49 protein-coding genes and 1 pseudogene (1 of these 50 cut by a window edge) are annotated in these 57,671 nt (G+C 27.9%); 40 read left to right on the top strand and 10 right to left on the bottom strand.

The window, feature by feature from the left end; translation table 11 throughout:
* Window positions 1–42 precede the first annotated feature (42 nt).
* The 3 genes from ACN6I1_RS01280 to megL all read left to right on the top strand — a co-directional run bounded on the left by ACN6I1_RS01280 (window position 43) and on the right by megL (window position 3,979).
* Complete coding sequence (locus tag ACN6I1_RS01280) at window positions 43–936, top strand: radical SAM protein (protein WP_419742449.1); 894 nt, start codon at window positions 43–45, stop codon at window positions 934–936.
* 20 nt (window positions 937–956) lie between these two features.
* Window positions 957–2,537 carry a sigma 54-interacting transcriptional regulator gene (locus tag ACN6I1_RS01285; RefSeq protein WP_419742450.1) on the top strand — a complete coding sequence of 527 codons (1,581 nt, stop codon included), beginning with the start codon at window positions 957–959 and terminating at the stop codon, window positions 2,535–2,537.
* 248 nt (window positions 2,538–2,785) lie between these two features.
* On the top strand, window positions 2,786–3,979 hold the full coding sequence (gene megL / locus ACN6I1_RS01290) for a methionine gamma-lyase (protein ID WP_021430305.1): 1,194 nt from the start codon (window positions 2,786–2,788) through the stop codon (window positions 3,977–3,979).
* 42 nt (window positions 3,980–4,021) lie between these two features.
* Here megL and ACN6I1_RS01295 read toward each other — a convergent pair whose 3' ends face one another.
* Window positions 4,022–5,956, bottom strand: a complete 1,935-nt coding sequence (locus tag ACN6I1_RS01295) for an FUSC family protein (protein ID WP_419742451.1) — start codon at window positions 5,954–5,956, stop codon at window positions 4,022–4,024.
* Between the two features lie 370 nt (window positions 5,957–6,326).
* Here ACN6I1_RS01295 and nhaA point away from each other — a divergent pair.
* Window positions 6,327–7,454 (top strand): annotated as a pseudogene (nhaA, locus tag ACN6I1_RS01300) (Na+/H+ antiporter NhaA); the annotation flags it as partial.
* 113 nt (window positions 7,455–7,567) lie between these two features.
* Here the strand turns inward: nhaA and ACN6I1_RS01305 are convergent.
* Entirely contained in the window at window positions 7,568–8,314 is a 747-nt protein-coding gene (locus ACN6I1_RS01305) for a hypothetical protein (RefSeq protein ID WP_419742452.1), read from the bottom strand.
* Between the two features lie 326 nt (window positions 8,315–8,640).
* Between ACN6I1_RS01305 and ACN6I1_RS01310 the strand changes: the two genes are divergently transcribed.
* The 10 genes from ACN6I1_RS01310 (at window position 8,641) to ACN6I1_RS01355 (ending at window position 17,775) form a co-directional block, all read left to right on the top strand.
* Window positions 8,641–9,708 carry a sulfurtransferase gene (locus ACN6I1_RS01310; protein WP_419742453.1) on the top strand — a complete coding sequence of 356 codons (1,068 nt, stop codon included), beginning with the start codon at window positions 8,641–8,643 and terminating at the stop codon, window positions 9,706–9,708.
* Window positions 9,709–9,803: 95 nt separating this feature from the next.
* Window positions 9,804–10,235 (top strand): hypothetical protein, encoded by a 432-nt coding sequence (locus ACN6I1_RS01315; RefSeq protein WP_419742454.1) that lies wholly within the window; start codon window positions 9,804–9,806, stop codon window positions 10,233–10,235.
* A gap of 188 nt (window positions 10,236–10,423) precedes the next feature.
* Entirely contained in the window at window positions 10,424–11,296 is an 873-nt protein-coding gene (locus ACN6I1_RS01320) for a 4Fe-4S dicluster domain-containing protein (RefSeq protein ID WP_220797816.1), read from the top strand.
* Window positions 11,297–11,528: 232 nt separating this feature from the next.
* Complete coding sequence (locus ACN6I1_RS01325; protein WP_419742455.1) at window positions 11,529–12,035, top strand: CarD family transcriptional regulator; 507 nt, start codon at window positions 11,529–11,531, stop codon at window positions 12,033–12,035.
* Window positions 12,036–12,140: 105 nt separating this feature from the next.
* On the top strand, window positions 12,141–12,596 hold the full coding sequence (gene bcp, locus ACN6I1_RS01330; RefSeq protein ID WP_419742456.1) for a thioredoxin-dependent thiol peroxidase: 456 nt from the start codon (window positions 12,141–12,143) through the stop codon (window positions 12,594–12,596).
* Window positions 12,597–12,698: 102 nt separating this feature from the next.
* Complete coding sequence (locus ACN6I1_RS01335; protein WP_419742457.1) at window positions 12,699–13,148, top strand: GNAT family N-acetyltransferase; 450 nt, start codon at window positions 12,699–12,701, stop codon at window positions 13,146–13,148.
* A 220-nt stretch (window positions 13,149–13,368) separates the two neighbouring features.
* Window positions 13,369–15,264, top strand: coding sequence for a BglG family transcription antiterminator (locus tag ACN6I1_RS01340; RefSeq protein ID WP_419742458.1), 1,896 nt, complete (start codon window positions 13,369–13,371; stop codon window positions 15,262–15,264).
* Between the two features lie 12 nt (window positions 15,265–15,276).
* On the top strand, window positions 15,277–15,738 hold the full coding sequence (locus ACN6I1_RS01345; protein ID WP_419742459.1) for a PTS sugar transporter subunit IIA: 462 nt from the start codon (window positions 15,277–15,279) through the stop codon (window positions 15,736–15,738).
* 2 nt (window positions 15,739–15,740) lie between these two features.
* Window positions 15,741–17,138, top strand: coding sequence for a PTS fructose transporter subunit IIC (locus ACN6I1_RS01350; protein WP_419742460.1), 1,398 nt, complete (start codon window positions 15,741–15,743; stop codon window positions 17,136–17,138).
* Between the two features lie 124 nt (window positions 17,139–17,262).
* Window positions 17,263–17,775 carry a superoxide dismutase family protein gene (locus tag ACN6I1_RS01355; RefSeq protein WP_419742461.1) on the top strand — a complete coding sequence of 171 codons (513 nt, stop codon included), beginning with the start codon at window positions 17,263–17,265 and terminating at the stop codon, window positions 17,773–17,775.
* Between the two features lie 103 nt (window positions 17,776–17,878).
* On the opposite strand, the gene ACN6I1_RS01360 is transcribed toward ACN6I1_RS01355, so the two are convergent.
* Both ACN6I1_RS01360 and ACN6I1_RS01365 read right to left on the bottom strand, forming a co-directional pair.
* Entirely contained in the window at window positions 17,879–18,316 is a 438-nt protein-coding gene (locus ACN6I1_RS01360) for a hypothetical protein (RefSeq protein ID WP_419742462.1), read from the bottom strand.
* A gap of 21 nt (window positions 18,317–18,337) precedes the next feature.
* The gene (locus ACN6I1_RS01365) at window positions 18,338–21,250 is read right to left on the bottom strand and encodes a hypothetical protein (RefSeq protein WP_419742463.1); all 2,913 of its coding nucleotides are present in this window, start codon (window positions 21,248–21,250) and stop codon (window positions 18,338–18,340) included.
* Between the two features lie 1,184 nt (window positions 21,251–22,434).
* On the opposite strand from ACN6I1_RS01365, the gene ACN6I1_RS01370 reads away from it, so the two are divergent.
* The 15 genes from ACN6I1_RS01370 to ACN6I1_RS01440 all read left to right on the top strand — a co-directional run bounded on the left by ACN6I1_RS01370 (window position 22,435) and on the right by ACN6I1_RS01440 (window position 37,249).
* Window positions 22,435–23,793: a peptide MFS transporter gene (locus ACN6I1_RS01370; RefSeq protein ID WP_419742464.1), complete on the top strand. Its 1,359-nt coding sequence runs from the start codon at window positions 22,435–22,437 to the stop codon at window positions 23,791–23,793.
* Between the two features lie 180 nt (window positions 23,794–23,973).
* On the top strand, window positions 23,974–25,074 hold the full coding sequence (locus ACN6I1_RS01375) for a TlpA family protein disulfide reductase (protein ID WP_419742465.1): 1,101 nt from the start codon (window positions 23,974–23,976) through the stop codon (window positions 25,072–25,074).
* 45 nt (window positions 25,075–25,119) lie between these two features.
* A complete protein-coding gene (locus ACN6I1_RS01380; protein ID WP_370014200.1) occupies window positions 25,120–25,221 on the top strand; it encodes a CD1871A family CXXC motif-containing protein in 102 nt (33 codons plus the stop codon).
* Window positions 25,214–26,044, top strand: coding sequence for a 4Fe-4S binding protein (locus ACN6I1_RS01385; RefSeq protein ID WP_419742466.1), 831 nt, complete (start codon window positions 25,214–25,216; stop codon window positions 26,042–26,044). Before ACN6I1_RS01380 ends, ACN6I1_RS01385 begins: the two co-directional genes overlap by 8 nt.
* A gap of 118 nt (window positions 26,045–26,162) precedes the next feature.
* Window positions 26,163–26,747, top strand: coding sequence for a helix-turn-helix domain-containing protein (locus ACN6I1_RS01390; RefSeq protein ID WP_419742467.1), 585 nt, complete (start codon window positions 26,163–26,165; stop codon window positions 26,745–26,747).
* A gap of 149 nt (window positions 26,748–26,896) precedes the next feature.
* Complete coding sequence (locus tag ACN6I1_RS01395; protein WP_419742468.1) at window positions 26,897–27,613, top strand: TraX family protein; 717 nt, start codon at window positions 26,897–26,899, stop codon at window positions 27,611–27,613.
* 190 nt (window positions 27,614–27,803) lie between these two features.
* Window positions 27,804–28,100, top strand: a complete 297-nt coding sequence (locus tag ACN6I1_RS01400; RefSeq protein ID WP_021430310.1) for a hypothetical protein — start codon at window positions 27,804–27,806, stop codon at window positions 28,098–28,100.
* Window positions 28,101–28,247: 147 nt separating this feature from the next.
* Window positions 28,248–28,916, top strand: a complete 669-nt coding sequence (locus tag ACN6I1_RS01405; RefSeq protein WP_419742469.1) for a response regulator transcription factor — start codon at window positions 28,248–28,250, stop codon at window positions 28,914–28,916.
* A 179-nt stretch (window positions 28,917–29,095) separates the two neighbouring features.
* Entirely contained in the window at window positions 29,096–30,640 is a 1,545-nt protein-coding gene (murJ, locus tag ACN6I1_RS01410) for a murein biosynthesis integral membrane protein MurJ (protein ID WP_419742470.1), read from the top strand.
* Between the two features lie 138 nt (window positions 30,641–30,778).
* Entirely contained in the window at window positions 30,779–31,543 is a 765-nt protein-coding gene (locus ACN6I1_RS01415; protein WP_419742471.1) for an ABC transporter ATP-binding protein, read from the top strand.
* Window positions 31,521–33,431 carry an ABC transporter permease gene (locus ACN6I1_RS01420; protein WP_419742472.1) on the top strand — a complete coding sequence of 637 codons (1,911 nt, stop codon included), beginning with the start codon at window positions 31,521–31,523 and terminating at the stop codon, window positions 33,429–33,431. Before ACN6I1_RS01415 ends, ACN6I1_RS01420 begins: the two co-directional genes overlap by 23 nt.
* 196 nt (window positions 33,432–33,627) lie before the next feature.
* Window positions 33,628–34,392, top strand: a complete 765-nt coding sequence (locus tag ACN6I1_RS01425; protein WP_419742473.1) for an ABC transporter ATP-binding protein — start codon at window positions 33,628–33,630, stop codon at window positions 34,390–34,392.
* Complete coding sequence (locus ACN6I1_RS01430; protein ID WP_419742474.1) at window positions 34,379–36,298, top strand: ABC transporter permease; 1,920 nt, start codon at window positions 34,379–34,381, stop codon at window positions 36,296–36,298. Before ACN6I1_RS01425 ends, ACN6I1_RS01430 begins: the two co-directional genes overlap by 14 nt.
* A gap of 10 nt (window positions 36,299–36,308) precedes the next feature.
* Window positions 36,309–36,812, top strand: a complete 504-nt coding sequence (locus ACN6I1_RS01435; RefSeq protein WP_419742475.1) for a transglycosylase SLT domain-containing protein — start codon at window positions 36,309–36,311, stop codon at window positions 36,810–36,812.
* Between the two features lie 104 nt (window positions 36,813–36,916).
* A complete protein-coding gene (locus ACN6I1_RS01440) occupies window positions 36,917–37,249 on the top strand; it encodes a winged helix-turn-helix transcriptional regulator (protein WP_419742476.1) in 333 nt (110 codons plus the stop codon).
* A gap of 35 nt (window positions 37,250–37,284) precedes the next feature.
* On the opposite strand, the gene ACN6I1_RS01445 is transcribed toward ACN6I1_RS01440, so the two are convergent.
* On the bottom strand, window positions 37,285–38,208 hold the full coding sequence (locus tag ACN6I1_RS01445) for a DUF5692 family protein (protein ID WP_419742477.1): 924 nt from the start codon (window positions 38,206–38,208) through the stop codon (window positions 37,285–37,287).
* 216 nt (window positions 38,209–38,424) lie between these two features.
* On the opposite strand from ACN6I1_RS01445, the gene ACN6I1_RS01450 reads away from it, so the two are divergent.
* Window positions 38,425–38,766 (top strand): hydrogenase maturation nickel metallochaperone HypA, encoded by a 342-nt coding sequence (locus ACN6I1_RS01450; RefSeq protein ID WP_419742478.1) that lies wholly within the window; start codon window positions 38,425–38,427, stop codon window positions 38,764–38,766.
* A 58-nt stretch (window positions 38,767–38,824) separates the two neighbouring features.
* Here ACN6I1_RS01450 and ACN6I1_RS01455 read toward each other — a convergent pair whose 3' ends face one another.
* Together ACN6I1_RS01455 and ACN6I1_RS01460 are read right to left on the bottom strand one after the other, a co-directional pair.
* Complete coding sequence (locus tag ACN6I1_RS01455) at window positions 38,825–39,295, bottom strand: cupin domain-containing protein (protein ID WP_419742479.1); 471 nt, start codon at window positions 39,293–39,295, stop codon at window positions 38,825–38,827.
* Between the two features lie 103 nt (window positions 39,296–39,398).
* A complete protein-coding gene (locus ACN6I1_RS01460; RefSeq protein WP_419742480.1) occupies window positions 39,399–39,956 on the bottom strand; it encodes a DUF6143 family protein in 558 nt (185 codons plus the stop codon).
* Between the two features lie 300 nt (window positions 39,957–40,256).
* Between ACN6I1_RS01460 and ACN6I1_RS01465 the strand changes: the two genes are divergently transcribed.
* Entirely contained in the window at window positions 40,257–42,338 is a 2,082-nt protein-coding gene (locus ACN6I1_RS01465; protein WP_419742481.1) for a methyl-accepting chemotaxis protein, read from the top strand.
* Between the two features lie 40 nt (window positions 42,339–42,378).
* Here ACN6I1_RS01465 and ACN6I1_RS01470 read toward each other — a convergent pair whose 3' ends face one another.
* Window positions 42,379–43,227 (bottom strand): patatin-like phospholipase family protein, encoded by an 849-nt coding sequence (locus tag ACN6I1_RS01470; protein ID WP_419742482.1) that lies wholly within the window; start codon window positions 43,225–43,227, stop codon window positions 42,379–42,381.
* 190 nt (window positions 43,228–43,417) lie between these two features.
* Here ACN6I1_RS01470 and ACN6I1_RS01475 point away from each other — a divergent pair, with 190 nt between their 5' ends.
* Both ACN6I1_RS01475 and ACN6I1_RS01480 read left to right on the top strand, forming a co-directional pair.
* Window positions 43,418–44,293 (top strand): hypothetical protein, encoded by an 876-nt coding sequence (locus ACN6I1_RS01475; RefSeq protein WP_419742483.1) that lies wholly within the window; start codon window positions 43,418–43,420, stop codon window positions 44,291–44,293.
* Window positions 44,294–44,408: 115 nt separating this feature from the next.
* Window positions 44,409–45,335: a chemotaxis protein gene (locus tag ACN6I1_RS01480; RefSeq protein WP_419742484.1), complete on the top strand. Its 927-nt coding sequence runs from the start codon at window positions 44,409–44,411 to the stop codon at window positions 45,333–45,335.
* Between the two features lie 33 nt (window positions 45,336–45,368).
* On the opposite strand, the gene ACN6I1_RS01485 is transcribed toward ACN6I1_RS01480, so the two are convergent.
* On the bottom strand, window positions 45,369–45,899 hold the full coding sequence (locus tag ACN6I1_RS01485; protein ID WP_419742485.1) for a GNAT family N-acetyltransferase: 531 nt from the start codon (window positions 45,897–45,899) through the stop codon (window positions 45,369–45,371).
* 176 nt (window positions 45,900–46,075) lie between these two features.
* Between ACN6I1_RS01485 and ACN6I1_RS01490 the strand changes: the two genes are divergently transcribed.
* The 6 genes from ACN6I1_RS01490 to mprF all read left to right on the top strand — a co-directional run bounded on the left by ACN6I1_RS01490 (window position 46,076) and on the right by mprF (window position 55,995).
* Entirely contained in the window at window positions 46,076–48,055 is a 1,980-nt protein-coding gene (locus ACN6I1_RS01490) for a molybdopterin-dependent oxidoreductase (protein ID WP_419742486.1), read from the top strand.
* A 193-nt stretch (window positions 48,056–48,248) separates the two neighbouring features.
* Complete coding sequence (locus ACN6I1_RS01495) at window positions 48,249–48,749, top strand: thioredoxin family protein (RefSeq protein ID WP_419742487.1); 501 nt, start codon at window positions 48,249–48,251, stop codon at window positions 48,747–48,749.
* A gap of 117 nt (window positions 48,750–48,866) precedes the next feature.
* Window positions 48,867–50,927, top strand: a complete 2,061-nt coding sequence (locus tag ACN6I1_RS01500; protein WP_419742488.1) for a sigma-54 interaction domain-containing protein — start codon at window positions 48,867–48,869, stop codon at window positions 50,925–50,927.
* 135 nt (window positions 50,928–51,062) lie between these two features.
* Entirely contained in the window at window positions 51,063–51,845 is a 783-nt protein-coding gene (locus ACN6I1_RS01505; RefSeq protein WP_419742489.1) for a GH25 family lysozyme, read from the top strand.
* Window positions 51,846–52,030: 185 nt separating this feature from the next.
* A complete protein-coding gene (locus tag ACN6I1_RS01510; RefSeq protein WP_419742490.1) occupies window positions 52,031–53,161 on the top strand; it encodes a DUF975 family protein in 1,131 nt (376 codons plus the stop codon).
* 242 nt (window positions 53,162–53,403) lie between these two features.
* On the top strand, window positions 53,404–55,995 hold the full coding sequence (mprF, locus tag ACN6I1_RS01515) for a bifunctional lysylphosphatidylglycerol flippase/synthetase MprF (RefSeq protein ID WP_419742491.1): 2,592 nt from the start codon (window positions 53,404–53,406) through the stop codon (window positions 55,993–55,995).
* Window positions 55,996–56,039: 44 nt separating this feature from the next.
* On the opposite strand, the gene ACN6I1_RS01520 is transcribed toward mprF, so the two are convergent.
* Window positions 56,040–56,867, bottom strand: coding sequence for a Cof-type HAD-IIB family hydrolase (locus tag ACN6I1_RS01520; protein WP_419742492.1), 828 nt, complete (start codon window positions 56,865–56,867; stop codon window positions 56,040–56,042).
* 409 nt (window positions 56,868–57,276) lie between these two features.
* Between ACN6I1_RS01520 and ACN6I1_RS01525 the strand changes: the two genes are divergently transcribed.
* Window positions 57,277–57,671, top strand: the start of a protein-coding gene (locus ACN6I1_RS01525; protein WP_419742493.1) for a MalY/PatB family protein. It continues 778 nt past the right edge of the window; only the first 395 of its 1,173 coding nucleotides appear in the window; it begins with the start codon at window positions 57,277–57,279; its stop codon lies off the right edge, out of view.

Here is a 57,671-nt window from a genome sequence, read left to right on the forward strand (position 1 = left end):
CGTATTAAGCAAAAAGCTAATATGGAAAGGGTTGAGGTATCGATGGAGTTTATACCTGCAAAGACTATTGTATCTGGATATAAAGAAAACCCAAATTGGTTTGGTATTAATTATGGGATGAATATATATAAAGGTTGTTGCCATGGTTGTATATACTGTGATTCAAGAAGCAACTGCTATCAAATAATAGAGTTTGATAGAGTTAGAATTAAAGAAAATTCAACTGAAACAATAAAAAAGGAACTTAAGTCAAAGAAAACAAAAGGGGTTGTAGGTACAGGTGCTATGAGTGATCCATACAACCCATTTGAAGAGAAATTTATGTTAACAAGAGAAGCTTTAAAAGCAGTAGATGAAAATAGATTTGGAATATCAATTGCTACTAAAAGTGATTTAATAACTAGAGATATAGATATATTAAAAAGAATACAAAGTCATTCACCTACTATTATAAAGATAACTATAACTACATATGATGATAATTTATGCAAAAAGATAGAAAGCAATGTATGCCCAACATCTAAAAGATTTGAAGCTTTGAAGGAACTTTCAGATAATGGAATATATGCAGGTGTTTTATTAATGCCTATACTTCCTTTTATTAATGATAATGAAGATAATATAAAAAATATTATTAAAAAGGCCTATGAATCTGGAGCTAAATTTGTATTCACTTATGGGCTAGGAGTAACGTTAAGACAAAATCAAAGGGAGTATTATTTTGAGCAATTAAGAAAGATATTTCCAGATGAGGACTTAGATAAAAAGTATATAAAAGCTTATGGAGAATCTTATGAAAATGGGGCTACAAATTATGAGAAACTATGGAATACTTTTAAAGAAGAGTGTGAAAAATATAATCTTTTATATGATATGAAGGATATTATAAATGATTATAAAAATAAATATGAAAAAACTCAAATTAGTTGGTTTTAATATAAAAGGGAGACGTTTGTATGGTTAGGTTTGAAGTAAATACAAAAGATAGATTTGGAATTACAACCGAGATTTTGTACAAGCTTTACAATAAAAAGATAGATTTAGTATCTATGGAAGTTTTTCCTACAAAGGTTTGTATAAAGATAAATGATATCGATGCAAAAACTAAAGAAATATTAAAAGAAGCTATTTGTAGCATAGCAGATGTAATATCAGTAAATGAAGTAGAACTTTTATCTTACGAAAAAAATGAGAGACAACTTCTTGCAGTTATTAACTCAGTAGATGAAGGAATTATATCTATTGATAAGAACTTCAAAATTAACATATTTAATAATTACTGCCAAGAATTATTTAATTATAAAAAAGCAGAAGTAGTAGGTAGAGATATTAGAGATATTGTAGGCAATGATGATATAATTGCGGATTTAGTTAATAAGGGCATAGAGTATGACAATATAAAATCTAGTTTAAAACATGGAGACACCACAAGTAGTTATATTACTACAGGTAGAAGAATAACTAACGATTATGATGAAACTGTTGGAGCAGTTATTTCTATTAAAGATGTTAATAAAGCTAAACAACTTGTTAAAATAATAAATAAAAATAATGATGATGGTCCGTTTAAAGATATAATTGGAAATAGTAAAAGCATGGGTAAAGTGAAAAAAGTAACTACAACAATTGCTAAGAGTAATTCTACTGTTTTATTAAGAGGAGATAGTGGTACAGGGAAAGAACTCTTTGCAAATGCCATTCATAAATTAAGTGATAGAAAAGATGAAAGATTTGTAGCTATTAACTGTGCTGCACTGCCAGATAGTTTATTAGAAAGTGAGCTATTTGGATATGAAAAAGGAAGTTTTACAGGAGCAATGCAAAGCGGTAAAGAAGGTTTATTTAAAGAAGCTAATAAAGGAACTATATTTTTAGATGAAATAGGAGAATTATCAATGATTCTTCAAGCTAAACTGCTTAGAGTTTTACAAGAAGGAAAAATAAGAAAAATCGGAAGTAGCAAAGAAGAAGCTGTTGATGTTAGGGTAATAGCGGCTACTCATAAAAATCTTGAAAAGATGATAAAAGATGGAACTTTTAGAGAAGATTTATATTATAGATTAAATGTAATTCCTATTAAGATCCCAAATTTAAAAGAACGACTAGATGATATACCTATATTAGTTCAATTTTTTATAAATAAACTTAATAAGAAGTTAAACAAAGATATAAGGGGTTTTAAGAAAGAATTTATAGATGAGTTAATGAGTTATAATTGGCCAGGGAATGTAAGAGAACTTCAAAATTTAATTGAGAGAGCTATGAATTTATGCAATGGGGATATTTTAACTACTCAACATATTGTTATAGACTCTATATATAAAGATGAAGATATTACTGATAGTTTTATAGAAGAAGATGAAGAGATAGAATTTAATTCATTAAAAGAAGAAATGGAAAGATATGAAAAAGAAATAATTATGAAAGTATATGATTTAAATAAAAGTTATAGATCAAGTGCAAAAATACTAGGAATATCTCACACTGCAGTTATGAATAAAATTAAAAAGTATAATATAAAGGAAGATGATTTGTAAATAAATCTTTACGTATGTAAATAAGTATTTACAGTAATTGCAATGATTTGTAAATAAAGCTTTACACTAAAAAAATTATTTTTGAAAATATAAATTACAGCCTTGTGTAAACGTTTCGAAAAATAGCGTATTTTCAATGTTTTTGCGTTTTTAAAATTAAATAAATATTTTTATTCTAAAATAAAAAAGTTTGGCATGAGAGTTGCTCATATATAATAGCGTAAATAAATTTAAAGGGGGAACTCAAAATGGAAAACTTAAAGAATAAAAAATTCGCAACAAAAGCTATACACGGAGGACATAAAAAGGATCCAGTATCAGGGGCTTTAACTACACCTATATATCAAACATCAACTTTCGTATTTGATAGTGCTGAACAAGGTGGTAGAAGATTTGCATTAGAAGAAGATGGATTTATATATTCAAGACTTGGGAACCCAACAAATGCGCAACTAGAAGAAAAAATGGCACTACTAGAAAATGGAGAAGCTTGTATGTCAACAGGTTCAGGAATAGGTGCTATAACTTCAGCATTATGGACTGCATTAAAAGCAGGAGATCATATAGTTGCAAGTAAAACTTTATATGGTTGTACTTATGCAATGTTAAACCATGGAATAAGCAGATACGGAGTAGAAGTTACTTTTGTAGATGCAACTAACTTAGATGAAGTAAAAGGAGCTATGAAAGAAAACACAAAAGTTGTTTACTTAGAAACTCCAGCTAACCCAGACTTAAAATTAGTTGATATAGAAGCTATATCTAAAATAGCTCATACAGTAGAAGGTTGTATGGTATTTGTTGATAACACTTTCTGTACTCCATACTTACAAAGACCACTTGAATTAGGAGCTGACGTTGTTGTTCACTCTGCTACTAAATACTTAAATGGACACGGAGATGTTATAGCAGGTTTCGTTGTTGGTAAAAAAGACTTTATAACTCAAGTGAGATTATTCGGAGTTAAAGATATGACAGGTTCTGTTTTATCTCCATTTGATGCTTACTTAATATTAAGAGGTATGAAAACTTTACAAATAAGAATGGATAGACACACTAAGAATGCTATAGAAGTTGCTAAATTCTTAGAATCTCATCCAAATGTAGAAACAGTTAGCTACCCAGGATTAGAAAGTTTTCCACAATATGAATTAGCTAAAAAACAAATGGATATGCCAGGAGGTATGATAGCATTTGAAGTTAAAGGTGGACTTGAAGGTGGTAAAAAATTACTAAACTCTTTAGAGTTATGTACTCTTGCAGTTAGTTTAGGTGATTGTGAAACATTGATACAACATCCTGCTTCAATGACTCATTCTCCATATACTCAAGAAGAAAGAGCTGAAGCTGGAATATCTGAAGGATTAATAAGAATATCTGTTGGTCTTGAAGATGCAGAAGATATAATAGCTGACTTAAAACAAGGTTTAGATAGATTATAAAATGAAAAAGCTACAATTCTTTAGAATTGTAGCTTTTTATATTTAGTTAAAAGCAGCTAAGTAACTATATAAATTAGATTGACTTGATTCATTGTAATCCATATCATTTACTATATTTAATATTTTAGAGATCTTTATAAGTAAAAACTTTTCTTTAATTGGATGCGAACATCTTATAGATTCTTGTATTCTTGATTCCATAACATCTAGGTTATTAGAAGAATCCAAAATTTCTTTTATATGAGATAAAATAATGTCATAAGCTGTATCGTCTTTTCCTAATAAATAAACTTGATATAAATCATTCATTAAAACCTTACTTTTATTAATAAATGATTTTTCCATATTTAAACCATTTTGATTTAAATAACCTATTCTTAAATCTATTAAAGATGGAATTAAATATAAAATTCCTATTGCACTTGCATTTGAACTACCTTCATTAAGAATAACCTCCCCAAGCATTTTTCTTGATGAATCTATCTGAATATTATTTAAGTTAAGTTCTTCATCTAAAAGTTTACGATTAAACACAAATTTATTAGCTATTAAAGCTATAGCTATACCTATTACAACAAATATTACTCTATTCATTATAATAATATTAGGATTAGCAACATATAATGCGGCTGAAGCTACAGAGGATACTGTAACAAATGTAACTAAATTTCTGTAATCAGATACATATGACATTAAATATCCAGCTAAGACTAGCATTATAGTTCTTAACTCAGGGTCAGTGATTAAGTTAAATAAAATAAACATTATAACTGAACCTAACAAAGTTCCTATTATTCTCTTTTTTGACTTACAAACAGTATATTCAGAATGAGGTTGTGATAATGCAAATACTGTATATACTGCCCACTCACCAAATTCTATATTGAATAAGTCTACTATGAAAAATGTTAGAGCAACTACCAAACCTAATCTTATTCCATAAGCAACTCTAGGAGACTTAAGGCGTATTAAATTTTTTTGAATATGCAGTTGCTTAAATTCATCAGGTATAGATAGTTCATTTTGTATATTTTTTTGCATATTATGAGTTTTATTATATTTTTTTATTTCAACATCTAGAGTTTTAACTGTATTAATAAAATCATAAATAATCTCTAAATCTGTAGTGTCTAGAGCGTATAAAACACTTTCTTTATATTTACACTCTAAGTAATTTGAATTGATATTAAACTTATCATTTTTCAGCTCTTTTAATACAGTAGATATATCATCTAGAAGTTCTGAAGAATAACTTTTATTTTTTACATCACCTAGTATTAAATTAATCTTTTCTAAGCAAGATAGTATATTTATTGTGTTTCTTCCACATTCAGTAAGATGCGAATCGGTTTTACCACTATCAAATATTAGTGATTTAAGCTTATTGATATTCATGGATAAAGATAGGTCTATATCAACCGTATCTTTTTCTGCTTTTATTAAATCAATTTTAAATAAAGTATTATCTGCTATAGTATTTAACATAGTTTTTCTTGTTTTAGAAAGTTTATTTTTATTAGCTATCAATTGAACAGCCATTATCATAAATGCACCTGTAACTAGTGCTGAAAGCCTTAATGGTAGTTGAGATATTGATATAGGGGAAACCATCATTAAAATATAATGTAATCCTATCATCATATTAACAGGCTTCTTTAATTCATAACTAAAATAATAACCTATAAACATCATTATTGAAAAGTTAAGAACTAATCCTAAAAATGCATTTTGTGAAACTAAAAAAGCAGATAATCCTAGCGCTAAATTAAGGCTTATTAAGCTTATAAGGTTTTTAATAGGATTTAGAGTTAAATCCATTTCTAATAACACCAACATCAATACAACAGTTGTAACCCCTACAAGAGAGTTTTCTGTTTTGAATATAGCTTTGAATGAACTCACTAATAAAACTACAACTATAAATATTAGAGTTTTAGATATAATTAGTGATTTAATTTCTTTTTTGTTTTTTTTCATACTACTTTATACGCTCCTTTATATATGAACATTTTCAAAATCATAACATATATTTTTTGAAAAACCAATTTTTTAATACGACTTATAACTGAATGAAAATATTTTTTATTTATAAAATGTTCTTTATCATAAGGAGCATTTTTTTTAGAGTTATATTATGTTTCGATTGTTTATGTATGAATTTTAATAAAGAAACAAAATTATTCAATTATAAAAAAATTTTAAAGTTAAATGGTTTGACATATTTAGTATTTTTGGTGTAAAATTTCTCAACACAAACTAAATTTACAAAAAATGAAAGGGAAATTAGAGTTTATGAAAAGTAGGGTTAAAAATTTAATTAGTTCAGAGGTGTTTACCAGGCGTATTACTTATAGTTTCAACGTTAGTTTCTTTATTAATAGCAAATAGTCAGCATGGAGAAATATATCATCATATATTAAGCAAACTTCCAATATTAGGTGACTTCAACCTACATATGATAATAAATGATTTTTTAATGGCAATATTTTTCTTATTTGTAGGACTTGAAATAAAAAATGAGATATTAAATGGACATTTATCTAGTTTTAAAAAGGCCTCTTTTCCTATAATAGGAGCTATTGGGGGAGTATTGATTCCAGCTGTTATATTTTTAATATTTAACGCTAATACAGATTTTTCTATTGGAATAGGGGTTCCAATATCAACTGATATAGCTTTTGCTATAGGTATATTTATGATATTAAAAAATAAACTTAATCCTACATTAAAGATATTTTTATTATCTTTAGCAGTTGTTGATGATTTAATATCTATTTTAGTAATAGGATTATTATATTCTTCAGATATAAACATAGGTTTTTTAATACTCTCAACTTTAACATTTGGAGTATTAATATTAATGAATAGAAGAAAAATAGATAAAGTTACTCCATATATGATAGTAGGTATGATTTTATGGATATTTGTGTACTCTAGTGGAATACATGCTACTATAAGTGGTGTATTAATTGCTATTGCTATACCATCTAAAAAATTAAAAGCTTCAAATCAACCTATGATGAATAGATTAGAGCATAAATTAGCTCCTTTATGTAACTTAGTTATACTACCTTTATTTGCTTTAGCGAATACAGCTATAAATTTAAATATAGATATAAATTTCAATTCTAATAATACATTAATAACAGGAATTGTACTAGGACTAGTAATCGGAAAGCCACTTGGAATAATGATGTTTACATGGCTAGGAACTAAACTTCATGTAACAGAGAAGCCAGAAGGTGTAGAATGGATATCTATATTACCAGTTTCATTGCTAGCAGGAATAGGCTTTACAATGTCTATATTTGTATCTGAAATAGCTTTTGGAGGCAATGGTGAACTTGTTAATATATGTAAAATATCTATATTATCGGCATCTATAGTATCTATACTTGCTACATATTTAGTTTCATCTGTGATTTATGCATATAAACCGAAGACGTCTAGTTTAATGGAGGCTAAGAGTGCATAATTTTTATGAAAAATAGAAAATTTAATAAAAATAAATTAATTAAGTAAAATCTAGCTCGCATATTATATCTATTTTATTTATAGATTAAGCGAGCTAGATTTATTTAAAATTGGTTATTCTAATTTGAAAAATTTCAATGCTTTTTCTTTTTCCTCTTCACTGGCAAGCCAAGTTTTTATAAAAGGATATTCCAAAATAACTTGAAAATCATTGCTAACATTAAGTTTATGGATAATTATCATATAACTTGGAGTAGGAATGACTTCATGAATATAGCTTATTGCACCCCAATGGTCATCCTTTACAGGATATCTTAGACCCAAAAGAAAGTTTTCTACTGTATAAATAAAAGCATAAAAAGATGGAGAAGGATGATCCATATTTGCTAAAATATCTCTATTAGCATCATACATATATCCCTTTTGAGATAATATACATTGCAAGTTTTTATAGTTTTCAATTTTATATAATTGATCTATATAGTCTGGACTAAACATGTTATCACTATCAATTCTTATATGAAAGACATATTTATAAGGACTAACAATTTCTTTTATTAAGTTATCTCCATCATCTGTAAAAATTATATTGTCAGGTAACTTTGGATATCTAGAAAGGGAATCATCTATTATCTCTTTTGTTCCCGTGGTATGTCTTAATATACATTTGAAATTTTGATTAGTTTGGTTTACAAGGCTTTTAGCTGTATAATCCATAAATACATCTATTCTTGGATCTATCCATTCTTTAGTTTGAGCTTTTTGGGATATGGTTGAGTAAAGAATTTTAAACCCACACCAAAAAGGATGATCTAATATATTGAATGGAATATCTATAATCATTATCTTTTCATTAAGCATGAAAATTACACTCTCCTATAGAGTTATAAGTTAGATAAAAAATATTATCTAGTTTATAATATTCTAAGTTCATAATTATTGTCACATTTTGATTTATTATAAAAATTCACAACATATATAGAAAATATAAATAGTATTGAGATTATATATAGATTTTTTCTATAAAGATTGGAGATTTATATCGTATATGGTAAAATGTTGAAGAAAATTTTAATGAATTAGAAATTTTTAGAATTATTTTTATTAGGAAAAGCCAAAATAAATATTGAAATCATCCGAAAGAAAAATTATTTTAAGACAATGAAAATCATAACGGAGGAAGATGTATGAAAAGAAAATTAATTAGTGCATTAGTTGGAATCACAATGGTAGCAACAATGGCAGTAGGATGTAGTAAATCTTCGAATGAATCACAAGAGACAGCGAAGGCAAAATCAGATGTAAAAGCTGAACAAGTAGATGCAAAAAAAGTCTTTGTATCTCCTCAGTGGGTACAAAGTGTTATAGATGGTAATCAACCAGAATCTAAAAATTATGAGATTTTAGAAGTTTCTTGGGGAACTTACAAAGATAGTCCGACTTATACAAAGGGACATATTCCAGGTGCAATACATGTAGATACTTCAAGTGTTGAATCTGAACCAATTTGGAATATATCAGATCCTAAAGTAGTTGAAAAAGGAATGTTAGATTTAGGAGTTAGAAAAGATAAAACTATTATATTATATGGAAATGATATTTCTGCAGTAAGTAGAGTTGCATATGCATATCTTTGGGCAGGCGTTGAAAATGTTAAAGTATTAGACGGAGGAATTGATGCTTGGGAAAAAGCTGGATATAAGACTGAAACTAAAGTAGAAAAAGCTACTCCAGCAAAAGACTTTGGAGCTAAAGTACCTTCACATCCAGAATATTGGATGTCTATAGATGAAGTTAAAAAGAAATTAAAAGACGATTCTAATTTCCGTTTAGTTAGTATAAGAAGTAAAGAAGAGTTTGATGGAAAAACAAGTGGATACACTTATATAGATAGAGCTGGAGAACCTAAAGGTGCTGTTTGGGGTCATGCAGGAAGTGATCCTTACAATATGCAAGATTACTTACACAAAGATGGAACAGTTATAAGTGCTGATGAAATGCAAAAATTATGGTCAGATTCTGATATCAAAAAAGATAATGAACTTTCATTCTATTGTGGTACAGGATGGAGAGCTTCAGTTCCTTGGTTAATTGCTTACGATGCAGGATGGGAAGGAATGACTGTTTATGATGGTGGATGGAATGAGTGGCAAATGCATGGAAATCTTCCAGTACAAGTAGGAGATCCTAATAGTGGGGATTGCCAATACACTACAGTAGATAAACTACCAACAGATAAAGCTGCAAAAAAATAAATTATATAAATAGTATAAAATATATTATAATAAGGATAAGCACTGCACAGATTGCAGTGCTTATCTTAGATTTTAGACAAGGAAGTTGATATTATATGGGAAAAGCAAAGAAGATTTTTTATGTTTTAGTAACTATATTAGAAGCACTGATGTTAGTTGGTGCATATTTAGTAAATTATTTTACTCATGCTAAAATGGGCATGTTAAGACATGTAATACATAAAAACTATATTTGGGAGCAAGAATATCCTATACAAACTATAAAATATGTAGCTATATTAGTTTTGGCTATATTAATGCTTATTGTATTAGTAATGTATTTGAAAAGAAAGTATATGCTCAAAAAAATAGTAACTATAATGAGTATTACTATGGTTTTATTTGTAATTGCATTTGCTATATTTGTATTAATGTATTCATCTGAAGAAATAAGAGCATTTTACTATATGAGTGCCATATTTGGAGCAGTAACTTTAATCCAAATTACAAAAACTTTTATAGGCGTTATATGGTATAAAATTAAATAAGAAAATTAATTGAACTGAAAAAGAGTCTCAATGATAATAAGGCAATTATTATTATTGAGACTTTTTTACTATTAAAAAAACGTATAATTACTATAAACAATTTCAATTAATGAATGGGCAAATGTAATGTTATAATTTATAACGTATGAAATTATATATTAAATAAAGTCATATTAGGAGGTAAATACATGGAACCAATATTATCATTACAAGAAAAAAATGAATTAAAGTCTAAAGGAATAGTTCCTCAAAAACAAGATGGTTACTTTGCTATAAGAGTAATAGGTAAATCAGGAGTATTTACTTCAAGAGAATTTAGCATATTATCTAAAGTTGCAGAGCAATATGGAAATAAAGAATTGAATTTAACTAGCAGGTTAACTGTGGAAATACCGTATATAAAGTATGATGATATAGAAAAAGTGATAAACATAGTACAAGAAAATGGATTAATAGTAGGTGGAGGAGGTAAGACTGTAAGAGCAATTTTATCTTGTAAAGGAAGTGTGTGCTCTAACGGTCTTATAGATACTCAAAAAATATCAAAAGAAGTACATAATGAGTTTTTTGGAAGAGAGCTACCTGCCAAATTTAAAATAGCAGTATTAGGCTGTAAAAATAGCTATGGTAAGGCTCAATCTAATGATTTGAGTATATTACCATTAACAGGGGTTAGGATAGACAATAGAAAGTGTATTGAATGTAAAGTATGTTTAAAGGTATGTCCTGATAAAGCATTTGAGTACAAGGATGGCAAGTATTCAATAATAGAGGATAAATGTAGCAATTGTGGGAAATGCGTTAGTTTTTGCCCAGCACATGCAGTAGAAAGTGATAGTGAAAAAATAGATATATTAGTATTTATAGGTGGAAGAATGGGTAGAGAAGCTAGTTTAGGAAAGCCACTAAGAAAGAAATTTAAAGAAGAAGATATATTACAAGTTATAGATACAATTGTTAATTACTTTAAAGAAAATGCAAATGAAGGTGAGAGATTTGCCCAGCTTATAGACAGAGTTGGATTTGATAAAGTAGAAGAATGTATTATAAATTCTATATAGTTTTATATAAAAAAAAGTTTTTACTTACATGAAAAGCTTAAAATGTGGTAAAATAATAATACAACGAGTAGTTTTGATGACGTAAGTCCTGTTGTCAAAACTACTTTTTTTATATAATGAATATGAAATTGTATTTTAAATTATGTGTATAAATATAATTTCTATTATGGGTCAAAAAAGCCAACCTAAAAGTAGGTAGCTTTTTTATTATTTTAAGGATGGTGAAATCTTAATGTTTAAGATTGACGATTGTGTAATGTACGGTATGACAGGAGCATGTAAAGTTATAGACATAACTAATGAAAAGTTTATAAACGGAGAAGACAGAAGATATTATGTATTAAGTCCAGTTTATGCTGAAAATATAATAATAAAAGCCCCTGTGGATAATAAAAATATTCCAATGAGAAAGACTATATCTAAAAGCAGTGCAACTTCACTACTAAATGATATGGCTAATATGGATATTTCATGGATCGACGATGATAAAACAAGAAATAAAGAGTTTAATGCAATGCTGAAAAGCGGTAAATGTGAAGAACTTATAAAACTAATAAGAAATATATATTGCAATAATGAAAAAGTAAAATCTATTGGAAAAAAACCACATCAAGTAGATGATAATGTTATGAAAGAAGCAGAAAGACTTTTAAACGAAGAACTTGCAATTGCTTTAAACATATCTCCAGATGAAGTAATTCCATATATAACAAGTCAGATACCGCAACAAAATATTTAATTAAATCATTTTAAATACAGCCTGAAAAAAATATAGTAAGTAAAAGTTTAATAACAAAACATATTTGGTATATATTTAATAAATATAAACCGGAGGAAAAATAATATGTTAGAAGCAGGCGTAAAAGCACCAGATTTCAGACTACAAGATAAAGATGGAAACTTAGTAAGTTTATCAGATTTTAGAAATAAAAAAGTAGTATTATATTTCTACCCTAAGGATAGTACTCCAGGGTGTACTAAGCAAGCATGTTCATTTAGAGATAATTTTGATTGTTTTAAATCAAAAGATATGGTAGTAATAGGTATAAGTAAGGATAGTGTAAAATCACATGAAAGATTTGCACAAAAAAATGAATTACCATTTATACTTTTATCAGATCCTGATCTTGATGCAATAAAAGCTTACGATGTATGGCAAGAAAAGAAATTATATGGAAAACTTGGGTTTGGAGTTATTAGAACAACTTACATCATAGATGAAAATGGTATTATAGAAAAGGCATATGACAAAGTTAAGGCAGATAAAAATGTAGGTGAAATATTAGAATATATAGGATAGATATATATTTTATTTACATCATAGAGATAATAAAGTACATTGATATTTATCAATGTACTTTTTATTTGCAATTATTTAAAATAGTATTAGGGAGTGATAAAAATGAATTTGAACATAAAAGAAATTAATGAAAAAAATTATCAAGAAATAACTAGTTTAAAAGTAGGGAAAGAACAAATTGGATATATTGAGAGCGTAGATGTATGTTTAAAAGAGTCAAAGGAATTTTCGTTATGGAGACCAGTAGGAATATACGATGGAGATAAAGCTATAGGATTTGCTATGTATGGCTTATTTAAAAATGAAGGTGAGAGAGGTAGAGTTTGGCTAGACAGATTTTTAATTTCTCACGAAAATCAAGGTAAGGGATATGGAGAAGCAGGAGTAAGACTTTTACTAAATAGGCTAAAGCATGAATATGGATACAATAAGATTTATTTAAGTGTATATGATGATAATAAAGGAGCTATTTCTTTATATAAAAAAATTGGCTTTGAATTTAATGGAGAGTTTGACATAAATGGAGAGAATGTAATGGTAATAAATATTTAGAGAGAAAATATAAACTTGTTTTAAAAGTAATAAAAAGAAGCTGAATATAGCTTCTTTTTTGATTTATAATATAAACATCAATTTAACAATTAAGAAAAATGTAGAAAATTGATATAAACACACGAAATTTTCAAAAGGGTAAATTATTGTATGTTTTACAAAAAAAGAACATAGGATAAAATTAAATCATAATAGAGAGTCTGGAGGATGAAACCTATAGATGAAAATTAGCAAACGCCAAAGTTTAATATTAAATTACTTAAATGAGCATCAGTACATTTCACTAAAACAAATTGCTAAAAAATTTAAAATAACTACAGCAACAGTAAAAAATGAAATGATATTAATTAATGAGATATTAGGAAACTATGATACACAGTTAGTAATACAAGAAAATAATAAAATAAAGATTATAAATAAAGAAAAATTTATAGTCTTTTTAAAAGAAGCCCAGTCTCTTATAGAGTTTCCAATCCAAAATCAAATATTGATGACTATAATATTAGAAAGAGATTTTATAACAATACAAGAAATAGCAGATAAATTATTTGTTAGTAAATCATTGATAGAAAAACAATTGGTATCAATATTAAAAGACTATAAGGATGATATTCAATCTATTAGGCATTATGGCATAAGGTATTCATCTTCGAAATTAGATCGGATGTCTTTCTTTGTAAAATTAGCAATTCCTTATATGAAAGGAATAGATTTTTTTGAAGAAGTAAATAGATTTGATAATTTGCACTTTAATATGAGAGATTATTTTAAAGTTTGGGAAATCGATATCTGTATATTGATTATAGATTATATAAAAGAAATTAATATATTTACATTTACAGATGAATCTATAAAGCAATTATTTTTATATTTACTATTTTTATTGAAAGATATAAGAGAAGAAAATATTCACAAAGAGAATAAATCTTTTACTAGATTAATAAAAGACTTACCAAATTTCAATAAGTATTCTGAAATAGTTAGTGATATAAATAAAAAATTTAATTTATCTTTAAGAGAAGGCGACAAGTACTATCTATGTTATTTATTTTCAGTATTGAAAAAAAATAACTCACTAAATACAAGTGAAAAAATTGAAAAATTAAAGCCGACGATAAATAGGATTTTAGACAGAATTAAAAGTGAATTATCAATTGACTTATTCATGGATGAACAATTAAAAAAAGGATTATCGATACATTTATACTCGACTATAAGTAGAGGTGGATATTCTGTATTAAGTGAAATTTACAGTTTAAGTGATATAAAAAAGTTATATCCATTTGCATTTGAAATGTCTACTATAACAGCAGATGTAATAAATGAAGATTATAAATATCGATTTTTAGATAATGAGCTTATATACCTATCCTTACATTTTCAAACAGCTATAGAAAGAGCAAAGAGTAATAAGGATAAAATTAGAGTATTAATTGTTTGCCACTTAGGACAAGTATCAACAGATTTAATAGTAAACAGAATAAAAAATATGTACAAAGATATAGAAATTGTGGGAGCATATTCAGTTCAAACTTTCTTAAAGATGAAAAAAGATTGCTATGATTTTATAATTTCAACTGAAAAACTTCCAAATAAACATAAAGATGTAATTTACGTATCTCCTCTTATTAAAGAGCAAGATAAAGAAAATATAGAAGCTTATATAAAAAGAAGTGAAAGTAAAAAACTATTTGAAGAATTGTTACAAAAAGGGGCATTTATAGAAATAGAAAATGCTAAAACCTATGAAGATGTTTTAAAAGAGATGGTAAAAGTTTTTAAGAAGAACTCTAGCGTAGATGATAAATATTTAGATAGTGTTATAAATAGAGAAAAACTATCTACAACTAATATAAATAACATAGCAATTCCACATGGAAAAGCTAGCCATGTCCTTGAAAGTTCAATATGCATAGCTTATATAAAAGATGGATTAAAGTGGGGAGATACAACAGTTTACCATGTATTCTTAATTGCTTTTGACAATGGATTATTAGAACAAAATCCAGAGTTTTTTAATAATTTTTATAGGAAAATTGCACAAATAGATAGTGAAGAATCTATAGAAAATATGGAAGCTATAGATAAAAATAAATTAATTGAATTAATGTATTAGGAGGAAATAAAAATGATAAAAACTTTATTAAAAAAAGAATTAATATTTGATGGTATAAAAGTAAATGGAGGAAATAAAGAGGAAGCATTAAAGATTATAAGTGATCTTGTTGTAGATAGTTCAGATGTATGTTCACAAGATTTATTAAATGGATTTTTAAAAAGGGAAGAAGAATCATCAACTGGATTTGGTGGATATGTGGCAATACCGCATACAAAACTTGAAGGAGTAAAGAATCCATTTATATCTATAGTTAAATTTGAAAATGATATAGAGTGGGAGTCATTAGATGATGAGCCTGTAAGAGTTGCGATAGCCTTAGTTATGCCTACTACAGATGAAGGTAATATTCATCTTCAAATTATATCAAAGTTTGCAAGGAAACTTATGGATGATGATTTTGTAGAAGTGTTATTAAATGAAAGTGATAAAGAAAATCTATACAACTATATCATATCTGAAATGGAGGGGTAAGCATGAAAATATTGGGGGTTACTAAATGCCCAGTTGGGGTAGCTCATACCTATATGGCAGCTGAAAAGCTTGAAATTGTAGGTAAAAAATTAGGACACGAAATGAAAATTGAAACTCAAGGATCACAAGGGGTAGAAAATTCACTTACTGATGAAGATATAAAAAATTGCGATTATATAATAATTGCAGCAGATGTTGCAATAGAAGGAAAAGAGAGATTTGCAGGTAAAAAGGTTATAGAGGTTCCTATAAAAGAAGCTATAAAAAGTGCAAAAACTCTTATAGAAAATTTACATACTACTGCAAAAATACAAGAAGGAAAAGTTGAAAATAAGTCGGATAAAAAATCTGTTTCCGGCGGATCTGTAAAAGAACTTATGAATGGAGTTTCACATATGATACCATTCGTTGTTGTAGGGGGATTATTTATAGCATTGGCTATTGCAATAGGAGGAAACCCTACTGCATCTGGAATGGTGATACCAGAAGGTTCTATATGGAACAAAGTTAGTGCAATAGGAGGAATTGGATTTACATTAATGATACCTATACTTGCTGGATTTATAGCAATGTCTATAGCTGGAAGAGCTGCATTAGCACCAGCTATGATATGTGCTATGGTTGCAAATGATGGAGCAATATTAGGAACTTCAAATGGTACAGGATTTATAGGTGCTATAATAGTTGGGTTTATGGCTGGATACTTAGTTAAGTGGATGAACACATGGAAAGTACCAAAAGATTTAAGAGCTGTTATGCCTATATTTGTTATTCCAATAATAAGTGTTTCAGTTATCTCAGCAGCTTTAATATTAATATTAGGAGCACCAATTTCATGGGTTATGGACGGATTAAACTTAATGTTAGCATCTCTTGCAGCAAATCCGGCATTAAGCGTTGTTTTAGGATTAGTACTTGGAGCTATGGTTGCAATAGATATGGGTGGTCCAATTAATAAAACTGCGTTCCTATTTGGAGTTGCATCAATAGCAGCAGGAAATCCTTTGGTAATGGGAGCTGTGGCTTGTGCTATACCTGTTCCACCATTGGCTATGGGTCTTGCTACTTTCATAGCTAAAGATAAGTTTACAGAAGAAGAAAGAGGAGCTGGATTATCAGCATTCTTAATGGGACTTATAGGAATTACAGAAGGTGCAATACCTTTTGCATCAGGAGATCCAAAACGTGTTATACCTTCTATAGTATTAGGAAGTGCAATAGCAGGAGCTATGGGAATGGTATTTAAAATAACTGATAATGTTCCTCATGGAGGTCCAATTGTTGGATTGCTAGGAGCAACAAGCAACTTATTACTATTCTTAGCTGCAATAGCAATAGGAACAGTTGTAGCAGCATTACTTTTAATAGGTATTAAGAAAAAAAGCTTAAATGCAAATTAAATATATAAATTAAAAAGACTTGGAAGATCCAAGTCTTTTTTTATGCAATCACATATTAACATTTTGAAAGTTATAGTCATAATATAGAGGGCGAGAAAATTTATTACAACTTAAGGAGGATATTATGGACAATTCTTGTAAAAAGTATGATATTCAAAAAGTTTTTTCTAATTATAATCCATCTAAGCCAGATGCATATGCAAAAATAACTGGAGGGCCACTAGCACCTTGTATAAATGGAATGGTATATTTATACCAATTAGATGAAGGAGTATATGTAAAAGCATATATAACTGGAATTCCTAATAAAAACAATCAAACTAGCGCATTTCATGGATTCCATATTCACGAGGTTGGAGATTGTTCAGTAGGAAATGAAAAGGAACCATTTATGGCAGCTAAATCTCACTACAATCCAACGAAAGTAGAACATCCTATTCACTCAGGTGATTTGCCACCAATACTATCTGCTGATGGAGTAGGTTTACTTTCTACATTTACCAATAGATTTACTGTTGATGAAATAATAGGAAAGTCTTTTATAATTCATGAAGGATATGATGATTTTACTTCTCAACCAGCAGGAAATGCAGGACCTAGGTTAGCCTGTGGTTTAATTGTTTCTAATTATATGTAAAATTAAAACAGGTAAAAAAGTTTTTATATAATGAGAAATGGTGAGCTTGTTTAATGCTCACCATTTCATTTTAGACTATTTCAATTTTTAAATTTATAATAAACTATTTTTCATCTATAACTTTACCATTATGAACATGTTGGTACTTATGGTCAGATGAATGCTTACTATTCTTAGAAGGTTTAAAATCATCATCATCGTCTATAACTTCACCGTTATGAACATGTTGGTGTTGATGATCAGATACATGGTTACTTTCATTAGAAGGTGTTAAACTATCATCATCTATAATTTTACCATTATGAACATGTTGGTGTTGATGATCAGATATATGATTATTATTAGAGTTAGATTCGCAACCATCATTAGGAATAGTATCAAAATCATCCTCTATAACTTCACCATTAAGAATATATTTGTGTTTAACATCGTCTTGTATAACCTCACCATTATGAATGCGTTGGCGTTTAACAGTTGATATATGATGGCTCTCTTTTTTAGGAGCTTGATTTTTATTATTTATATTTTTTTCTTGATTCATAATACTTAATCCCCTTTACAATTAATCTTCTATATTCTCGTCTTCACATTCCTCACTTGTAGTAACTTCTATATCAGGGTTAGATCTAAATACCCCACCTCTATTACAGAAATGTGTTTCACAATGATCTGTTTGGCAGTGATGTGTTTTACCACAACATGGACAAGTTATATATATATTTATAGGTGTACTAACAGTTATTGGCCCAACATTATTAGTTGCAGTAGATTGGTTATTATTGTTTGCATTAGATTCAGCTGCAGAATCAACATTAGCAGTAGAAGTAGTGTCAGCATCAGCAGTAGCATCTACAGTAGAATTAGAGTCAGAAACAGAAGCTGAATCAGTATCTGCAGTAGAAGTAGAATCAGAAGTAGTATTAGCGTCAGCATTATTATCTACAGTAGAAGTTGAGTCAGTGTTAGTAGTAGAAGCAGCGTCAGCAGTAGAAGTAGTGTCAGCATCGGCAGTAGAGTTAGCAGCTGAATCAGAGTCAGAAGTAGTATCTACAGTAGAAGTAGCGTCTGAGCCAGAAGTAGAAGCTGAATCAGTAGTTGCAGTAGAAGTAGTATCAGCATCAGCAGTAGAATTAGCAGCTGAATCAGAAGTAGAATCAGTGTCAGCAGTAGAAGTAGCATCTGAACCAGAAGTAGAAGCTGAATCAGTAGTTGCAGTAGAAGTAGTATCAGCATCAGCAGTAGAATTAGCAGCTGAGTCAGAGTCAGAAGTAGTATCTACAGTAGAGTTAGCAGCTGAATCAGAAGTAGAATCAGTGTCAACAGTAGAAGTAGCGTCTGAGCCAGAAGTAGAAGCTGAATCAGTAGTTGCAGTAGAAGTAGTATCAGCATCAGCAGTAGAATTAGCAGCTGAGTCAGAGTCAGAAGTAGTATCTACAGTAGAGTTAGCAGCTGAATCAGAAGTAGAATCAGTGTCAGCAGTAGAAGTAGCATCTGAACCAGAAGTAGAAGCTGAATCAGTAGTTGCAGTAGAAGTAGTATCAGCATCAGCAGTAGAATTAGCATCAGCAGTAGAATTAGCAGCTGAGTCAGAGTCAGAAGTAGTATCTACAGTAGAGTTAGCAGCTGAATCAGAAGTAGAATCAGTGTCAGCAGTAGAAGTAGCATCTGAACCAGAAGTAGAAGCTGAATCAGTATCTGCAGTAGAAGTAGTATCAGCATCAGCAGTAGAATTAGCAGCTGAGTCAGAGTCAGAAGTAGTATCTACAGTAGAGTTAGCAGCTGAATCAGAAGTAGAATCAGTGTCAGCAGTAGAAGTAGCATCTGAACCAGAAAGAGAAGCTGAATCAGTATCTGCAGTAGAAGTAGTATCAGCATCAGCAGTAGAATTAGCAGCTGAGTCAGAGTCAGAAGTAGTATCTACAGTAGAGTTAGCAGCTGAATCAGAAGTAGAATCAGTGTCAGCAGTAGAAGTAGCATCTGAACCAGAAAGAGAAGCTGAATCAGTATCTGCAGTAGAAGTAGTATCAGCATCAGCAGTAGAATTAGCAGCTGAGTCAGAGTCAGAAGTAGTATCTACAGTAGAGTTAGCAGCTGAATCAGAAGTAGAATCAGTGTCAGCAGTAGAAGTAGCATCTGAACCAGAAAGAGAAGCTGAATCAGTATCTGCAGTAGAAGTAGTATCAGCATCAGCAGTAGAATTAGCAGCTGAGTCAGAATCAGAAGTAGTATCTACAGTAGAAGTTGCGTCTGAGTCAGAAGTAGAATCAGAGTTAGCGTCAGCATCAGCAGTAGCATCTGAGTCAGAAGTAGAATCAGAGTTAGCATCAGCATCAGCAGTAGCATCAGCATCAGCAGTAGCATCTGAGTCAGAAGTAGAATCAGAGTTAGCGTCAGCATCAGCAGTAGCATCTGAGTCAGAAGTAGAATCAGAGTTAGCATCAGCATCAGCAGTAGCATCTGAGTCAGAAGTAGAATCAGAGTTAGCGTCAGCATCAGCAGTAGCATCTGAGTCAGAAGTAGAATCAGAGTTAGCATCAGCATCAGCAGTAGCATCTGAGTCAGAAGTAGAATCAGAGTTAGCATCGGCATCAGCAGTAGCATCTGAGTCAGAAGTAGAATCAGAGTTAGCGTCAGCATCAGCAGTAGCATCTGAGTCAGAAGTAGAATCAGAGTTAGCATCGGCATCAGCAGTAGCATCTGAGTCAGAAGTAGAATCAGAGTTAGCGTCAGCATCAGCAGTAGCATCTGAGTCAGAAGTAGAATCAGAGTTAGCGTCAGCATCAGCAGTAGCATCTGAGTCAGAAGTAGAATCAGAGTTAGCATCGGCATCAGCAGTAGCATCTGAGTCAGAAGTAGAATCAGAGTTAGCGTCAGCATCAGCAGTAGCATCTGAGTCAGAAGTAGAATCAGAGTTAGCATCAGCATCAGCAGTAGCATCTGAGTCAGAAGTAGAATCAGAGTTAGCGTCAGCATCAGCAGTAGCATCTGAGTCAGAAGTAGAATCAGAGTTAGCATCAGCATCAGCAGTAGCATCTGAGTCAGAAGTAGAATCAGAGTTAGCATCGGCATCAGCAGTAGCATCTGAGTCAGAAGTAGAATCAGAGTTAGCGTCAGCATCAGCAGTAGCATCTGAGTCAGAAGTAGAATCAGAGTTAGCATCGGCATCAGCAGTAGCATCTGAGTCAGAAGTAGAGCAAGAATCTGAATCTGCATTAGCATCAGAAGTAGAGCAAGAATCAGAGTCAGAATCAGCACAAGAACAAGATTTAGAATCATTATCTAAGCTCGTGTTTATATCTAGGTTTGCGCTTGGATTTATATAATCATCGTCATCATCAAAATGACAGCTATTTTTTCTTTTACATTGAGCTTCTTCAAGCATTTTTATTAAATCTCTAAGAGAACTCATTTGATCATTATTGTTTTTACAACAAGACTTTGGCATAGATCTATTCTCAATTATTGGTTTGCGCATATATTTCTCTCCTATATGTGTTTTTTAGTGTAGGTAGTTTTTATCTACCCATATAATATGTATATAGAATTTTGCAAAATTTGACACTCAAATTAACAATTTTATGTAAAAAATTGGTGTATTTTATATAAGTGATTTCAACTTATAGAAAAGGTACATAAAAAGCATGTTAAATTTTTTTATTATGTACATATAACAGTTAGTTTTCGAATAAGTTTATTGTGAGATAATTAAAGATATATTTATATTTTCTCGCAATAATTTTAAATAAATGAGGAAGTGATGTTTCATGTGAAATTATTTATTTAGAAGTCGTGTAAAATTAGTTTATTAGGAAAGAAATAAGTGTTCCAATTTAATAAATAAGCTATAAAGATGATATTGATTAATTATAAATTGGACCTTATAATTAAAACATTTATATTAAAAAGGTATATTTAAAAATTAGTTTTTAATATAAAGAATATTTATATTGACAGTAAAAAGTTTTTTTGATAAATTTCTCATAAGGGGGTAAAAAGTTTAAGGGAGTGTATAATGTGAATTGTTGGAAAATTGTTAAAATTGGATGTGGTTAGAATCATCACTTTTATTTTAGCAAAAACGATATAGTACACGCATAAATATTTAACAGATAAAAGTACTAAAATTTCAACTAGAGTAGTAAAGCACTACTGAGCAAAATGACTAAATTAAAAAATATATAGCTAAAAATTAATCGTACATATTATTTAAATTCAGCTATATAGACATCTAAAAATTTCTAATAAAATTTATCAATTCAGACATAATCTTAAAAGCTAAATAGAATTAGTTTTCAAACATTTAAAATTTAGTAAATAACATCTAAGTGTATCAAATAATAATCCAAGAGTATTGTAAAATCAAAATATTATTAAGTTTGTAGTTTTAAAATCAGTGTTTAAGTCAAAATGGAATCATTACATTTATTTATTATATTCAGAATATTTATACTTAATTGACACTGATGAGTAGTAAAAAATGAAATTATAACGTTAATAGTTGGAGAGGTATATCCAACGAAATTTAAAAGGGGTAGCTAGTTATATTTTAGAGACACTAGTAATTTGTATATGCAATAATTAAAATTTCATTATGTAGGGGTATGTAATGAAATTAGCCATATACAAGAAAATATTATATTAAATATTTTGGAGGGGAATATGGAAAGCGCAGTAAAAAATAAAAAGAAATATCCTTTTGGGTTTTATGTTTGTTCGTTCTCATATACATTGGAACGTATGGCATTTTATTCTTCTAAATGGTTAATCGGAATATTCATAGTTGCGGCAGTTGCAAAAGGCGGACTTGGATTAAGTGCATCGGACGGAGCTAAAATGATTGCCAACTTAGTAGCATTTACTTATGTAACTCCTATACTTGGAGGATTTGTAGCAGATAAATGGTTAAGTCCAAGATTATGTGTTCCTATAGGAACAATACTTATGGGACTTGGATATATGTGTGGATGGCAAGCATCTGCTCAAACATCAATCGCACTTGTATGGGCAATGATAATACTTGTATCGATAGGTACAGGACTATTCAAAGGAAATCTATCAGGTATAAATGGTAGATTATTTGAAAATAAAGAAGACCTTGATGGTGCATTTTCTGTTCAATATTCTTTTGTTAATATAGGTTCATTTATAGGAACTACATTTGTATCTTTTATAGCTTATTCTGCAGTAGGATTTGGAGGAACATTCTTAATATGTGGATTACTTCTATTCTTAGATACAATATGGTTTATAATTGGAGGAAAAGCTTCATTTGGAGATGTTGGTAAAAAGCCATTTAAGGTAAATGAAACTAATGCTACATCTGAATCAGGAGCACAAAGATCTTCTGAAGAACCTTTAACTAAAAAAGACAAATTAAGAGTAAGTGCAATTGTATTTGTTACAGTATTCTCTATAGCATTTTGGTTAGTTTATTACTTAGCAACTCTACCAATATTATATCATTGGGGACCAGATTTTGCTGATGCTAATAAAGCTAACTGGATGATAGGAAACTTTAGAGTACCATCAGCTTGGTTTGACTCATTGAATGCTCTTTCTTGTATAATTCTTGGACCGATATTAGCTATGGTTTGGAATAAGCGTGCAAGATCTCCTAAAGGAGATTTGAGTATGTTCAAGAAAACTGCATTAGGTATGATATTACTAGGATTATCATTTGCGGTAATGGCATTAGCAGAAGTAGTAAGAGGAGATGGGCAAGCGAGTTTAATATGGATAGTTATGTTTGGAATATTAATGACTCTTGGTGAAATGGTATTCTCTCCACTTGGAAACTCATTTATAAGTAAATTCTCACCTGCTAAAGTGCTAGGATTAATGATGGGTATATGGCCATTTGCAGTATTTATAGCTGCTAAAGCGCATGGTTATTTATATGAATTCTTATCAAAATTCTCATTTGCACCTGCATATGCTATGGTAGGAGTTGTAGTAATTGTATGTGGAATAGTACTATGGAGCTTTGATAAAAAACTAAGTAAACTTGTAGAAGATTAATATAAAAAAACATCGGATGCTAAAAAGCATCCGATGTTTTTTTATGCTTAAAAACTATTAATTTTAATAAAGGGGTTAAAAATTTATTTTTTAAGGTTTATTTAAGCTTGAGTTTAATTACAGTTAAAGTTAATCAATTAATATGTATAGTGTAAATAATAAAAAACGAGGAGAGATAAAATGAAAAGAAGATTTCTAATGACAGGTTTTTTAATAGCAGCTTTAGCATTAGGGGGATGTAGCAATCTAGGAAGCAAAACTTCTGATAAAAATAAGTCAGAGCAAACACAAAGCAGTAATAAAGAGAGTTCTGATGAAACAGTAATACAAGATTTAGGAGTTAAGTTTAAGTTACCTACTTCTTGGGAAAAAATTGGTGTTGAAGGAGTGTTAGTAGGTGAAAATGAAATGTCATTTAGTTTCATGTGCCCTGATGATGTAAAAGAAATTGCTGAACTATCTAAGAAAATGGATGAAAAAAAAGTAGCTAATAACGGGAAAAAAGATAAAGCAGATGAAGAAAAATTAATGAATTTATATATGGAAAAAATGAAAAATATAGGTTCTATATTAAGATTAAATAAAGATGATGCTGAAAAAGTTTTAAAAAGTGAGGAGTATTCTAATTATAGTAAAAAAGATAAAGTTGGAGAGTTGAATAACTATGTGTACTATTTTGTACATAACGAAAAAATAGATGATAGTAATTTATCAGATGCTTCAAAATCTGAAGTTAAAAATATTGAAAAGTCTATAAATGAGTTTAAGAATAGTATAAAACCAATTGACCCATCTAAAATAAAGTCCAACACTAAAGATGAAAAAGCAAGTGAAGAGAACATAAACGGAGCTATATCTTTTAAATCAAAAACTATACAAGGAAAAAACATAGATAGTTCTATATTTAAAGACAATAAACTTACAATGATAAATATATGGGGTACATCATGCATGCCATGTATAGATGAAATGCCAGAATTACAAAAATTATCTAAGGAAGTTAAATCTAAAGGTGTTAATGTCATTGGAGTTGTATCAGACACTCCAGATGAAGATAATGAGACATTAGCAAAATCAATATTAGATAAGAAAGGTGTTAAATTTGATAATGTAATACCAGATAAAGATTTACATGAGTGGATACTTAAAAATGTTAAAGGAACTCCAACTACAATATTTGTAGATAAAGACGGTAAAATAGTAAGCACAGCTTTAGTAGGAACAGCAAGTAAAGCTGAATACAATGCAAAAATAGATGAAGTTTTAAAATCTATTAAGTAGGATTATTATATGAAAGAGAAATTAACAAGATATATATTGTTAGCTATGAGTATTTGTTTTATTGTAGTAGGATCTAGTAGAGGTGAGGTTAAAGTAGTATTAAAGAAAGCTGTTAACATATGCTTGGAGTGTATTGGAATTGGATAAAAGAAATATAACTCAATTAATAGCTACTTTACTCACAAATGCTAACTTCAAAGGATTCATTGAAAAAGGGATATATCAAGGAGATACTAAGAAATTATGTGTTCCAGGACTTAATTGTTACTCATGTCCTGGAGCATTAGGGTCATGTCCTATAGGATCATTACAAGCTGTTTTAGGAAGTATAAAATACAATTTTTCCTATTATGTAGTTGGGTTAATGACTTTATTTGGTGTTGTATTTGGAAGGTTCATATGTGGATGGTTATGCCCATTTGGATTTATCCAAGATTTATTATACAAAGTTAAGGTAAAAAAAGTTAAAGTAAATAAAACACTAGATGGAGCTTTAAAATATCTTAAATATGTAATATTATTGGTATTTGTAATAATTTTACCTATGTTTGTAACTAATGAATTTGGATTATCAAAGCCATATTTCTGTGAATTTATATGTCCAGCAGGTACTTTAGAGGGAGGTATACCCCTAGTACTATTAAATGAATCTTTAAGAAGCACTATAGGATTTTTATATGCTTGGAAGTTATTTATACTTATAGCAATCATTATATTATCTATATTTGTATATAGACCGTTTTGTAGATACATTTGCCCATTAGGAGCATTTTATTCAATTTTTAATAAATTTAGTTTTTATAAATATAGTATTGATAAAGATAAGTGCGTAGGCTGTAATGCATGCGTTAAAAAATGTCATATGGATATAGAAGTTTATAAAAAGCCAAACAGCATAGATTGTATAAGATGTGGAGAATGCGTTAAGTCATGTCCAACTAATGCTATAAAAAAAGGATTTAAATTATAATATTTAAAATAAATTGAGGCATACTTGAATTATCAGGTATGTCTTTTGTTTTACTCTACGATTCGTTTATTGAATTAAATCTTTAAGTAGTTTAAATTATTATTAAGAGGTGGGGCCGATGGATTGTAAAAAAATTGGTAATTTAATTTATCAGTTAAGAAAAGAAAAAAATATGACACAAAAACAAGTTGCTGATGAAATGAATATAAGTGATAAAACGATAAGTAAATGGGAACGAGGGCAAGGATGCCCAGATATTTCATTATTACCGGAGTTGGCACAAATATTAGGAACAAGTGTTGATGGAATTTTATCAGGTGAAATAAATTTAAACGAATTCGTAGGAGGAAATATGAACAAATTAAAATTTTATGTATGTCCACAATGTAATAATTTAATGACTGCTACAGGTGATGCAAGTATATCATGTTGTGGGAAAAAAATAGAACCGTTAGAAGTTAAAAAAGCAGATGATGAACATTTACTTAATATAGAACCTGTTGAAGATGAATTATTTGTAACTTCTGAACATGAGATGAAAAAAGAACATTATATTTCATTTGTAGCATATGTAAGAGGAGATAGAGCTCTTATTGTAAAGCAATATCCTGAATGGAATATGCAATTTAGATTCCGTAAACAAGGTCATGGAAGACTATATTTTTACTGCACAAATGACGGATTATATTATCAAATAGTTTAAAATTATAAATTAGAGAAGCTCATATCAAATAAGGTATGAGTTTTTTATTTATTCTTTCAAATATGTAATGTTAATGTAAGCATTGTGTCAATTCAAATCAAAATGAATTAAGTATAATAAACTTATCATTATATGAGAAGGAGAAAATTATGAAAAAATTTAATGCATTTCAAATCAAAGTAGTATTATTAATATTGATGCTATTAGACCATATATATTTTGCATTTCCAACAGTAGTGCCATCATATATTCATGGAATATCTAGGGTAGTAGCCCCGATGTTTGCATATTTTTTAGTTGAAGGATTTTTCTATACAAGAAGCAGATTTAAGTATGGAATGAGATTATTTAGTTTTGCAGTTTTTATGGAAATAGGGAATCATATTTTAAAGCTATTGCTTTCATCAAAACAGATTCCTGTTAATAATAATATTTTTCTAACATTATTTGCAGGATTCGTTATGATTAATTTATTTGAGATTAGCAAATCTAAAAAAGTTATAAATAAAATAATATTAATAGTTCTAGGTATAGTAGTAAGTATACTTGGATTTATGTACACAGAAGGTGGAAACACGGTAATACCATTTATAATAATAACATATTGCTTTAGAGGAAATTTTAAAAAACAAGCAATAGGATATTTAATTATTGATTTACCTTTAGCAATTATTACATTAAGTGCTATTACAAATTTTGATATGTTAATGTTTAACTCGGATTTTTTATTTGTATTAGTTATACCAGTTATATTATTATATAATGGAGAAAGAGGATTAAATAATAAGTTTAGTAAATATATGTTCTATGTATTTTACCCGCTACACTTATGGATATTAGCAATCATAAAATTTATGGTATCTTAAGTCTATCGTATAGCTAAAATTAAGAGCAACAGTATTTAATAATGGAAATATTAAAATTAAATATATTCGTATAAATATAAAATAAGTAGCTCGTATCAATTGATACGAGCTTGTTTTTTTATGCTAAAAAATTGTAAAGTAACAAGGTTAAAAATAATTCATATTATGGTAAAGGAAGGAGATGAAAAAAATGAATACATCTAGAAATATCAATAAAATGCAAGAAAAATGTAAAGACCTAAAAGACTTTCATGTTATCATAACTTTAAAAGATGGTAGCAAATTTGATGGGATAATAACAGATTCAGACGACTATGGGGTAACTGTGTTAGTTGGAGAGGATGTTATAGATAGTGAAGGTGAAATGACATCAAGACAAATGCCTAGAAGATATAGACGTTATAGAAGTAGAAGATTTCCACTTACATCATTAGTTGGACTATCATTATTACTTTATCCATTTATTGCACCGCCTTATCCATATTAATAAATATAGCTCATATAAAAAATTATATGGGCTATATTTATTAATATGGGCTTTTAGAAAAAATATTTTGATAACAATATAATAAAATTTAGTTTATTAATATATAATATTTATTAAGATTAATGATGTCTATAGAAAGGATTTCATATGAAAAAGATACTTATAATAGAGGATGAAAAAAATATATCTTCATTTGTTAAAATGGAATTAGAATTTGAAGGATATATAACTCAAGTTATAGAGGATGGGAAACAAGGATTAGATGAAGCTATAAATAAAGATTATGACTTGATTTTACTAGATTTAATGCTTCCTAGTCTTAATGGAATAGAGATATGCAGAAGATTAAAAAAAGAAAAAAACACACCTATAATTATGTTGAGTGCAAAAGATAGTGTTATGGATAAAGTATCTGGACTTCAGATGGGAGCTGACGATTATGTAGCAAAGCCATTTGCAATTGAGGAGTTATTAGCAAGAATTCAAGTTGTTTTTAGAAGAGATAATAACTCAAATTCTAAAATTTTAAATTTTAAAGATTTATCTATAAATACAGAATCTAGATTAGTAAAAAAAGGTGATGAAGAATTAAACTTAACTAATAAGGAATATGAACTATTATTATACCTTATGGAAAATAAAGAGAAAGTTATATCTAGGTTTAGTTTACTAGAAAGTGTGTGGGGATATAACTATGAAACAGAAACAAATGTTGTAGATGTTTATGTAAGGCATTTAAGGAATAAGTTGGACACTGAAGACAAGGAAGAATATATAAAAACAGTAAGATCTATAGGATACATAATGAGGTCTTAATAATATTAAAATGTAAAAACAAAATATATAGCCTAGTTTTTTTAGGTTACATATTTTGTTTTTTATTTTATTTTTAATCAAATTTTCATTTTTAGTTAATTTTATTTTAACTTTTGATAATTATAATAATATGAAGAGTAAAATAATAAGATTAAATAAAAATATAAGGAGAAGTATGTATGTCAAAAGTAGCAAAAGCAGCTGTCGGATTAATGATAGCTACACTAATAGCGAAAGTTTTAGGGTTTGCAAGAGAGCTGACACTAGCTTCAGTATACGGAGCTTCTGGTACAAGTGATGCATTTTTAGTAGCTATGAATATACCAGCAGTTATATTTGCAGCAATAGGAACCTCTTTAGATACAGCGTTTATTCCTTTGTATCATGATATAAGAAAAAATGGTGGTAAAGAAGAATCAAATAAATTCACAAATAACGTTTTAAATACAGTAATATTAATTTGTTTAGGACTTTCTGTAATAGGATTAATATTTACACCTCAAATTGTAAAATTATTTGCAGTAGGATTTAAAGGTGATGTATTTAATCAGGCTGTTTACTTTACTAGGGTTATGATGCTTGGATTATCAGTTTTAGGTATGAGTTATATTATGACTGCATATTTACAGGTTAAAGATAATTTTGTAATTCCAGGGTTGATGAGTGTACCAAATAATATTATAGTAATAGCTTCGATTATTTTAAGTGCAACAATAAATATACATTTACTTCCATGGGGAGCTTTACTGGGATTATCATTACAGTTTTTATTCCAATATCCCTTTGCAAGGAAAAAAGGATTTAAATATAAACTATTTGTAGATTTTAATGACAAGTACTTAAGAAGATTACTTTGGCTTGTAATACCAGTTTTAATAGGTGTTGCAGTAAACCAAGTAAGTATTATTGTAGACAGAACCATTGCATCTACACTTGCTGAAGGAAGTATATCTGCATTAAACTATGCTAGTAAATTAAATCAATTCGTAATGGGTATGTTTATAGTGTCAATTTCATCTGTTATTTACCCTATGTTATCTAAGTTAACTACAGAAAATAATAAAGAAGAATTTTATAAGTCTATAAAAACATCTGTAAATACAGTAACTCTTTTAGTTATACCTATATCAGCAGGAGCTATGATACTTGCTGAACCAATAGTAAAAATGCTTTTTGAAAGAGGCGAATTTGATACAAGGGCTACACAAATGACTGCTATAGCACTTGTGTTTTACTCTATAGGAATGATAGGGTTCGGGCTTAGAGATATACTTGGAAAAGTATTTTATTCACTACAAGACACAAAGACGCCTATGAAAAATGCTATAATAACAATTGTTTTAAATATAGTATTAAATTTATTGTTTGTAAACTTTACTAATATGGGAATAGCTGGATTAGCATTTGCAACTAGTATATCTGCTATTGTTACTATAGTATTGTTATTTATAAGTTTAAGAAAAAAAATTGGACAATTTGGTGGAAAAGAAATTTTAATAGTTTTAATAAAGTCAATTGTATCAGCTGGATTAATGTCAGTAGTTACAATGTTTATATATAACTTTTTAGGTGGAATGATGCCAGTTGGAAAATTATATGAAACTATATCATTAGCTATATCTATAGGATGTGGAGCATTGACATATGGTATATGTATAATATTACTAAAGGTAGATGAAGTAAATTTAATTTTAGAGACTGTAAAAAATAAAATAAAAAGATAAGCAAGAAGGTATTGATGAAAATCAATACCTTTTTTTGCTAAGATTACAAATATGTAACGCTAATGATATATTAATCGATATTAAAAATTAAAAAAAATTATATACTAGCCTTGTAATAATAAAAGGAGGTTGGTTAATATGGAAAAGATACTTGAAGTTAGAAATTTGATGAAATCATACGGAATACAAAAAAATACACAGACTGTATTAAATGGCATAGATCTTGACATAAACAAAGGTGAATTTGTAGGAGTTATGGGACCATCGGGAGCAGGTAAAAGTACCCTTTTAAATATAGTTTCAACTATAGATACTGCAACAAGCGGAGATGTGAAAATAGAAGGAAAAAACATAACAAATTTAAATAATAAACAGATATCAAAATTTAGAAGAGAAATCTTGGGATTTATATTCCAAGATTTTAACTTGTTAGATACATTATCAGTAAAAGATAATATTGCACTTCCCTTAGCACTTGCTCGTGCAAATGAAAAGACAATAAACAAAACTGTATTTTCAATTTCTAAGACATTAGGAATTGAAACATTACTTGATAAATATCCTTATGAAATATCAGGAGGACAAAAACAAAGAACGGCTTGTGCAAGAGCTATAATTACAAATCCATCGTTGATATTAGCAGATGAGCCAACAGGAGCACTTGATTCTAAATCGTCTACAGACCTTTTAAATGCAATGACAAAGTTAAATGAAGAGCAAGATGCAACGATAATGATGGTTACACATGATGCATTTGCAGCAAGTTATTGTAAAAGAGTTTTATTTATTAAAGATGGATTAATATTTAAAGAAATAAATAGAAGAGGAACAAGAAAAGAGTTTTTTAAAGAAATTTTAGATATATTATCTTTGATAGGTGGTGGAGATAATAATCTTATTTAATATAGCTAAGAAAAATGTACAAAAAAATCTTAAAGGATATTTTTTATACTTTTTCTCTATAGTTTTTACAGTAGGAATATATTACTCATTTAAAAATCTTCAATACAACCAAAATGTAGGGTCAGTTTTACAATTGCTTGATAGAGCAGGAATAATATTTAACACAGCATCAATTGTAATAGCATTATTTTCAATTTTATTTATATGGTATTCAAATAGTTTTTTTATAAAAAAGAGAAAACAAGAGATTGGATTATACGCACTTTTAGGAATTGAAAATAAAGAAATAGGAATTTTATTGTTTTTTGAAACATTAATAATAGGATTAGTTGCACTTGTAATAGGGATATTATTTGGAATATTGATATCTAAAGTAATGGTAGATATACTTATAAAACTTATTGGACTAGATTTAAGCATAGGTCTTACTATATCATTTAAGGGAATGATTGATACAACTTTATTATTTATTGGAATATTTTTAGTCATTGCTTATCAAAGCAAGAGAATAATATACAAATTTAAGTTAATAGATTTATTTAAGGCTGACAATATTTCAGAAAAACCTACAAAGGAATCTAAATTATTAGCTTTAATATCAATAATACTTATACTTGTTGGATATGGTGTGTATATTTCAGTTTTAAAAGGATTTAGCATAGTTGCAGCATCTTTTACAACCTTAATAATGGTAATAATCGGTACGATGTTATTCTTTAGTTCATTACTGTATTTTATAATTAAAATGCAAAAAAAGAATGAGGCAAAATATTATAAAGGATTAAATATGCTATCTACATCTCAATTGCTTTATAGAATGAGAAGTAATGCAAAAATGTTAGCGACAATAGCTATATTAAGTGCTACAACATTAACAGCTATAGGGGCGTCAATTTCACTTTACTACACTACTTATGATACTGTAAAAAGAGAAACTCCATATTCATACACTATAGTTAAAGATGATAAAAATTATGTAAAAGAATTTGAACAAGCTTTAAGTGAATCTAAAAATAATAAGTTAATTAATAAGTCTATATTTACTTATATAACATTAAATTCACCACAAGAAACTAAAACTGGGTTTAGACCAAAATATATAGTAATATCACAATCAAATTTAAATCAAATATTAAAGTTAAATAAACATAAAGAAGTGGACAAGATAAAGAATGATGAATTTATTTATGTAAATCCTAAAAGTTCAGGATTTGATGGTGAAAAATTTAATGCTATAGACAAAGATGGTAAAAATATAGAACTAAAATTAAAATCAAATTCACAAGAAATGCTATACAATCTATTTTTATTCGATGAAACTTTTGTTGTATCAGATAGTGAATTTGAAAACTTGAAAACTAATAATGAAATTAGCAATTATTACACATACAATATAACAAATCCAAAAGATGAAACTTTTAATCAAACTATCTTAAAATTATCAAAAAAATATGAAACATCTGATGATATGTCAATTGTATCTTATTATGAAGCTTTAAAAAATGAATTCTCAATTTCAGGGTTACTTATGTTCGTAGGTGCATTTATAGGACTGGTATTTATAATTTGCACAGGAAGTATAATCTTCTTTAAATTATTATCTGAAGGACAAGATGAAAAACCTAGATATGATATACTAAAGAAAATAGGAGTAGAGGATGATGATATAAAATCATCTGTATATAAACAAGTTGGCTTTAATTTCTTTATACCACTTTTAGTAGGAAGTTTACACAGTATTGTAGCAAATTATGTTTTCTGCAAGGCATCTAATCAAAGCTTAGCAACAGTAATGATGTGGACATTAATTCCATATTCAATAATTTATATAATTTACTATTTAATTACTTCTAAGTTTTACTTTAATATAGTAACAAAATCAAAATAAGCAAAGAAGAATTAAAATTAAATATATAGGATATTTAGTATATAAAATTTGCCAAAAAAGATATTGATTTTTATCAATATCTTTTTTATTTTAATAAACTTACAAATATGTAATTTTAATGATAGGTAAATCGATATTAGAAAGTAATAAAAGATTATATACTTAGTATTGTAATAATCAAAGGAGGTTAATAAACATGACGAAAATACTTGAAGTTAGAAATTTAATGAAATCATATGGAACACAAAAAAATATACAGACTGTATTAAATGGAATAGATCTTGATATAAACAAAGGTGAGTTTGTAGGAGTAATGGGACCATCTGGGGCAGGTAAAAGTACACTTTTAAATATAGTTTCAACTATAGATACAGCAACTAGCGGAGATGTTAAAATCGAAGGAAAAAATATAACAAACTTAAATAATAAGCAAATATCAAAGTTTAGAAGAGAAAGCTTAGGATTTATATTCCAAGATTTTAACTTACTAGATACATTATCAGTAAAAGATAATATTGCACTACCTTTAGCACTTGCTCGTGCAAATGAAAAAACAATAAACAAAACTGTATTTTCAATCTCTAAAACACTAGGAATTGAAACATTACTTGATAAATACCCTTATGAAATATCAGGAGGGCAAAAACAAAGAACTGCTTGTGCAAGAGCTATAATTACAAATCCATCGCTGATATTAGCAGATGAGCCAACAGGAGCACTTGATTCTAAATCATCTACAGATCTTTTAAATGCAATGACAAAGTTAAATGAAGAGCAAGATGCAACTATAATGATGGTTACACATGATGCATTTGCAGCTAGTTATTGTAAGAGAGTTTTATTTATTAAAGATGGATTAATATTTAAAGAAATAAATAGAAGAGAAACGAGAAAAGAGTTTTTTAAAGAAATTTTAGATGTATTATCATTGATAGGTGGTGGTGATAATGATCTTATTTAATATAGCTAAGAAAAATGTACAAAAAAACCTTAAAGGATATTTTTTATACTTTTTCTCTATAGTTTTTACAGTTGGAATATATTATGCATTTAAAAACTTACAATATAATCCAAGTATAGATGCAGCTTTATCAGCAAGTTCTAAAGCATCAGCAGCATTTAATGCCGCATCAATTGTAATAGCATTATTTTCAGTCCTATTTATATGGTACTCAAATAGTTTCTTTATAAAAAAGAGGAAAAAAGAGATTGGACTATATGCATTATTAGGAATTGAAAACAAGGAGATAGGTCTTTTATTATTCTTTGAAACATTAATAATAGGAGTAGCGGCTATTGTAATTGGTATAATAGCTGGAGTAGTATTTTCTAAATTTATGTTAGGAGTACTTATAAAGCTTATAACATTAAATTTAAGCATAAATTTTGCAGTTTCAATAAAAGGAATCTTTGAGACATTTGTATTATTCATATTAATATTTTTAGTTATTGCTTATCAAAGTAATAGAATAATATACAAATTTAAACTTATTGAATTATTTAAAGCTTCAAGTACATCTGAAAAAGCTAAAAAAGGATCAAAGTTATTAGCTATATTATCTATAGTTTTTATATTAGCTGGATATGGTATATATCTTTCTACGACAAATGGTATGGATTTAATTCTTGGAGCATTTGTCACATTATTTATGGTAGTTATTGGTACATTTTTATTCTTTAGCTCATTTATGTTTTTTATAATTAAAAGACAACAAAAAAATGGAGCAAATTATTATAAAGGATTAAATATGATATCAACATCTCAATTACTATATAGAATAAAAAGTAATGCAAAGATGTTATCAGTAATAGCTATATTAAGTGCTACTACATTAACTGCGATAGGTGTATCTATATCAGTTTACTTTATGAGTTCTCAAGTGGTTGAACAACAAGCACCATATTCTTATACTTTATCACTTGATAATAAAGAGTATATAAAAGAATTTGAAAAAACTTTAGCAGATTCAAAAGATCATAAACTAGTTGATAAATTTGTGCTTAGCTATATAGATTTAGATTCATATAAGGATAATACGCATGGATTTAAAGATTCATATCAAATAATGTCTTTATCAAATTTAAATGAAATACTAAAGTTAAATGGAGATAAAGAATTAGGAAGTATAAATGATAAAGAGTTTATTCATGTAGATTCTGGGATGATTAAAGACTATGAAAAATCAGATATAGATTTAAGCAACAATGGAAAATCTGTCATTTTAAATCGTAAATCAAGTTTAGAGAAGAAATTATTTAACTCATTTACTTCAGGAGACATGATTGTTGTTTCAGACAATGAGTTTGAAAAGTTAAAAGTAAATAATGAATTAAAACATTATTACACATACAATATAACAAATCAAAAAGATGGAGAAGAATTTAATAAAAAAGTTTTAAAAATTACAGAAAAATATCCTTCTGAAAATGAAAAAAGATCATCTTCAAGTTATGTATTTTCTTATTACAAAACTTTTAAAGATGAATTTACAACTTCAGGCGTTATGGTATTTATAGGTGTATTTGTAGGTTTAGTATTCTTAGTTTGTACAGGTAGTGTAATTTTCTTCAAATTACTATCAGAAGCTCAAGATGAAGCCCCTAGATATACTGTACTAAATAAAATTGGAGTAGATGAAGATGATATTAAGTCATCTGTATACAAGCAAGTCGGGTTCAACTTCTTCTTACCTTTAGTATTAGGAGGTTTACACAGTGTTGTGGCAAATTATGTTGTTTGCAATATGCTTGGACAAAATTTATCGATAGTAATGTTATGGACATTAATTCCGTATTCGATAATTTATATAATATATTATTTAATTACTTCTAAGTTCTATTTCAACATAGTAACTAAACAAAATTAGGAGGAATATTATGAAAAAAACATTGTCTATAATAATAATATCATTACTAGTATTAATAGTAGGTGGAGTTGTTGTTGCTAGAGCTGTTGTATATCCAGTAAAAGATATATCTGAAATAAAGTCTACATCTAAAGAATATAATATTGATCCATACTTTTTAGCTGCTATAGGACATTTTGAATCTAGATTTGATGAAAAAAATTATCAAAAAAATGATAATAATGGAATACTAAGATTTAGTGATGAAGCTTCAATAAAATTAGCAAATGAATTAAATATGAAGAATTTTAAGCCGAGCGATTTAGTAGATAATAAGACAAGTTTAAAGTTAGGTGCATATTATTTATCTAAATTTAAAGATGATGGATTAAGTAAAATGGTACAAGAATGGAACGTAAGAAATAAAGTAGATGATACTATTGATCGAAGAGCATATGCTAAAGAATATTATGTTCCTAAGATCGAAAAAAACATAAAAATAATTAAAATTTTATACCCAGAAATGAGTTTTTAATAAAAGCGTAGATTATTCTACGCTTTTATTTTTGAAATATACAAGTATAATAGGTATAATAAAGTTTAAATTAAACAAAATTATGATAAGTAGGAGGCGTGAAAATGTACAATGTAGAGGATATGATATATGATTGCCCGGTGGAAGCTCTATCTAGTATCTTAGGGAAAAAATGGATACCTGCTATAATATGGCAAATCCAAGATAAGAAAATAAGATTTGGAGAGCTACAAAGATCTATAGAAGGATGCAGCAAGAAAATGCTAATTCAACAACTAGAAGTATTAATAGAAAATGGAATTATAATCAATGAAAAAAATACTGATAGCAAAGTGGTTGAATCTATTTATTATTTAAGCGAATCTGGATTAAGCTTATTACCAATAATGAAACATATGATAACATGGAGTAATAAAAATCTTGAATGTGGTAAATAAAAAACCATCTCAAATTTATTGAGATGGTTTTTTATTTATTCAGCAAATGCTTTTACTTCTTCATAACACTGTAAGTCAGTGTAAAGTTCTGACGTATATGGATTACGTTTAGTTTTTCTTACTTTATAAATCATATAAATGAATAATGCTACATTAGCAATTAAAGCAATTGAACTTATTATAAGCAGAGCAGTTGGATTTTGTGTAGATTTAACTGCAAATTGTGACTCATCAATAAAAGAAGGACATGTCATTGCAAACATACACCATAGTGCAAGTGTTTGAGCACGATGTTGTAGCCAAGCTCCTTTTTTTAGTGTAAAAGCAGCTACAGTTGGAGCAACAAGTAAAGCAATTCCACAATACCAAGCATGATCACTTAAACAGTTATAAGTATATGCAAAGTTCCAAAGGTCATAAGCTATAATCCAGAACCAGCACATATCTGGCCATAACATATCTTTACTTTTATCTTTACTAATACATATTCCCATCCAACCTGTTATAGTAATAATATTTAAAATTCCAGCAACACCATTTAAGTAGTTCCAAGAACCACTATATGTCATCATACCTTCAAAGACTTGTCTTGTAAGTTCAAGAGAACCTATTTGGAAATCACGAGCAACAGCTTCCATAATATTAATTGCAAGTATTAATGGTGGAAAGCATAAAACCCATTTATGCTTAGTAGCTCCATCTATATGACGTAATAACCAGAAACCTACACAACCAGCTAAGGCAGAATAAACTTTTGCATAATGGAACCAATCGTTTACGCTAGTGCCTTTTGTAGTTTTAGGCCAAACAAAAAATGTAAGAATAATTGGAAGTATTATAAATAGAGAAACCCCACCCCATTTATAACGTCGTCCAATTTCATTTAATACAACTAATACTATAAATACAAAAAATAACATTAACCAATTTGATATTGGCTGAGATTCGAATAAAAACATTATAATTATCCCCCCATCGAATGTAAAGTGTTTATTCACGAATATTGTAGCACTATTTATTTATAAATGAAAGCGATTTACTAAAAAAAGTAAGAAAACAAACAAAATATATTTCTGAGTAATGAATTGATAAAAATTTGGTGTTATAATACTAGCGAGGGCTTTATATTGCCAATATATCTTAAAAATCAACAGAAATAGGGGTAGGTGAATGACTTGCATGAGTTAGGGGTTGTAATTGAGGTTGTAAAAACTGTAGAAAGAGTTGTATTAGAACAAAATTTAAATAAGGTTGACACAGTAGTACTTCAAATAGGTGAATTATCATCTATGATACCAAAATATATTAGAGAGTGTTATCCAGCTGCAGTTGATGGTACTATGCTACATGACACCAAATTAGAAATAGAAATTTTACCAGGTAACGGTATTTGTAAGAATTGTAACAAGGTATTTAATTTACTTGAAAATAATCGTAAATGCCCAAACTGTAATAGTGCAGAGTGGGAAATTTTAGGTGGGAAAGAATTTTTTATAAAAGAAATTATTGCTTGTTGATACAAGCGGTTAAAAAAAGGGTATGCAAGTATATACTTGCATACCCTTTTGTGATTAACTATCTAGTTAATTTTATTATTATATCTTCAAGATGAGGATACATTTCTAATAAATCATTTCTTTTGAATAATTCAAAGTCTTCAAATGTGAATGCAGGTGCTACCATACATCCAACTAATGCAAAACCATCATTATTCATTGAAGATCCAAATATATATCCTTTAGGAACTAAAACTTGTGGAAGTTCTCCATTTTCAACATTCAGCCCTAATTGTTTAGTAATTAGCTCACCATCTGGAGTAATCATATATATAGTAAGGGGTTGCCCATCATGATAGTACCACATTTCATCTGACTTTAGCCTATGGAAATTAGATACTTCTCCAGTTTCAAGCAAGAAGTATATACTAGTAAATAAATTTTTATCATCTCTAAATAAATCTTTTGAAACTACTGATTCCTTATAGTAACCTCCCTCAACATGAGGTGTCATACCTAGGTTTTCTATATAATATTTTGCTGATTTCATACTGTACCTCCTATGTATAATGTTTTCATTATAGCATAAATTAAGGCACTCTGACCTTAGTTTCAGAAGAGTGCCCTTAGTTAAATTTAATTAAAATATAAAATTAGCAAGTGTGCTCATGATAATAGTAGTTACAATTATAAGGATATTCTTCCCACCATCCAAAAGCAACGACAACATTTGAAGTAGTAGTCAATCCAGTTAAATAAACAACTAGAGATTGACCTGGAGGAAGAATTATTTGACCTCCATCTACGATTTCTGTTGAAACAGGTCCTACTATTCTAGAAAAAATTGGTACGCCAGTAGGTACAGCAGCATTAACCATATACTGTACTTGCCCATAAGGAACAGGTTGTGGATTAATAGTTAAATTAGTTACATTTACTAGATTACTGATACTCATTGTATTTGGTAAAGTAGAATTAACATAGAAACTAGCATCTACTGCAGCACCTGATGGATTTTTTATAGTTATTACATTTACAAATAAATTTCTAGCAGATACAGTTGGGTTTACTAATGCAGCTATAGCTGTAGTATTTGCGTCTGTTGGATTTAATGCTGGAGTTTGACCTATAAAATATCTTCCTAATTCAGATTGATACAAAGCATAAGGTATAGAAATTTCTCTTTCAAATGAATTATTACCACATGTCATATATTATCACCTTTATATATATATTAGGGATAATAGATATCCCTAATATATAATATTCAAAATTATTTAAAATGTGTTAAAAAACTTAATTAAATATACGAAAAATATCGAATAAAGATGATTAAATCATTATAAAAAATAATTATGAATTATTGAATTTAGTGTTAAAGAAAATCAACGATGGTTCGTAATATTATAAGTAGTACATTTTAGAGGTTAAATGTTGAAAATGGGTTGTGAAAAAGTTGTTAATATAAATTGTATGTTAACAAATAAGGTTAAAAAAGGAGGAATAATTGTATGAAATCAAAAATGAAAACTAATATGAAGTACAAAAATAAAAGTATAAAAACTCAACTTACTTTTATAATAGTATGTGTAGTTGTAGTTTGTTGTTTACTGTTAGGATCAATTACTAGTTACTTAAACTATAAAACTTCGAATACGATTTTAGCAAATTCAGTTGCAGAAACTACTAAAGAAGCATCACAAACAGTTGCACAAAAGATAACTAATCTTAAAGATTCAACAATACAAACGGGTATAATAAAAGAACTTTCAGATCCTAAGGTAAGTGTTGAGGAAAAGAAAAATATTATTACACGACAAGAAAAACTTACAGGTTTAACATTAGGACAAATTATCTATGCAGATGGAAAGGATCTTTTCAGTGGAAAAGATTATTCATCTAGGGATTACTTTAAAATATCTATGCAGGGAGATGCATACATGAGTAGTCCTGTTGTAAGTAAAGTAACAGGAGATCTTACAATGGTAGTTTCAGCGCCTATTTGGGAAAATGGAATACAAGGAAGTAAGATTGTAGGTATAGTAACTTTTGATGTAGATAAAGATTTTTTAAATGATATAGTTAATGATATAAAAATAAGTAAAAATAGTTATGCTTATTTAATAGATAGCGAAGGAACTATAATTGCTCATAAGGATAAAAAACTTGTAGCTGTTAAAAATTCTATAAAAGAAGCACAAACAAACCCAAATGAAAAAGCTTTTGCAGAAATTGATAAAAAGCTTATATCAGGTAAAACTGGTAAAGATGATGTAGAGATAAATGGAGAAAAATGGCTATTATCATATACTCCTGTTAAAGATACTAATGGATGGGGAGTCGGAATAATGACTAACAAATCAGATTTCCTTGGACCAGTATATACTTCAATTGGGACAACTATTGGATTAGCAATAATATTTACTATAGTATCATTTATAGCAGCTATAAAGTTTGCTAACAAGATAGGAAATCCACTAAAAGCTTGTAGCGAAAGACTTAAAAAATTAGCAGAAGGTGATCTAAACTCAGAAACTCCACAAATAAATGAAGAAAATGAAATTGGATTATTAGCTAATGCTACAAATGAAATAGTTATTGACATGAGTGAAATGATTAGTACATTGATGTATGTATTAACAGAAATAAGTAATGGAAACTTAGATTTAGATACTAATGACGAAAAGTTAAACCGCTTATTTATAAATGATTTTGAACCTATGTTAGTAGCTGTAAATAAAATTATTGATAGTTTAAATAGCACTTTAGACCAAATAAGTATAGCTGGAGAACAAGTTGCAATTAGCTCAATACAGTTATCAGAAGGAGCTCAAGTTCTTTCTCAAGGAGCAACAGAACAAGCTAGTTCTATTCAAGAACTTTCGGCAACTATAAGTGAAGTATCTGAACAAGTTCAGCAAACAGCTAAAAATGCAGTAAAAGCTAAGGCTATTTCAACAAAATCAAGTGTTGCTACAGATAAAGGTAAAAAGCAAATGCAAGAGATGATTACTGCTATGGATGAAATAAGCAGTACTTCAAATAGAATTGGAGATATAATTAAAAATATTGATGATATAGCATTCCAAACTAACATTTTAGCATTAAATGCAGCAGTAGAAGCAGCTCGTGCTGGAGAAGCAGGTAAAGGATTTGCAGTAGTTGCAGATGAAGTAAGAAATCTAGCAGAAAAATCTGCACAAAGTGCAAAAGATACAGCTAATCTAATTGAAAGATCTTTACTAGCTATAGAAAATGGATCAAAGATTGTATCAGAAACAGCAATATCTCTTGAAGAAGTTGTTAATGGAGCAAAGACTTCATCTGAAGTTATACAAGAAATAGCAGATGCAAGTAATGAACAAGCTCAGCATATAAATCAAGTAAACACTGGAATGGAACAAATTTCAGTAGTAGTTCAAACAAACTCAGCAACTTCTGAAGAAAGTGCTGCAGCAAGTGAAGAGCTATCAAGCCAAGCTAATATGCTAAGAGATCTTATTGGTCAGTTTAAATTAAAAAATAATCAAGATAAGAAAGATAAATATTTTGATGGAAAAATGTTATTTGACGCAGAAGATTTTGAAATGTAATATTAAATAAAAATAACTGAACTTACATAAGTAAGTTCAGTTATTTTTTTATAAAACCTAAAATTTTATCATATAATTCCTTAGCATCATCATATCCTTCTTCATATAATGCTGTAAGTTTTTTAGCATTCTTTTCAATTTGGCTAACATTAACTGGTTTTTTAGGTCTAATAACTAGAACGTCCCCATCTTTTTCTAATTGATTTACTAAATTAAGACTTTTGTTATAAGTTAAATGTCTATTTTCAATTGCTTTAACAAGATTTGGGTATTTCTTATATTTTTTATTTACAATAGGAAGAAATTTTTGTTTGTTTTTTTTGTAAGTAATATCTCTAGTTAAAACAACAATATTCTTCTTATATCCTTGATTTAAAGAATATTCTATAGGTATTGAATCGGATACACCGCCATCTACCAATTTAAAATCATCTATTTCTACTATATTTGCAAACATAGGTATTGAACAAGATGCTTGCATATAAATTATTTCTTTTTTCAAATCTTTTAACTCAAAGTATTCTGGAGATCCAGTTTCACAATTAGTAGCAACCACTACAAATTTAGATTTAGATTTAGCAAAAGTATCATAGTCGTAAATATTTAGTTCATTAGGAATTTTATTGAACATAAAATCCATACCAAAAATTGACCCAGTTTTAATTAAATTAGAAAAACTTAAATATCTTTTATCGTTTATATAGTCTACAGTAGCATTATATGCTCTTTTATATTGTTTTGATAAATATGAAGAAGCATGACAACTACCAGCAGATACACCGATTGTTATATCAACTTCTATATTTTTTTCTATAAAAAAATCTAAAACTCCAGCGGTATATATACCACGCATACCGCCACCCTCTAATATTAATCCAATTTTATTCATAGTATATCCTTTCTACAAAAACACTTATATATGCAAAGTTATTAACTTGTAAATTGCTTTAAATATAAAATTATTATAAATTAATAACTTTATATTGTCTAGCTTTGGAGAATTTAACTTAGCTATAAATTGTTTAATCCGTATATAAATAATATGATTATAAATTATTATCATATTTAGGAGTGAACTGATGATTAATAGTGTAAATAAAAATTCTTATGATGTAGGAAATAAAAGTAATATGGCTATAAGTAATAAAGAACAGCTAAAACAACAAATAAAAACTCCAAGCCAAGAATGTGAAGCTATAGTAAGTAGAATTAAAGATGAATTGCAAAAAGCAACCTTAATAGCTATGAAAATTATAAATGGAGAAAATATAAACAAATCAGAAGAAAAATTTATAAAACTTAAATATCCTGATATAAAAAAATTAGCTGAAAAATTGAAAGAAGATATAAAGCAATTAAAGATTTTAATAAAAAATTGTAATTCAGATGAAGAAAGAAAAGAATTAATAAATAGAGAAATAAATAATGTAAATCTTATGGGAAAAAAGGGGTTAATATCGGAAGTTGAAGTGAAGTTAAAATTAGAAGCTTTAAGTGATGTTGAAAAATTTTCAAATACAGTAAAAATAGAAAATAAAAAGATTGAGGTTATAGCAATAAAGTTATTAAAGAATCAAAATTTAACTTCAAAAGAACTTGCTTTAATAGAAGAAAAAATGCCAAATATAAAGCAAATAATTAACAAAATAGTTAAAGAGAATAAATTATTAAAAGATGAGGTTAACAATTGCAATACAAATGAAGAAAAGCAACAAAAAATATCAAAGGCTTTTAATGACTTAGAAAGTTTATTTAAGAATAATAGAATTTCAGATTTAGAGTTTAAGTTAAATTTATTTTATATAAATAGTTTAGAAAAGGAAATTAAAAAAGAAAAAAATAAACAGATTTGGATTAATCCTTACTTTTATTTAAATACTTCATCATTAGTGGATAATTTAAGTGGAGTGTTAATAATTATAGTAATTATTATAGCTATTTTAAAATTTATATAATATTTTAATAATATATACACGAATATAGGTAAATACGTATCTCTAGATTTAAAAGAATCTTCCGTATATATAGAAAGTATATTTATAGTTGAAAATAAGAAATCGGGAGGTAACTATGGGCGTTTCAGAGAACACTAGTAAAACAAAAATTCTTTTAGAATCGGGAACAAATGAACTTGAAATTATGGAGTTTACTATAGCAGGTGAATTATTTGGTATAAATGTCGCAAAAGTTAGAGAAATAATGATTGCACAACCAGTAAAACAAATGCCTAACTCACATGAATTAGTAGAAGGTGTATTTAAGCCTAGAAATGAGATTATAACAGTTATAGATTTAGGGAGATATCTAAACTTACCTAAAGCAGAAAATAAAAATAATGATATATTTATTGTAACTCATTTCAACAAGTTAAACTTTGCTTTCCATGTTGAATCTGTAGTAGGTATTGCAAGAGTATCATGGCAAGATATAAAAAAACCAGACAAAGTAATTTACGGTGGAGACGAAGGAGTCTCAACTGGTATAGCAGAATATAAAGATAGACTTATAACTATACTAGACTTTGAAAAAATTATTGCAGAAATAAGTCCTGAGTCAAGTATTCAATATGAAGAAATAGATAGATTAGGTAAGCGTAAAGACACTGACAAAACTATACTAATAGTAGAAGATTCAATGTTACTTTCTAAGATGATAGTTGAATGTTTACACAAAGCGGGATATAAAAACACAATAAAAGTTGATAATGGTCAAGAAGCATGGGAATACTTAGAAGAAGTTAAGACTTGCGGAGAGCCAGTTAAAAAGCATGTTTCATGTATAGTTTCAGACATTGAAATGCCATTAATGGATGGACATAGATTAACAAAACTTGTAAAAGATGATAGTGTGCTTAAAGACATACCTCTAATATTATTCTCTTCATTAATAAGTGAAGAAATGAGAATAAAAGGTAAATCTATAGGTGCAGACGAACAAATAACTAAGCCAGAAATTGCTAATTTAGTTAGCATAATTGATAGATTAGTAGAAAAATAAATAAAATAGGTACATGCTAGCATGTACCTATTTTTATATTTCAGAGTATTTCATTACTGTATTAGTTAAAAAATTGCTAAAATTATTAAATTCAGATTCCGTTATATTATTTGGATAAGTCATGATTTTTAGTTCATGAGCAGGTGTATCTTTTCTATATGATGGATGAGTATGATCAAATTCTTGTAATTTAAACCCTAATTTTGAATAAAAATTTAATCTCTTAATAGATACATCATCCAAAGGGGGATCTATTTCTAAAATTACATTTTTATTAATTTTACAAAATTCTTTAATAACTTTAGAGCCATAACTTTTTCCTCTTAAATTTGAAGAAATTGCAAAATGCTCTATATATACAAATTCGCCTAAATCCCAATAAAATAAAAGTCCAATTAGTGAATCAGATTCACAAAGGGCCATGCAGTAATATTTTTCATCTTGTAAAGCTAATACTTGATCCTCTAAAGTTCTTTGTTCAAATAATGGAAAGCTTGTATTATACATATTTATTATATCGTTCCAATATTTATTATTCTCAGATTGAATTCTTAAAAATTCCATATTATCACCTCATAAAAGTTATCTATATTTTGGTTAAATTGTCTAACATTATATCATATCTAAAAATTTATGCAAATTAAGCATATAAAGTATTGATTGTGTGTATAGATGTTTATATTATTATCTATAAAGAAAATATTATTTATCAAAATAAATAAGAGGGATGGAAATCATTAATGAAAATTTTAAGTCATGGATGTACGCTAGATTGTTTTGATTGTTGTAAGTTTAATGTATATGTAGAGGATGAAAAAGTTATAAAAATAGAGGGAGATAAAAATCATCCGTATACAAAAGGATTTATATGTAATAAGGGAAGAGCTCACTTAAAAAGACTAAATCATCCAGATAGAATATATAATCCGTTGATAAAAATAGATGGAGTTTGGAATGAAATTAGTTTTGAAGAAGCTATAAATATAATTGTTCAAAAGCTAAAGATATATAAAGATAAATACTCATCAAAATCTATACTATATTACACTCAATACGGAAGTGGTTCAGTTTTAAAAGATATAGGTGATATCTTCTTTAATTTTTATGGCGGAGTAAGCAAAAGCAAGGGAGGACCTTGTTGGAGTGCTGGAATAAAAGCTCAAAAATATGATTATGGTATATCTAAAAGTCATTCGTTAGAAGATATGTTAAATAGTAAAAGCATTTTTATATGGGGAAAAAATCCTGCGTACACTACAATACATACATTTCAAATGATAAAAAAAGCAAAAGCTAAAGGAGTAAAGGTAGTTGTTATAGATCCAATATATACAGATACAGCTAAAATTGCAGATAGATATATACGAATAAATCCAGGTACAGATGGAGCATTAGCTATGGCTATGACAAAAATTATAATACAAAAAGGAATTTGTGATAATGATTATATAGATAAATACGTATTAGGATTTGATATCTATAAGGACTATATACTTAATTTAGATTTAAATGAATTATTAAATGAATGTGGAGTACAGCTGGATATAGTAGAAGAATTAGTAGAATTATATACAGATAGGTATTCTACTATATATATAGGGTATGGAACACAAAAATATAAAAATGGAGGAAATAATATAAGAGCTATAGATGCTTTAGGGGCTATAACTGGACAAATAGGATTTGCTGGTGGAGGTATTAATTATGCAAACAAAGTATATCCATCAGTCTTAAATACAGATCCATTTAATAGTGAGGATTATTGTGATAATAGATTTTTTTATACTAGCTATATTAGTAAGTTTATAAAAGAATCTATGAATAGTAAAACTCCTATCAAAATGGCAGTTATAACAAAGAGTAATTTATTGAATCAACTAGCTGATGTAGTAGATATAAAACAAGCTTTTAAATATATAGAGTTCAAAGTATGTTTCGATATGTTTATGACAGATACTGCAAAAGAGTGTGATTTATTTATACCATGTACAAATACTTTGGAGAGTGAAGATTTGCTATATTCATCAATGACAAATCCTTATATTATATATAATGAAAAAGCAGTAAATCCCAAAAATAAACTAATGGATGAATATTATTTTTTTATGGAATTAGCAAAACGTTTAAACATAAAAGATTATCCAATGGTATCTAAGTTAGCATATATATGTGAGGTAATAAAGCCATTGATGGAACTTGATAAAAATATAAATTTAGAATCGATAAAAAGCAATTATTTGACTATACATAATCCTATAGCATGGGAAGATAAAATATTTGAAACTTCATCAAAAAAAATTGAACTATATTCAAACGATGCTATTTCAGATGGTGTAAACCCAATTCCTATATATATAAAATCTGAGAAGAGCAATAAGTATAGATTACTAACTAATCACTGTAGAGATAGTATTTCTAGTCAGCACATGATGGATAAAGAGGAAATAGCAAAAGCTTATATAAATGAAGACATGGCAGAGAGAGAAGCTATTAAAGAAAATGATATTGTAAAACTAGTTAGTAAAAATAGAAGTATAAAAGTTCAAATTAAAATAACTGATAGTGTAGGGGATAATACAATTTTAATTTATGTTGGATGGTGGAAAAAACATAGTAATCCAAATGTTTTAACATATAGTGGAATTTCAGATATGGGAGGTCAAGTAACCTATAATGAAACATTTGTAGAAATAGATAAATGGGTTAACAGGGTTAAATAACAACCATAATAACCAATAAAACCAAAGTTGAAAATTAAATTCAACTAGTTTCTATAAATTAAAAATTTATAGAATGTGATATTTTCAGTGGGTTGAAGCTTATAAATTAGATTTAATGTAAAACTTCAAAAACTGGCACAGTAATTGCTCTATATTAATAGTACAAAAACTATATATTGGAGGATTTATTAATATGGAAATGAACATCAAAGAGTTATTTGAAGTAGGAGTAAGTTTTGAATCAGCTGTAGGATTAGGAACGAAAGAAGAAAGAGCTAGAGTAGTAAAAAATACTTCTCGTATTAACTTGCCAAATGATTTAATAGAAGAGGTTAAAAACTTTGATAAACAAATAAACTTTTTAGTTTCAGGTGAAATCTTTTGTCCAGATTTCCAACTTAATGTAAGTGTAGTTAAAAGACTTTGCGATTTAAATCAAAATTTCAATATTTCAGTAATAAGTATAACAAGAGGTAAAAAGTTTTTAGCCCCTATTTTAAAAATTGAAAATTATAAAGCTCCTACAATTGCAGTTTTAGGTAAAGACATGAATGTTTTAGGGGTATTCGAAGAAACTCCTAAAGTTGTTTCAGCAATTGGTAATTTTGAAGAAATTAAATTAAATTATTTTAAAGGAGAGTACTTAATTGATACAGCAAAAGAGATTGTTGATTATATAAAAAAATGTAATTAAAAACATAGTAAAGAGAGATAAAGTTAATTTATCTCTCTTTACTATGTTTTGCAATTTATATATGATATTGTTATAATTTATTTAATGATTATAGACTATTAGATATGAGGGATAAAAATGAAAAAAAGAGAATTAGCTATAGTAACTTTAAAAAAAGATGCAGGAGAAATATATGCAAATCAAATAAATTATTTTTTAGGAGACAGTATAAAGATAAACCTGTATTCTTTTGAAGAGGGCGGATTTACTTTCTTTGAAGAAAAACTAATTCTTCTTTCTGTAAATTTAAAATATGAAGAAATCTTGAAGATGTGCAATCCAGATGCACAGATAATCATACCTAATTTAACTTTTGAAAAATCAAGTTTTGAAAAAATATGCAAGATAAATAAAAATGAAACTGTATTTGTTTATAATTTATCAAAAAGTATGGCATTAGAAACAATAGCAATTATATATAGATTAGGTGTAGACATACCAAATCTTATACCTTGCTATCCTGAGATGAAAAAGATACCAGAAAGCTCAATAGTTCTTACACCAGGAGAAAAATTAAATATAGAAGCTAAAAATTGCAAAATTATAGATTTAGAATATAGAATAATAGATTTAAGTTCCATTGCAGATATAGCTATGAAGCTCAATTTAGAAAGTCTTATTCAAGAGGATTTAGTAAAAAAATTTATGGATAAGATTGTTCCAATTAGCTATATAACAGAAAAGCTTTTAGTAACCCAAACTAAACTAGAAAATCAATTTGATTTTTTATTATCTGCAATTGATGATGGAATTATTGGAGTTAGTAATGAGGGGATAGTGCAGTTTTATAGTCATGTAGCCAGAGAAATATTATCTATCAATGGAAATGAAATGATAGGGAAATATATAGGGGAATATGTAAAATCTCTAGACTTTGATCAAATAATTAAAAAAGAAGTTCCGTATTTTCAAAAACTTATTAAAGTAAATAATATAGATATAAACATGGAGGTTAAATACACACACATAAGTGTTTTTAATGGATTTATAATAAAAGTATCTAAATTCCATCAAGCTGAAAAAAAACAAGCAAAGTTAAGGGCGCAGTTAATGAGCTCAGGAAATGTAAGCAAATATAATTTTGACGATATAATTGGGTGTAGTGACTCTATAAAAAATACAAAAAAAATTGCATATAAAATGGCCCAATCTGATTCATCAATTCTTATAATTGGTGAAAGTGGTACGGGTAAAGAGTTATTTGCACAATCTATACATAGTGCGTCAAGACGAAGTCAAGGACCGTTTGTAGCTGTAAACTGTAGCACTTTTCAAGAAGGATTATTACAAAGTGAACTTTTCGGATATGATGAAGGTGCATTTACAGGAGCTAGAAAAGGTGGAAAAATTGGATTGTTTGAATTAGCTAATAAAGGGACTATATTTTTAGATGAAATAGGAGAAATGGACTTGAACTCTCAAGCTACACTTCTTAGAGTAATTCAAGAAAAACAAATTAGAAGAGTTGGTTCAGATAAGATTATAGATGTGGATATAAGAATTATAGCAGCTACTAATAGAGATTTAAAAAAGCTAGTATGCGAAAATAAATTTAGAAAAGATTTATTTTATCGATTAAATGTATTGCCATTAAAAATTGCACCACTTAGAAATCGAAATGAAGATGTATTTTTAATTTTCGAATCATTTAAGAAAAATCTTGATGTAAAATTTAGCCTTTCGAACGAACTTGTTGAGGTTTTTAAAACATATAGCTGGGAAGGGAATATAAGAGAATTAAGAAATTTAGTAGAGTATTGTTCATATTTAGATAAAAGTATAATAGAAGTATATGATTTACCTGAGTATATGTTAGAGTCAATAAAACATAAAAATTATTGCTTAGAATTATCAAATAAAAATAATATTAAAGACATATCCAATTTAAAAAGAGATTTAAGAGATTATATATTTGTATTAGAAAAAATAAATAACGCATATGTTTTAAAACAGAGAATTGGAAGAAGAAAAATATATGAATATGCGTTAGAAGAAAAAATATTTTTAACAGAACAACAAATTAGAAGTATATTAATAGAATTGCAAGAGTTTGGATTTGTAAAAATTTTATCTGGACGAGGTGGATCGGTAATAACAGAAAAAGGAATTCTATTTTTAGAAGAAAATAAAAGGGTTTGATAGATGAGTAGTACAGTCTATCAAACTTTTTTATTTTATAAATTATTTTAATGTAAAGGAACATAAAAAAAATTTTTGAATATTATATAGATTAGGGGGACTTTACTTGGGAAAATTTCAAAGAGGAGGTTTCTTATGAATAAATTAAAAGGTATTGATGTTAGCCATTGGACAGGCTATATAAACTTTAAAGATGTTTTTAATAGTGGAATTCAAGTTGTTTATATAAAAGCAACAGAAGGGACTAATTATATAGATCCTAGGTTTAGAGATTACTATAATGAAGCAAGAGCAGAAGGACTAAAGATAGGTTTTTATCATTTTTTTAATCCTGTAAATTCTGGAACACCTAAAGCACAAGCTCAACATTTTGTAAGTACAATAAAGGAATTAAAATGCGATTGCAAGCTAGTTTTAGATTTAGAAAAAACAGGAGGACTAAGCAAATCAAAACTATCTAGACAGGCAATAGAGTTTTTGGAGGAAGTTAAGATTTTAAGCGGATTGGATGTAGGTATTTACACATATACTAATTTTGCTCAAAACAATTTAGATTCAGAATCTGGATTAGGAAAATATCCTTTGTGGATAGCGCAATACGGAACTAATAAGCCTGAGAGCAATCCTATATGGGGAGAAAATTATGCTGGATGGCAATATTCTGAATCAGGTATAGTTAGAGGAATAGAAAGTAAAACAGATCTAGATATATTTACTGAACAAATATTATTAAATAAAGATAAAGAGGTAGATAGTGCTAGTAAAAAATCTGAAAATATTTATTACACAGTAAAAAGTGGAGATACTTTAAGTAAGATAGCTCATATGTATAATACTACCTATCAATATTTAGCAAATATTAATAACATACCTGATCCAAACTTAATATATCCAGGACAAAAAATTAGAATAAATTAAAGGAATTTCGAGATATTACCATAATATTTATGGTAATATCTTTTTTTAAAATATAAAAAAAGACATGAAAAATAAATTTTAGATAAGTTTTTATATTTGTAGGAATGTTGTAACTAAAGTTAAGCATAAAATATATATAATTTATAATAAATAGATTATATAGCAACAAATCAGGGGGGAATAAAATGAGTAAAAGTGAATTAAGGGTGGATATGAAAGCAGAAGCTAGGAGACAGTTAGCTGATAATAAAATAGATATTACCATAGCTACTGTATTAGTTGGAATGATTACGTTTATACCACAGTTTTTAAGTGAAGAAATTTTCACATCGTATAGAATGACACTAGTTATAAGTATTATATCGATGCTTGTGTCTACTCCGTTAGTAGTAGGATTAAATATAGTATCTTTAGATTGTATAAAAGGGGAGAAAATCAAAGCAAAAGATATATTAAAAGGATTTAATATATTATACCAATCATATGGATCTATATTACTTCAGATGGCTATAACTTTTATTATGACTGCTCCTTTTGTAGCTATACCCATATTTTTAGTAAAAGATAGTCACACAAGATTAACTATGATTGCATTTATAAGTAGTATGTCAAATTTATTTTTCTCTATAATTTTTTCACAACTTCAATACATTGTTGCAGATAAGCAAGATATTTCATTAATTGAAGCTATTAAAAAATCTATCAGTATTATTAAAAATTATATTTGGGACTATATATTACTTTCATTAAGTTTTATTGGATGGATGCTTTTAGTTGGATTTACATTTGGGATAGCATATATTTGGGTAGGACCTTATATTCAGTTAACATTTACAAATTTTTATGACTATATAAAGAAAGATGAGTTGGACACGTATGAAAAATCAAAATATAGAAGTCTAAAATCAGGGCTATTAGTAGGTATTTTATTATGTGCATATATGACAATAGAAGCAAATATATCTCAAAGGGTACTTACACCGCATATTATAAAAAAAATTGTAGAAGACAATGATTTAAGACTTATAAGTTTTGATGAAGAGAAGAATTATTACATATCTGAAGAAGAAAGTATAGCGTATAAAATTGAACCTAATTATAATAACTTAAGTGATTTAAGTAAATATACAGTGGTTGTGAAAAAACATCCATTAGATTCTAAAAAAGGAGATAAAGTTAATTCTACAGTTATGTATATAATAGTAGATGAAGATAAGTTATTGGGGATAAGTTGTGAACCAAATGGTCCAGATAAAAAAATAGAATCATATAATCCGATTCCAGGTAAATTCGATATAAAAGGAAATAAATTATAAAATAAAAGGTCGCATGTAAATTACATTTATATGACGACCTTTTATTTTGATGCAAATAAGTAATAATTTCTAAAGAAAAAATTAAGAAATATCACTTAAAAAAATTAAGAATTAAGAATTAATATGTTTAATATATAGATTATTTTACAGTAATGTTACATATACATAACAAATTTGTAATAAAGCAAAAAAGCGTAAGGTAATGTGGTAGACTTGATAAAGTAAAATAAATTAGAGAGGTGATGGTTATCAAAACAAATAAAAATAGACTAATACTAGGATTAAAAATATTATTCGTAGTAATTATTTTAGGAATAACAGCTAAAGAGTCAGCTAATATTATTAGCGGATTTAACATCGAAACATTTTATACTTATGCAGATCAGCTTACATTAGGAAATATACTTATTATTATTTCGCTGGGCATAATTTCATATATACCTTTAACTTTTTATGATTTTATAATCAAGAAGAGAGTTGGAATAAACTTAGATAATAAAAAATTATATAAATACTCATGGATTGCCAGTTCTGTATCTAGTATTGTTGGATTTGGAGGAAGCAGTGCTATTGCTTTAAAAAGTCATTTTTACAATCCCTATGTTAAAGACAAAAAACATTTAGCAAAAGAGGTATCTAAAGTAGTAGCTTTAAATCTAACTGGCTTTTCAATGACATGCTTTATATATCTAATAATGATGAAATTTAATCTTGGTAAAATTAGTATCACAAATGTGTTAACGATATGCATAAGTATGTATTTACCGATTTTAACATTGATTTTAGTTGGAAGATATATAAAGTATAAAAATGAGGTAAGAAGAGATGTTATAGATACATTTAAAATAATAGGAATATCATTATTAGAATGGATTACAACTATAACTTTAGTTTATTCAATAGTGATAATATTAGGAGAAAATATATCGATAGTACAATTTTTCCCAATATTTGTAGCTGCTATAGCTGTAGCAATAATAAGTATGTCTCCAGGTGGGGTAGGTACATTTGATTTAACTTTACTAACAGGGCTTAATGCTCTAGGCGTTGCATCAGAGAAGGTAATATTAACTATATTTTTATATAGATTAACTTACTATATAATACCATTACTTATAGGAGCATTATTATATATATCTGAACTTTGGACCAAAGTAGATAAACATAAAAAGTATTTAGTTTCAATAGTATCATCAAAATTTGCTCATTATGGACTAATTATATTAGTATTTTCTGCGGGATTATTACTTTTAGCATCACAAGCTATACCTGGTATGGTAGAGAGAATACATGTAGTGAATCAAATTTTAGGATTTAAAATTACATGTATGTCAGGTGGATTTTCTATTATAATTGGATTTTTATTAATTGCTATGTCTAGAGTAATAAGCTTTAAATCTAAAAATGTATATAAGATAACTATGGCATTAGTTATAATTGGAATTCTTGTATCTTTAATTATTAGGTTTGAATATCAGGTTAGTATATATCTAATTATTGTGGGAGTAGTATTAAAAATTAGTAAAAATCAATTTTATAGAGATGGATTTGTAATGAGATGGGGAGATATATTAAAAAATACATTAATATTATTATTTTTCCAAGGATTATATATATATGTAGCTTATAATAACACTCATTTAAAAGTTTCTAGTAACTCCATATTTAATTTAAGTAATTACCATACTTTTGAACAAGTAAGTAAGTTTGGAGTAATAAGTACTATTGGATTTTTAATTGCAGTAGCGTTTTTAGTTATTTTATATTACTTAAATAAAAAGAATGACTTTGAAAAAGTTAAACTATATCAGTGTAAAGATAAAGTAGACAATATATTAAAAAAATATAATGGAAGTTCTGTGATTCACTTTGTAAATTTAAATGATAAATTTGTATATATGAATAAAGATGAAGATGTTATGCTTCAATATCAAGTATATGCAAATAAGTTAGTAGTTCTTGGGAACCTTGTAGGTGATGATAGCAAGTTCTTTGAATCGATCCAAGAATTTTACGAAATGTCTGATAGATACGGATATATACCTGTGTTTACAGCAATAGATGAAAAGATGATACCTCATTTACATGAAACTGGATATGAATTTATTAAATTAGGTGAAGAAGCGTCTGTAAACTTAGAAGAGTTTACGTTAGAAGGACGTAAAATGAAAAGTGTAAGAAATGCACTTTCTAGAGTTGAAAAAGAAGGGTATACATTTGAAATGGTATATCCGCCATTTAGTAAAAGTTTTCTTGAAGAAATTAAAAATGTTTCTGATGAATGGCTTGAAGGAAGACCAGAAAAAGGATTCTCTGTTGGATTCTTTGATGAAGAATATTTAAGTTTAGATGCTATTGCTATAGTAAAAAATAAAGATGGTGAAATTAAAGGATTTACAAATTTAATGCCTATGTATGATGGCAATAAAACATTATCTATAGATTTAATGCGTTTCTCAAAAGATAGTTGCAATGGGATAATGGATTTTATATTTGTAAATTTATTTAAATATGGGATAGAGCACGGATATTCAAGATTTAATATGGGAATGGCACCTTTATCTAATGTGGGAAGATCTAAATATTCATTTTTAAGAGAAAAAATGGCAGCTAAAATTTATTCTCATGGACAATATTTTTACTCTTTTGAAGGACTAAAGAGATTTAAAGAAAAGTATTGTGAGTCTTGGGATGGAAGATATATGGCTTATAAAAAAAGAACTTCTCTTGTATTTACAATGATTCAAGTTATAATGCTAGTATCTAATGGGAAAAATTACAGATATGAAAGTTGTAACCATGACAGTGAAGCATTAAAACAAGAGTTAGCATAAGTTTGTTAAATAAAAAAACACTATTTAAAATAGTGTTTTTTTATTTAACTTAAAACAAATTTTTCTATAGCTTTAGCTACTCCAGATTCTGTATTTGGAAGAGTTACATATTGGGAAGATTGTTTTACTATATCTATAGCATTACCCATAGCTACTCCTATTCCTGCATATTCAATCATAGATAAATCGTTTTCACTATCACCTATGCACATAACTTCATCTCTTTTTAAATTAAAATACTTTGCAAGTTGGGCTACAGCCTCTCCTTTAGAACTTCCTTTTTTCATTATCTCAAAATTATCATCCCAAGAAGAAACAATTTCAAGTTCGGGGTTTAATTGTTTTAATTCTTTTTTCACTTTCATTAAATTCGATATATTATTTTTCTCTATACAAACACCTTTTAATAATTGATTTGGATATAATTTAAAAGCATTATCTATATTATCAATAACTTCGAATTTGATTTTTTCTTCATCTTTAAGACGTTTGTTTAAAACTTTATATATATGATTATCTGGAAGTTCCGTTGTAGAAACTATACCAAAATTACCAGTTAAGTAAGATAATAATCCATACTGTTTTGTAAGACTTAAAAAGTCTTTTATCTCATTAGAACTTAATGGATTATTATATATAGTTTCACCATTACTTCCACCAATAAATGCTCCATTTGAAGCTATGATAGGAGTTTTTAAACCTATTTCATCAGAATATAATTTTGCACAATTATAAACTCTACCAGTAGTTATAGCTACGTGGACATCTCTAGAAACAGCTTCTTTTATAGCTCTTTTATTCTCTTCTGATACATTTTGTTGATCCATTAGAAGAGTTCCATCCATATCTATGCATATTAATTTTATAGCCATTTCAAATTCCTTCTTTCGATATTTTAAATGTATTTATTACAATTAATATTATATTACTTTGAAATGAAGATGTTAAATAGTAAAATCATATGATAATTATAGTAAAAACTTATAATTATAAATTTTGAAAATAATGTAAAGTGAAAATTAAAAAAGAGGGTTAATGGGTTGAATTATTCAACCTATTGACCCTCTTTTGATTTATTTATTACAAATTCAAAAACAAATTTTAAAACTTATATAAATAATATTAAAATGAATGAAAAATATATTAACTAATATATTTGTTATTACATTGAAATTTCAATGAATTCATTTTTAATCTGAAAATGAAATTTAGATTAAAAATATTTGGCATAGATATTGCTTATACATTTAAGTATAAAGAATTTATTGGAGGTAGTAAATAATGAATTATAATTTTGATACTATAATTGATAGAAGTAACAACTTTGCAGCTAAATGGTCAGAAATGGATAAGAAATATGGAACAAATGATCTTATTCCTATGTGGGTTGCAGATATGGATTTTAAAGCAGCTCCATGCATAATAGATGCTTTAAGAAACAGATTAGAACAAGGAATTTATGGATACACAACTAGACCAAATTCGTACAATGAATCAATAGTAAATTGGGTATCTAGAAGATTTGGATGGAACATAAAAAGTGAATGGCTAGTTTTTAGTCCAGGAGTTATTCCTGCAATCAGTATATTAATACAAGAACTTACTAATGAAGGGGACAAGATAATGATACAAGAACCAGTATACAGTCCTTTCAATAGTGTAGTAAAAGATAATAA

The organism is Paraclostridium dentum (assembly GCF_048568265.1).
Classification (GTDB): domain Bacteria; phylum Bacillota; class Clostridia; order Peptostreptococcales; family Peptostreptococcaceae; genus Paraclostridium; species Paraclostridium dentum.

What these genes read in the sequence shown, in the direction of transcription:
- ACN6I1_RS01280 (WP_419742449.1), top strand. Translation starts at nt 43, where the DNA reads ATGGAGTTTATACCTGCAAAGACTATTGTATCTGGATATAAAGAAAAC.
- ACN6I1_RS01285 (WP_419742450.1), top strand. Translation starts at nt 957, where the DNA reads ATGGTTAGGTTTGAAGTAAATACAAAAGATAGATTTGGAATTACAACC.
- megL (WP_021430305.1), top strand. Translation starts at nt 2,786, where the DNA reads ATGGAAAACTTAAAGAATAAAAAATTCGCAACAAAAGCTATACACGGA.
- ACN6I1_RS01295 (WP_419742451.1), bottom strand. Translation starts at nt 5,956, where the DNA reads ATGAAAAAAAACAAAAAAGAAATTAAATCACTAATTATATCTAAAACT.
- ACN6I1_RS01305 (WP_419742452.1), bottom strand. Translation starts at nt 8,314, where the DNA reads ATGCTTAATGAAAAGATAATGATTATAGATATTCCATTCAATATATTA.
- ACN6I1_RS01310 (WP_419742453.1), top strand. Translation starts at nt 8,641, where the DNA reads ATGAAAAGAAAATTAATTAGTGCATTAGTTGGAATCACAATGGTAGCA.
- ACN6I1_RS01315 (WP_419742454.1), top strand. Translation starts at nt 9,804, where the DNA reads ATGGGAAAAGCAAAGAAGATTTTTTATGTTTTAGTAACTATATTAGAA.
- ACN6I1_RS01320 (WP_220797816.1), top strand. Translation starts at nt 10,424, where the DNA reads ATGGAACCAATATTATCATTACAAGAAAAAAATGAATTAAAGTCTAAA.
- ACN6I1_RS01325 (WP_419742455.1), top strand. Translation starts at nt 11,529, where the DNA reads ATGTTTAAGATTGACGATTGTGTAATGTACGGTATGACAGGAGCATGT.
- bcp (WP_419742456.1), top strand. Translation starts at nt 12,141, where the DNA reads ATGTTAGAAGCAGGCGTAAAAGCACCAGATTTCAGACTACAAGATAAA.
- ACN6I1_RS01335 (WP_419742457.1), top strand. Translation starts at nt 12,699, where the DNA reads ATGAATTTGAACATAAAAGAAATTAATGAAAAAAATTATCAAGAAATA.
- ACN6I1_RS01340 (WP_419742458.1), top strand. Translation starts at nt 13,369, where the DNA reads ATGAAAATTAGCAAACGCCAAAGTTTAATATTAAATTACTTAAATGAG.
- ACN6I1_RS01345 (WP_419742459.1), top strand. Translation starts at nt 15,277, where the DNA reads ATGATAAAAACTTTATTAAAAAAAGAATTAATATTTGATGGTATAAAA.
- ACN6I1_RS01350 (WP_419742460.1), top strand. Translation starts at nt 15,741, where the DNA reads ATGAAAATATTGGGGGTTACTAAATGCCCAGTTGGGGTAGCTCATACC.
- ACN6I1_RS01355 (WP_419742461.1), top strand. Translation starts at nt 17,263, where the DNA reads ATGGACAATTCTTGTAAAAAGTATGATATTCAAAAAGTTTTTTCTAAT.
- ACN6I1_RS01360 (WP_419742462.1), bottom strand. Translation starts at nt 18,316, where the DNA reads ATGAATCAAGAAAAAAATATAAATAATAAAAATCAAGCTCCTAAAAAA.
- ACN6I1_RS01365 (WP_419742463.1), bottom strand. Translation starts at nt 21,250, where the DNA reads ATGCGCAAACCAATAATTGAGAATAGATCTATGCCAAAGTCTTGTTGT.
- ACN6I1_RS01370 (WP_419742464.1), top strand. Translation starts at nt 22,435, where the DNA reads ATGGAAAGCGCAGTAAAAAATAAAAAGAAATATCCTTTTGGGTTTTAT.
- ACN6I1_RS01375 (WP_419742465.1), top strand. Translation starts at nt 23,974, where the DNA reads ATGAAAAGAAGATTTCTAATGACAGGTTTTTTAATAGCAGCTTTAGCA.
- ACN6I1_RS01380 (WP_370014200.1), top strand. Translation starts at nt 25,120, where the DNA reads ATGAGTATTTGTTTTATTGTAGTAGGATCTAGTAGAGGTGAGGTTAAA.
- ACN6I1_RS01390 (WP_419742467.1), top strand. Translation starts at nt 26,163, where the DNA reads ATGGATTGTAAAAAAATTGGTAATTTAATTTATCAGTTAAGAAAAGAA.
- ACN6I1_RS01395 (WP_419742468.1), top strand. Translation starts at nt 26,897, where the DNA reads ATGAAAAAATTTAATGCATTTCAAATCAAAGTAGTATTATTAATATTG.
- ACN6I1_RS01400 (WP_021430310.1), top strand. Translation starts at nt 27,804, where the DNA reads ATGAATACATCTAGAAATATCAATAAAATGCAAGAAAAATGTAAAGAC.
- ACN6I1_RS01405 (WP_419742469.1), top strand. Translation starts at nt 28,248, where the DNA reads ATGAAAAAGATACTTATAATAGAGGATGAAAAAAATATATCTTCATTT.
- murJ (WP_419742470.1), top strand. Translation starts at nt 29,096, where the DNA reads ATGTCAAAAGTAGCAAAAGCAGCTGTCGGATTAATGATAGCTACACTA.
- ACN6I1_RS01415 (WP_419742471.1), top strand. Translation starts at nt 30,779, where the DNA reads ATGGAAAAGATACTTGAAGTTAGAAATTTGATGAAATCATACGGAATA.
- ACN6I1_RS01425 (WP_419742473.1), top strand. Translation starts at nt 33,628, where the DNA reads ATGACGAAAATACTTGAAGTTAGAAATTTAATGAAATCATATGGAACA.
- ACN6I1_RS01430 (WP_419742474.1), top strand. Translation starts at nt 34,379, where the DNA reads ATGATCTTATTTAATATAGCTAAGAAAAATGTACAAAAAAACCTTAAA.
- ACN6I1_RS01435 (WP_419742475.1), top strand. Translation starts at nt 36,309, where the DNA reads ATGAAAAAAACATTGTCTATAATAATAATATCATTACTAGTATTAATA.
- ACN6I1_RS01440 (WP_419742476.1), top strand. Translation starts at nt 36,917, where the DNA reads ATGTACAATGTAGAGGATATGATATATGATTGCCCGGTGGAAGCTCTA.
- ACN6I1_RS01445 (WP_419742477.1), bottom strand. Translation starts at nt 38,208, where the DNA reads ATGTTTTTATTCGAATCTCAGCCAATATCAAATTGGTTAATGTTATTT.
- ACN6I1_RS01455 (WP_419742479.1), bottom strand. Translation starts at nt 39,295, where the DNA reads ATGAAATCAGCAAAATATTATATAGAAAACCTAGGTATGACACCTCAT.
- ACN6I1_RS01460 (WP_419742480.1), bottom strand. Translation starts at nt 39,956, where the DNA reads ATGACATGTGGTAATAATTCATTTGAAAGAGAAATTTCTATACCTTAT.
- ACN6I1_RS01465 (WP_419742481.1), top strand. Translation starts at nt 40,257, where the DNA reads ATGAAATCAAAAATGAAAACTAATATGAAGTACAAAAATAAAAGTATA.
- ACN6I1_RS01470 (WP_419742482.1), bottom strand. Translation starts at nt 43,227, where the DNA reads ATGAATAAAATTGGATTAATATTAGAGGGTGGCGGTATGCGTGGTATA.
- ACN6I1_RS01475 (WP_419742483.1), top strand. Translation starts at nt 43,418, where the DNA reads ATGATTAATAGTGTAAATAAAAATTCTTATGATGTAGGAAATAAAAGT.
- ACN6I1_RS01480 (WP_419742484.1), top strand. Translation starts at nt 44,409, where the DNA reads ATGGGCGTTTCAGAGAACACTAGTAAAACAAAAATTCTTTTAGAATCG.
- ACN6I1_RS01485 (WP_419742485.1), bottom strand. Translation starts at nt 45,899, where the DNA reads ATGGAATTTTTAAGAATTCAATCTGAGAATAATAAATATTGGAACGAT.
- ACN6I1_RS01490 (WP_419742486.1), top strand. Translation starts at nt 46,076, where the DNA reads ATGAAAATTTTAAGTCATGGATGTACGCTAGATTGTTTTGATTGTTGT.
- ACN6I1_RS01495 (WP_419742487.1), top strand. Translation starts at nt 48,249, where the DNA reads ATGGAAATGAACATCAAAGAGTTATTTGAAGTAGGAGTAAGTTTTGAA.
- ACN6I1_RS01500 (WP_419742488.1), top strand. Translation starts at nt 48,867, where the DNA reads ATGAAAAAAAGAGAATTAGCTATAGTAACTTTAAAAAAAGATGCAGGA.
- ACN6I1_RS01505 (WP_419742489.1), top strand. Translation starts at nt 51,063, where the DNA reads ATGAATAAATTAAAAGGTATTGATGTTAGCCATTGGACAGGCTATATA.
- ACN6I1_RS01510 (WP_419742490.1), top strand. Translation starts at nt 52,031, where the DNA reads ATGAGTAAAAGTGAATTAAGGGTGGATATGAAAGCAGAAGCTAGGAGA.
- mprF (WP_419742491.1), top strand. Translation starts at nt 53,404, where the DNA reads ATGGTTATCAAAACAAATAAAAATAGACTAATACTAGGATTAAAAATA.
- ACN6I1_RS01520 (WP_419742492.1), bottom strand. Translation starts at nt 56,867, where the DNA reads ATGGCTATAAAATTAATATGCATAGATATGGATGGAACTCTTCTAATG.